47 protein-coding genes, 1 tRNA gene and 2 pseudogenes (1 of these 50 only partly in view) are annotated in these 57,671 nt (G+C 51.2%); 35 read left to right on the top strand and 15 right to left on the bottom strand.

The window, feature by feature from the left end:
• Window positions 1–615 carry the 5' portion of an AEC family transporter gene (locus ACKU4E_RS11245; protein ID WP_320171166.1) on the bottom strand. Its footprint begins 351 nt before the window's first position, so the window shows 615 of its 966 coding nt (coding positions 1–615); it begins with the start codon at window positions 613–615; the stop codon falls past the left edge of the window.
• A gap of 289 nt (window positions 616–904) precedes the next feature.
• Between ACKU4E_RS11245 and ACKU4E_RS11240 the strand changes: the two genes are divergently transcribed.
• Both ACKU4E_RS11240 and ACKU4E_RS11235 read left to right on the top strand, forming a co-directional pair.
• Window positions 905–2,320, top strand: coding sequence for an ATP-binding protein (locus ACKU4E_RS11240; protein ID WP_320171165.1), 1,416 nt, complete (start codon window positions 905–907; stop codon window positions 2,318–2,320).
• Entirely contained in the window at window positions 2,317–3,663 is a 1,347-nt protein-coding gene (locus ACKU4E_RS11235) for a sigma-54 dependent transcriptional regulator (RefSeq protein ID WP_320171164.1), read from the top strand. Before ACKU4E_RS11240 ends, ACKU4E_RS11235 begins: the two co-directional genes overlap by 4 nt.
• 4 nt (window positions 3,664–3,667) lie before the next feature.
• Here the strand turns inward: ACKU4E_RS11235 and ACKU4E_RS11230 are convergent, their stop codons facing one another.
• Window positions 3,668–5,716 (bottom strand): S16 family serine protease, encoded by a 2,049-nt coding sequence (locus tag ACKU4E_RS11230; protein ID WP_320171163.1) that lies wholly within the window; start codon window positions 5,714–5,716, stop codon window positions 3,668–3,670.
• A gap of 633 nt (window positions 5,717–6,349) precedes the next feature.
• Between ACKU4E_RS11230 and ACKU4E_RS11225 the strand changes: the two genes are divergently transcribed.
• From ACKU4E_RS11225 to ACKU4E_RS11215, 3 genes and pseudogenes are all read left to right on the top strand, one after another.
• Entirely contained in the window at window positions 6,350–6,817 is a 468-nt protein-coding gene (locus ACKU4E_RS11225; protein WP_320171162.1) for a hypothetical protein, read from the top strand.
• Between the two features lie 46 nt (window positions 6,818–6,863).
• Complete coding sequence (locus ACKU4E_RS11220) at window positions 6,864–8,663, top strand: SLC13 family permease (protein WP_320171161.1); 1,800 nt, start codon at window positions 6,864–6,866, stop codon at window positions 8,661–8,663.
• 135 nt (window positions 8,664–8,798) lie between these two features.
• Window positions 8,799–9,059 (top strand): annotated as a pseudogene (locus ACKU4E_RS11215) (hypothetical protein); the annotation flags it as partial.
• A gap of 93 nt (window positions 9,060–9,152) precedes the next feature.
• On the opposite strand, the gene ACKU4E_RS11210 reads toward ACKU4E_RS11215, so the two are convergent.
• Complete coding sequence (locus ACKU4E_RS11210) at window positions 9,153–10,958, bottom strand: SLC13 family permease (protein WP_320171160.1); 1,806 nt, start codon at window positions 10,956–10,958, stop codon at window positions 9,153–9,155.
• 1,390 nt (window positions 10,959–12,348) lie between these two features.
• Between ACKU4E_RS11210 and ACKU4E_RS11205 the strand changes: the two genes are divergently transcribed.
• The 10 genes from ACKU4E_RS11205 (at window position 12,349) to ACKU4E_RS11160 (ending at window position 21,947) form a co-directional block, all read left to right on the top strand.
• Window positions 12,349–13,596, top strand: a complete 1,248-nt coding sequence (locus ACKU4E_RS11205) for an MFS transporter (RefSeq protein ID WP_320171159.1) — start codon at window positions 12,349–12,351, stop codon at window positions 13,594–13,596.
• 663 nt (window positions 13,597–14,259) lie between these two features.
• Window positions 14,260–15,603 (top strand): Na(+)-translocating NADH-quinone reductase subunit A, encoded by a 1,344-nt coding sequence (locus ACKU4E_RS11200; RefSeq protein ID WP_320171158.1) that lies wholly within the window; start codon window positions 14,260–14,262, stop codon window positions 15,601–15,603.
• A gap of 5 nt (window positions 15,604–15,608) precedes the next feature.
• Window positions 15,609–16,808 (top strand): NADH:ubiquinone reductase (Na(+)-transporting) subunit B, encoded by a 1,200-nt coding sequence (locus ACKU4E_RS11195; protein ID WP_320171157.1) that lies wholly within the window; start codon window positions 15,609–15,611, stop codon window positions 16,806–16,808.
• Window positions 16,801–17,580 (top strand): Na(+)-translocating NADH-quinone reductase subunit C, encoded by a 780-nt coding sequence (locus tag ACKU4E_RS11190; RefSeq protein ID WP_320171156.1) that lies wholly within the window; start codon window positions 16,801–16,803, stop codon window positions 17,578–17,580. Before ACKU4E_RS11195 ends, ACKU4E_RS11190 begins: the two co-directional genes overlap by 8 nt.
• A complete protein-coding gene (locus ACKU4E_RS11185) occupies window positions 17,573–18,196 on the top strand; it encodes an NADH:ubiquinone reductase (Na(+)-transporting) subunit D (protein WP_320171155.1) in 624 nt (207 codons plus the stop codon). The genes ACKU4E_RS11190 and ACKU4E_RS11185 overlap by 8 nt, the downstream gene beginning before the upstream one ends.
• 11 nt (window positions 18,197–18,207) lie before the next feature.
• Window positions 18,208–18,816: an NADH:ubiquinone reductase (Na(+)-transporting) subunit E gene (gene nqrE, locus ACKU4E_RS11180; RefSeq protein ID WP_320171154.1), complete on the top strand. Its 609-nt coding sequence runs from the start codon at window positions 18,208–18,210 to the stop codon at window positions 18,814–18,816.
• Between the two features lie 60 nt (window positions 18,817–18,876).
• The gene (nqrF, locus tag ACKU4E_RS11175) at window positions 18,877–20,103 is read left to right on the top strand and encodes an NADH:ubiquinone reductase (Na(+)-transporting) subunit F (protein WP_320171153.1); all 1,227 of its coding nucleotides are present in this window, start codon (window positions 18,877–18,879) and stop codon (window positions 20,101–20,103) included.
• A 119-nt stretch (window positions 20,104–20,222) separates the two neighbouring features.
• Window positions 20,223–21,257, top strand: a complete 1,035-nt coding sequence (locus ACKU4E_RS11170; RefSeq protein WP_320171152.1) for an FAD:protein FMN transferase — start codon at window positions 20,223–20,225, stop codon at window positions 21,255–21,257.
• A gap of 11 nt (window positions 21,258–21,268) precedes the next feature.
• Complete coding sequence (locus ACKU4E_RS11165) at window positions 21,269–21,472, top strand: hypothetical protein (protein ID WP_320171151.1); 204 nt, start codon at window positions 21,269–21,271, stop codon at window positions 21,470–21,472.
• 16 nt (window positions 21,473–21,488) lie between these two features.
• The gene (locus ACKU4E_RS11160) at window positions 21,489–21,947 is read left to right on the top strand and encodes a hypothetical protein (protein WP_320171150.1); all 459 of its coding nucleotides are present in this window, start codon (window positions 21,489–21,491) and stop codon (window positions 21,945–21,947) included.
• Between the two features lie 88 nt (window positions 21,948–22,035).
• Here ACKU4E_RS11160 and ACKU4E_RS11155 read toward each other — a convergent pair whose 3' ends face one another.
• The 4 genes from ACKU4E_RS11155 to ACKU4E_RS11140 form a co-directional block, all read right to left on the bottom strand.
• On the bottom strand, window positions 22,036–22,539 hold the full coding sequence (locus ACKU4E_RS11155; RefSeq protein WP_320171149.1) for a DUF2269 family protein: 504 nt from the start codon (window positions 22,537–22,539) through the stop codon (window positions 22,036–22,038).
• The gene (locus tag ACKU4E_RS11150) at window positions 22,532–26,659 is read right to left on the bottom strand and encodes a two-component regulator propeller domain-containing protein (protein WP_320171148.1); all 4,128 of its coding nucleotides are present in this window, start codon (window positions 26,657–26,659) and stop codon (window positions 22,532–22,534) included. Before ACKU4E_RS11150 ends, ACKU4E_RS11155 begins: the two co-directional genes overlap by 8 nt.
• Before the next feature lie 155 nt (window positions 26,660–26,814).
• Window positions 26,815–28,017: an ornithine--oxo-acid transaminase gene (gene rocD / locus ACKU4E_RS11145; RefSeq protein WP_320171147.1), complete on the bottom strand. Its 1,203-nt coding sequence runs from the start codon at window positions 28,015–28,017 to the stop codon at window positions 26,815–26,817.
• 280 nt (window positions 28,018–28,297) lie between these two features.
• On the bottom strand, window positions 28,298–28,897 hold the full coding sequence (locus tag ACKU4E_RS11140; protein WP_320171146.1) for a TIGR00730 family Rossman fold protein: 600 nt from the start codon (window positions 28,895–28,897) through the stop codon (window positions 28,298–28,300).
• A gap of 336 nt (window positions 28,898–29,233) precedes the next feature.
• Between ACKU4E_RS11140 and fdhF the strand changes: the two genes are divergently transcribed.
• The 7 genes from fdhF (at window position 29,234) to ACKU4E_RS11105 (ending at window position 36,725) form a co-directional block, all read left to right on the top strand.
• Window positions 29,234–31,333 (top strand): formate dehydrogenase subunit alpha, encoded by a 2,100-nt coding sequence (gene fdhF, locus ACKU4E_RS11135; protein ID WP_320171145.1) that lies wholly within the window; start codon window positions 29,234–29,236, stop codon window positions 31,331–31,333.
• Window positions 31,318–31,911, top strand: coding sequence for a 4Fe-4S dicluster domain-containing protein (locus ACKU4E_RS11130; protein WP_320171144.1), 594 nt, complete (start codon window positions 31,318–31,320; stop codon window positions 31,909–31,911). The genes fdhF and ACKU4E_RS11130 overlap by 16 nt, the downstream gene beginning before the upstream one ends.
• Complete coding sequence (locus ACKU4E_RS11125; protein ID WP_320171143.1) at window positions 31,908–33,302, top strand: [Fe-Fe] hydrogenase large subunit C-terminal domain-containing protein; 1,395 nt, start codon at window positions 31,908–31,910, stop codon at window positions 33,300–33,302. The genes ACKU4E_RS11130 and ACKU4E_RS11125 overlap by 4 nt, the downstream gene beginning before the upstream one ends.
• Window positions 33,299–33,814 (top strand): 4Fe-4S dicluster domain-containing protein, encoded by a 516-nt coding sequence (locus ACKU4E_RS11120; protein WP_320171142.1) that lies wholly within the window; start codon window positions 33,299–33,301, stop codon window positions 33,812–33,814. The genes ACKU4E_RS11125 and ACKU4E_RS11120 overlap by 4 nt, the downstream gene beginning before the upstream one ends.
• 15 nt (window positions 33,815–33,829) lie before the next feature.
• Entirely contained in the window at window positions 33,830–34,948 is a 1,119-nt protein-coding gene (locus ACKU4E_RS11115) for an ATP-binding protein (protein ID WP_320171141.1), read from the top strand.
• 3 nt (window positions 34,949–34,951) lie between these two features.
• Window positions 34,952–36,415, top strand: coding sequence for a sigma-54 dependent transcriptional regulator (locus tag ACKU4E_RS11110; RefSeq protein ID WP_320171140.1), 1,464 nt, complete (start codon window positions 34,952–34,954; stop codon window positions 36,413–36,415).
• 100 nt (window positions 36,416–36,515) lie between these two features.
• The gene (locus tag ACKU4E_RS11105; RefSeq protein WP_320171139.1) at window positions 36,516–36,725 is read left to right on the top strand and encodes a hypothetical protein; all 210 of its coding nucleotides are present in this window, start codon (window positions 36,516–36,518) and stop codon (window positions 36,723–36,725) included.
• Window positions 36,726–36,737: 12 nt separating this feature from the next.
• Here the strand turns inward: ACKU4E_RS11105 and ACKU4E_RS11100 are convergent, their stop codons facing one another.
• From ACKU4E_RS11100 to ACKU4E_RS11090, 3 genes are all read right to left on the bottom strand, one after another.
• Window positions 36,738–37,592, bottom strand: coding sequence for a hypothetical protein (locus ACKU4E_RS11100; protein ID WP_320171138.1), 855 nt, complete (start codon window positions 37,590–37,592; stop codon window positions 36,738–36,740).
• Window positions 37,589–39,781: a SpoIIE family protein phosphatase gene (locus ACKU4E_RS11095; RefSeq protein WP_320171137.1), complete on the bottom strand. Its 2,193-nt coding sequence runs from the start codon at window positions 39,779–39,781 to the stop codon at window positions 37,589–37,591. Before ACKU4E_RS11095 ends, ACKU4E_RS11100 begins: the two co-directional genes overlap by 4 nt.
• 62 nt (window positions 39,782–39,843) lie before the next feature.
• On the bottom strand, window positions 39,844–40,527 hold the full coding sequence (locus ACKU4E_RS11090; protein WP_320171136.1) for a DUF554 domain-containing protein: 684 nt from the start codon (window positions 40,525–40,527) through the stop codon (window positions 39,844–39,846).
• A gap of 221 nt (window positions 40,528–40,748) precedes the next feature.
• On the opposite strand from ACKU4E_RS11090, the gene ACKU4E_RS11085 reads away from it, so the two are divergent.
• From ACKU4E_RS11085 to ACKU4E_RS11040, 10 genes are all read left to right on the top strand, one after another.
• Window positions 40,749–40,835 (top strand) — tRNA-Leu (locus ACKU4E_RS11085).
• Window positions 40,836–41,082: 247 nt separating this feature from the next.
• Entirely contained in the window at window positions 41,083–42,021 is a 939-nt protein-coding gene (locus ACKU4E_RS11080) for a hypothetical protein (RefSeq protein ID WP_320171135.1), read from the top strand.
• 361 nt (window positions 42,022–42,382) lie between these two features.
• A complete protein-coding gene (locus ACKU4E_RS11075) occupies window positions 42,383–42,592 on the top strand; it encodes a helix-turn-helix domain-containing protein (protein WP_320171134.1) in 210 nt (69 codons plus the stop codon).
• Window positions 42,589–44,223, top strand: coding sequence for a YfjI family protein (locus tag ACKU4E_RS11070; protein ID WP_320171133.1), 1,635 nt, complete (start codon window positions 42,589–42,591; stop codon window positions 44,221–44,223). The genes ACKU4E_RS11075 and ACKU4E_RS11070 overlap by 4 nt, the downstream gene beginning before the upstream one ends.
• Window positions 44,220–44,516, top strand: a complete 297-nt coding sequence (locus ACKU4E_RS11065; protein ID WP_320171132.1) for a plasmid mobilization protein — start codon at window positions 44,220–44,222, stop codon at window positions 44,514–44,516. Before ACKU4E_RS11070 ends, ACKU4E_RS11065 begins: the two co-directional genes overlap by 4 nt.
• Window positions 44,507–45,955, top strand: coding sequence for a relaxase/mobilization nuclease domain-containing protein (locus ACKU4E_RS11060; RefSeq protein WP_320171131.1), 1,449 nt, complete (start codon window positions 44,507–44,509; stop codon window positions 45,953–45,955). The genes ACKU4E_RS11065 and ACKU4E_RS11060 overlap by 10 nt, the downstream gene beginning before the upstream one ends.
• Window positions 45,956–46,028: 73 nt before the next feature.
• On the top strand, window positions 46,029–46,583 hold the full coding sequence (locus ACKU4E_RS11055) for a hypothetical protein (RefSeq protein WP_320171130.1): 555 nt from the start codon (window positions 46,029–46,031) through the stop codon (window positions 46,581–46,583).
• Between the two features lie 3 nt (window positions 46,584–46,586).
• On the top strand, window positions 46,587–48,044 hold the full coding sequence (locus tag ACKU4E_RS11050) for a reverse transcriptase family protein (RefSeq protein WP_320171129.1): 1,458 nt from the start codon (window positions 46,587–46,589) through the stop codon (window positions 48,042–48,044).
• 98 nt (window positions 48,045–48,142) lie between these two features.
• Window positions 48,143–49,057 (top strand): Fic family protein, encoded by a 915-nt coding sequence (locus ACKU4E_RS11045; RefSeq protein ID WP_320171128.1) that lies wholly within the window; start codon window positions 48,143–48,145, stop codon window positions 49,055–49,057.
• 134 nt (window positions 49,058–49,191) lie between these two features.
• Window positions 49,192–49,638 (top strand): hypothetical protein, encoded by a 447-nt coding sequence (locus tag ACKU4E_RS11040; RefSeq protein WP_320171127.1) that lies wholly within the window; start codon window positions 49,192–49,194, stop codon window positions 49,636–49,638.
• A gap of 88 nt (window positions 49,639–49,726) precedes the next feature.
• On the opposite strand, the gene ACKU4E_RS11035 is transcribed toward ACKU4E_RS11040, so the two are convergent.
• Window positions 49,727–50,857: a tyrosine-type recombinase/integrase gene (locus tag ACKU4E_RS11035; protein ID WP_320171126.1), complete on the bottom strand. Its 1,131-nt coding sequence runs from the start codon at window positions 50,855–50,857 to the stop codon at window positions 49,727–49,729.
• A gap of 445 nt (window positions 50,858–51,302) precedes the next feature.
• Here ACKU4E_RS11035 and ACKU4E_RS11030 point away from each other — a divergent pair, with 445 nt between their 5' ends.
• The gene (locus ACKU4E_RS11030) at window positions 51,303–51,455 is read left to right on the top strand and encodes a Fic family protein (protein WP_320171125.1); all 153 of its coding nucleotides are present in this window, start codon (window positions 51,303–51,305) and stop codon (window positions 51,453–51,455) included.
• Here ACKU4E_RS11030 and ACKU4E_RS11025 read toward each other — a convergent pair.
• From ACKU4E_RS11025 to ACKU4E_RS11015, 3 genes and pseudogenes are all read right to left on the bottom strand, one after another.
• Window positions 51,452–52,705: a HipA domain-containing protein gene (locus tag ACKU4E_RS11025; protein ID WP_320171124.1), complete on the bottom strand. Its 1,254-nt coding sequence runs from the start codon at window positions 52,703–52,705 to the stop codon at window positions 51,452–51,454. The two genes, ACKU4E_RS11030 and ACKU4E_RS11025, sit on opposite strands and share 4 nt — an antisense overlap.
• Window positions 52,706–52,860: 155 nt before the next feature.
• Entirely contained in the window at window positions 52,861–53,169 is a 309-nt protein-coding gene (locus tag ACKU4E_RS11020; protein WP_320171123.1) for a helix-turn-helix transcriptional regulator, read from the bottom strand.
• 134 nt (window positions 53,170–53,303) lie between these two features.
• Window positions 53,304–53,819 (bottom strand): annotated as a pseudogene (locus ACKU4E_RS11015) (site-specific integrase).
• 238 nt (window positions 53,820–54,057) lie between these two features.
• On the opposite strand from ACKU4E_RS11015, the gene ACKU4E_RS11010 reads away from it, so the two are divergent.
• Window positions 54,058–55,110, top strand: coding sequence for a DUF3089 domain-containing protein (locus ACKU4E_RS11010; RefSeq protein ID WP_320171122.1), 1,053 nt, complete (start codon window positions 54,058–54,060; stop codon window positions 55,108–55,110).
• 199 nt (window positions 55,111–55,309) lie between these two features.
• On the opposite strand, the gene ACKU4E_RS11005 is transcribed toward ACKU4E_RS11010, so the two are convergent.
• Complete coding sequence (locus tag ACKU4E_RS11005; protein WP_320171121.1) at window positions 55,310–56,812, bottom strand: hypothetical protein; 1,503 nt, start codon at window positions 56,810–56,812, stop codon at window positions 55,310–55,312.
• Between the two features lie 186 nt (window positions 56,813–56,998).
• Here ACKU4E_RS11005 and ACKU4E_RS11000 point away from each other — a divergent pair, with 186 nt between their 5' ends.
• A complete protein-coding gene (locus tag ACKU4E_RS11000; protein WP_320171120.1) occupies window positions 56,999–57,529 on the top strand; it encodes a hypothetical protein in 531 nt (176 codons plus the stop codon).
• The last annotated feature ends 142 nt before the right edge of the window (window positions 57,530–57,671 follow it).

Below are 57,671 nucleotides of genomic sequence, written 5' to 3'. Positions count from 1 at the left end.
CATCCCGAAGCTGTGCAGGCCGTTTGCAAGGAATTCAGGCAGTTGCAGGTGCAGAAAAGAGAAAAGCGCGCCCGCAAAGGATGAACCGATCAGGGGGGTCTTGAGCATTGAAAGGGAAATCTGCCAGACCGTCTGAAGTACGGGTTTGGATTTGTCCGCCCTATGTATTTCGAATGTGACAACCACCGTTATGATGATGACTATCGGCAGGATGATGGCCAGAGTCGTGGCCAGGAGAGCCTGTCTGCTGCTTTGGAACAGATACATCATGATCGGCAGACCCAGGTATGCTGAATTCGGGAAGCAGCCCGAACAGGCCCGGATGCCGTGTTCCGTGAAATGTCCCTTGAACATGATCCCGGATGTAATAAACATCAGCCCGTATGCGATGAACATGGCGACAAGGTAGCCGCCGATGAAGTCTCCCTGGGCAATTTCTTCAAAGGGTGTTTCGGCCAGGGATACGAACAGGAGTGCCGGCAGGGAAAAATAGTAGACGAATCCGTTCAGGACTGTTGCCGAATTTTCGGGAAGTATTTCTCTGCGGTGGCAGAATGCCCCTGCAAGGACCATAAGAAACAGCGGAATCAGCGCGGAAAGAACTATTGTGAGCATGGGTTGAATCTGTGTTGGGGTGGGTGAAAAGCAGGAGAGTATAGAAAAGGCGAACGGTTTGCAAAGAGTATAAAGGGCAGTGCCTGCAATAACTTTTCCGGACCATTTCCACTGCCGTGAGAATGAATGAGATAACCTGTGTTGATAATTGCAGGTGCTGCGTGCATCAAACCCGGATGCCTTCGACTGTCCCGGCGGATTGCCTTTTGCCTGTACTCATCGTAGGCTGGGTAACTCCGTAACAGTAAATATTTTTTGGGATTTCCAACTCTTCCCCGGACATGGTGTTATGCTGAAATTAAATATCCGTCAGAAAATCATATTAGGTATAGTCATTTTTTCCATCTGCTTCGGCTGCATAGGAATGATTTCTTATATGAACACACTGCAGTTGGAGCGGGAAGTTCTGATCATAGAACGGGTGGACGACCTGAGTAACCTTATTCTGGAGGTCCGGCGCATTGAGAAGAACTACTTCCTGTACCGGGACCCCAGCCTGTTTTCGCAGGGGTTCAGTTATCTGGACCGGGCCGAGAAGCTCCTGAACGTACTGATGGGGGAATTCGGCAATTCGGAGGTGAAGAAAAGCGGACAGGGTCTAAAGACCGATATGTCGCGCTACAGGGATCTGCTGCAGCAGTTGGCGCCTGCTGCCGATAACAAGGTCAGAACCGGGCCGGACCGGAGCAGCAAACTGAGGGAGGTCGGGCAGGCCCTTGTGGAGTATTCAAAATCCATTTCCAGGTTCGAGCGCGCGAATATCCTCAGCATAAATCAGGAACTGCGCTCAAACCTGACGCTTTCCATGGTCGGCATCGCTGCGGTTGTTCTGGCTCTGGTCGGATTTGTGTCATCAAATATACTGAAGCCGCTTACTCAGGTGCAGGAAGCGACAAGGAAAATATCACAGGGCACTTTCAAGGCTTTGCCGATCAAGAACTCTCATGATGAGATTCAGCAGGTTTTTGCCGCGCTCAATTCAATGGTTGAGCAGCTTCTGAAAAGGCGCAAACAACTGGTGCAGGCCCAGAAGCTTTCCTCCATAGGGACCCTTGCTTCCGGCATTGCCCACCAGTTGAACAACCCCCTGAACAATATTTCCACTTCCTGCCAGATATTGATGGAAGGTAAAAAGGGGGAGGACGCACTTGCTGATAAAATGATGGACAACATCATGCAGGAGACGCTGCGTTCCCGTGATATCGTTAAGGGACTGCTGGAATTTTCCAGAGAGCGCGAATATTCTCCCGGACCGATAGAAATCGACAAGATAGTCCAGTCGGCCGTCAGTCTGGTTTCCAGTCAGGTGCCGTCCAACATATCCCTTTCCACGAATATACCTGATCACATCGCCGTGCATGTGGACCGCAGGAAAATGCAGGAAGCCTTCATCAACCTGCTCATAAACGCCATTCAGGCCATCGGAGAGAAGTCCGGGGAGATTCGTGTCAGCGCTTCCGTGGATAAGGGAAATATCGTTGTTACCGTAAGCGATACCGGACAGGGGATGTCTCCGGACATACTGGAAAGGATTTTCGATCCGTTTTTTTCCACCAAGGAAGTCGGGCAGGGAACCGGACTTGGATTGTACATAGTGTACGGAATCATTGAAAAGCATCAGGGAAAAATACGCGCGGAAAGCCGTCCCGGTGAGGGTACCACCTTCGTCATTACAATCCCCCTGGATACGGAGCATAATGCATGATCAGCCATGCGAATATACTTATTGTTGATGATGAATCCATCGCCAGAGACAACCTTACCCACGTGCTCACCAATGATGGGTATTCGGCCACAGCTGTCGGTTCCGGTTCCGAGGCCCTGCAGCAGTTCAGCAAGCAGGAATTCGAACTTGTGCTGACCGACCTGATGCTGCCGGGCATGAACGGGATTGAACTTCTTGAGCACATCAAGGAACTCAACCCCTCGACGCAGGTGATAGTCATCACCGGCCATGCAACGGTAGCCACAGCCGTAACCGCCATGCAGAAGGGAGCCCATTCCTACATTGCCAAGCCCCTCAATCTGGATGAACTGAGGGCGCAGGTCCGTAAGGCTCTGGAACGCAGGGCCTTATCCGTAGAGGTTCTGCGTTTGAGGCAGGTTCTTGCTCAGGGCAAGCAGGATTTTCCGCTGGTCGGGCAGAGCGATGAAATAAACAAGCTTAAAAAAACCATCAAGCAGTTGGCGCATATGGACTGCAACGTCCTCATTCAGGGCGAAACCGGAACCGGAAAGGAGCTTATCGCCCGTGGAATCCACATGCTCAGCCCCCGGTCCGATGAAAGATTTATGGCCATCAACTGCGGGACCTTTACCGCTGAATTGATGGACAAGGAACTGTTCGGCCACGAGAGGGAAGCGTTTACCGGAGCCCAGAGAGGGCAGAAAGGTATTCTGGAGGTGGCAAACGGCGGAACGGTCTTCTTTGACGAGATGAGCGAACTCCCCCTGAATATGCAGGTCAAGCTGCTGCGCGTGCTGCAGGAGCGCACTTTTCTGCGGGTGGGCGGAACACAGGAGATCCCGGTCGATATCCGGGTTATCGCCGCCACCAACTGCGATCTGAAGGAAAACGTGGAAAAGGGAACTTTCAGGCAGGATCTTTTCTACCGGCTTAATGTTGTGACCCTGTCTGCTCCGCCTTTGCGTGAGCACCGGGAGGATATCCCCGTGCTCATAGGGCATTTCCTTGAGAAGCATCGAACCGAAACCCAGACCATAGACACTATTTCGCAGGAAACCCTTGATATCCTGATGAACTATTCCTTTCCCGGTAACGTGCGAGAGCTGGAAAACATCTCCCAGCGGGCGCTGGCTCTGACACGGGGAACGGTGTTCACCCCGGATCTTCTGCCCCGGGAGATCCGCAATATTGCCCGCGAAAAACCCCTGCGGACTCTCGAAGAGGTTGAGCGGCACCATATAGAAAAGGTTCTGATGGCAACCAACCGCAACAAGACGCAGGCCGCGAAGATTCTCGGAATAGACCGGGTTTCGTTATGGAGAAAGATGAAACGTCTTGGTCTTGAACGGGAAAGTTCCTGAAAACTCAACTCATTGCCAGTTTCAGGGCTTCGTCAAGCCTGCTTACCAGACGTATCTCCATGCCTTCGAGAACTTCCTCTTCGATACTCTCGACCGCGTTCGCACATTTGTCCGGAAGTACTATTGTGCGGATGCCGGCTCGTGATGCGGCCATGACCTTTTCGCGCACTCCGCCTACCGGCAGTACGTCCCCGTGCAGTGAAATCTCCCCGCTGAAGGCCATGTCTTCCGGAACAGGTCTTTCCGTAAGCTGCGAAAGAATGGCTACCGCAATGGTTACCCCGGCCGACGGACCTTCCTTGGTTACCGCTCCTGCGGGGATGTGGACATGGATGTCCGAAGACTCGAAAAAGTCCTGAGCAAGGTCAAATTTTCCGGCGTTGGCACGCAGGTAGCTCAGAGCAGTCTGCGCCGACTCCTGCAGGACTTCCCCCAGTGATCCGGTGAGAATGAGTTTTTTGTTGCCGAACATCTTGGCCGCTTCAACAAAAATGATCTCTCCGCCGTTTTCCGACCAGACCAGTCCCGTAGCCACACCAACTTTCGGGGCACTCCCTACCGAGGCGCTGAAATGCGGCGGAGGGCCGAGCAGGGCCGCGAGGCTTCCGGTATCGACTTCAAGGGGGCCGGAACCGTTTTCATCGGCCAGCTTTCTGCGGGCCAGCTTTCTGCAAAGCGCGGCGATCTGCTTATCAAGACTCCTCAGGCCGGGCTCTCTTGTATAATCGCTTATCAGCGTTTTTATCGCTTCGTTGCTTACCTCCACTTCGGAGACAACCAGCCCGTGCTGCCGCAACTGGGACGGGAGCAGAAATTCGCTTGCGATTTTCTGTTTTTCACGAAGGGTGTAGCTTGAAAATTCTATCATTTCCAATCTATCAAGCAGCGGTCCGGGGATGCGCTCAATGATGTTGGCCGTGGCAATGAACAGGACCCCGGACAGGTCGAAGGGCAGCCCCAGATAGTGGTCAACGAATGCCGAGTTCTGCTGCGGATCGAGAATTTCCAGAAGTACGGAGGTTGCGTCCCCCTGAAAGCTCTGGATTATCTTGTCCAGCTCATCAAGCATGATAACCGGGTTGCGTACTCCGCATTTGCGTATACTTTGCAGGAGTCTGCCAGACATGGAGCCCACATAGGTCCTGCGGTGTCCGCGCAGTTCCGATTCATCCCGCAGTCCGGCCAGAGACAGGCAGATAAATTTTCTGCCCATAGCCTCGGCAATGGCCTTGCCTATGGAAGTCTTGCCGGTTCCCGGAGGGCCGCTGAAGCACAGTACCGGACCCCGGAGGCCCTGTATGCGCTGGTTCTTGCCCAGCAGTTCGTAAACATAGTCCCTGAGTCTGGTCAGGTTTACCGGCTTTCCAAGGTATTGGTCGGCTCCCCGTTTCATGGCGGTAACTGCGGTTTTTACCGTGGCATAGCCGGTAAGCATTATGACGCCCGTATCCGGCCAGCGGCTGCGCAGCACCTGAAGCAGTTCAAGGCCGTCCATTCCGTCCATTTTAAGATCGGTTATGACTATATCCGCCTGCTCTTCTTCCATGGCGGCAACGGCTTCCAGCCCGTTTCCGACAGTACGGACCGTAAAGCCTTCATGCTCGAAAATTATGGAAAGGTTCTCCCGCGCGATGATTTCGTCATCCGCTATAATGAGATTCGGATTGATGCGGCTGTGCAGGTTCTTGACCGCAAGAAATTCAAGAATCCTTTCCTTGACGTTGTCCAGTCCGTAGTGGCGGACATCAAGGATATCCTTGGCTCTTTCAAGGTCCAGGTCATCTTTTGTTGTATTGTTCCACGGAAGAGAAAGGATGAAGTCCACATAATTATATGCAAGGGCGAATTCAGGTGCGGAACTGTCTATCTTGAGAAGACGTTCACATTCTTCGCGGGCAGTTGCAAGTATCTGCTCAGGCAGGTCCGATTCCTCGACTCTTTTGAGCAGTTCTTCCGCAGCACTCTCCGGTTTGAGGTTTATTTCCTCCGGCTCCTGGACCTCTTTTTCCACCGGCTTTTGACTCTCTGAATTCTTCCTGTTGAACCACTTCATCCGCCATCCCTCCAGGCTGCTCTCATATGTCGGTTAAAGTGAACCCGTGCGGGCCTCACTTACTGATCGTGGCAACATATCACTTATAAAGTCGGCTGTTAATGTTGCACTTTGAAACATACCTTCCAATGAGTTTTTCTGGTCCGCTCAAAAAAAGTGTTCAGAGCAAATTATACTGATTTTATTATATTTTTTTCTTAATGAGTGTGCGTTTACATTTGCGAACAGCTCTGGCTGCCGGATTAAAGCCGGTCTAAAAACAGTCCTTGTTGCAAATAGCAACGCCTTCAAAACCTTTTGTAATCGGGAAATTTGGCTTTTGTGATTGTTAAGCCTTTCACAATCGTTGCGTATAGTAACGGTTAAATTTGGCGAAAAAAAGATTATTTTCTGTAACATTCTGAATTTACGAATGTTATCGCTGTTACTCTTCTTGGCACGCTTATTGATGAAAAGAGGGGCAGAAAGGAAATTTAACCAGGAGGCACCATGGCTACCGTACAGAATTTTATCGGTCTCTTAGAACGGTTTTACGCAACAAAGGCGGAGAATCATTCCAACACCTGTAACGTGGGCAAATGGGCCATTAATCGGGACCAGTCATTAACTGACCCAAAAGAAAGGGGGGTTTTCTTGAAGTCATTACTTAACCGTTTTCGAGTCAACAGCGGAAAGACTGCCGTACCTCAAGTAGAAAACGATAAACTGGTAGACAATCTTTCCGAAACAACCTCGGTTGGCGGAAAGATCCTGGTCGTGAGCAAGGGCGCTGCATTTTCCGGCAAGGTCGTCAGCTATGCTGTAGAAATGGCCGCCAGAACAAAAAGCAGCCTTGTGGCTTTGAACCTTGACGAACAGGGTTCGGATTTCGGTAACTTCTGTTCCCAGTCCGAGGAGAATATCTCCGATTTTTCGTCAAAGGCCAAGGAAGCCGGACTTCTCTTTGCTCACGTAGTGAAGCATGGAAAGGAAGACTCGGTCGTTGCTGATCTTCACGAGCAGGACGGCAACCTTCGTTTCGTTATGGAAGATGTTGCTACCAGCAAGTCGGCCGGCAGGGCCATCCCCGTGTACACACGAGCGATGCTCCGGGTAAAATAGACCCGACAGCCGACATTGCTCTCCAGATATCAAAGGATTACTTTTCATGACTCCAGAGATTCTTCTAGTAATGGCAGTACTGGCCTTTGCTGTACTGCTTTTCATATTCGAATGGGTAAGAGTGGACGTGGTAGGCATCATCATGATGGTACTGCTCCCTCTGCTCGGGCTCGTCACTCCTAAGCAGGCGATCAGCGGTTTAAGCAGCAATGCGGTTGTTTCGATCATAGCTGTAATCATCATTGGCGCCGGGCTTGATAAGACCGGTGTGATGAATTCAATGGCAAGAGTCATCCTGAAGTTTGCAGGTAAAAGCGAGACAAGGATCATGTCCCTGATCGCCGGAACCGTAGCAATCATTTCAGGATTCATGCAGAATATCGGGGCCGCAGCTCTTTTTCTGCCTGCGGCCAAGCGAATCGGCAACCAGACCGGGGTTCCTATCGGAAGACTGCTGATGCCGATGGGCTTCTGTGCCATTATCGGCGGCTGTCTGACTCTGGTCGGTTCCAGCCCTCTGATTCTCCTTAACGATCTCATGATTGTCGGCGGCAAGCATTATGAACCTTTCGGTCTTTTCGGGGTTACTCCCATAGGATTGATCCTGATAGCCGCCGCAATTGTATACTTCATCCTCTTCGGAAGATTCATTCTGCCGAGCAAGAGCGTTGATGAGGTTTCCGGGCCCATGTCCGAACTGCTGACCGACACCTACGGCGGCATCGGTTCCCTTTTTGAGCTTCATGTGCCCGAAACATGGAGTTCCGACCGGGACCTCAGAGGACTTGAGCTCCGTCCCATCTACTTCTCCACAATCGTAGCCATCGCGCGTGATAAGGGTAAAACGCACAAGATAGCCCCGGAGGCTCTGGAAAAGATACTTCCCGGAGACCATCTGGCTGTCGTCGGTCCCCTTGATTTCGTCCGCAACATGGCCGCTGATTTAGGGTGGGAACTCAAAGAAGAACTTGCCACGTTTGCTGAAGAACTTTCACCCAACAATGCCGGTATCATGGAGGGTATCATTACCCCCCGTTCCGAGCTTGTGGGCATGACTCTCAGACAATTGCGCATCAGGGACCGCTTTCAGGTTTCCCCTCTTGCGATTTTCAGGGGAGAGAAACTTTTCATCAGCGGACTTACCGATATCAAGCTGGAATCCGGTGACGCGCTTCTCCTGCACGGACGCTGGGAAATGTTCCACATGCTCAAGGACAGACCCGACTTCGTCTTCACTGAAGATGTAAAGGGCGAAATTCTGCGCACTGAAAAGGCCAAGGTGGCCCTCATGTGGCTCGGCGTTTCGCTGGTCATGATTCTGGGACTTCATATCCAGCTTTCCATAGCACTTCTCACAGGTGCTCTGGGTATGGTCCTGACCAAGGTCCTGTCCATTGACGAAGCCTACCAGTCTGTGGACTGGATGACCGTATTTCTCCTCGGAGGACTTATTCCCCTGGGAATGGCCTTTGAAAATACGGGCGCGGCTAAATATATAGCCGATACCATCATGGCGGCGCTGGGACAGCCTTCGGCTCTTGTTCTGCTTACTGTAATCGGTGCACTGACCTCGTTCTTCACTCTGGTCGCATCGAACGTGGGCGCAACGGTTCTGCTGGTTCCGTTGTCCATGAACATGGCGCTTAACGCCGGTGTTGATCCCCGCATTGCGGCTCTCACCGTTGCTGTTGCAGCGTCCAACACCTTTGTTCTGCCTACCCATCAGGTCAATGCCTTGATCATGCGTCCGGGCGGATACAAAACTATCGACTACGTCAGGGCCGGAGCAGGGATGACCGTATTGTATATGGTTGTCATGATCTTCGCTCTGATGACACTTTATTAATAAGTTACGGAAAAAGACCGGATCTGCTCCGGTCTTTTTCCGTGGATATTTTATAATCTTTCGGGCCCACTCTCCTGACTAGGATGAGTTGTCAGGCCCTGATCGATAAACTGACAGGCCCGCATCATTGCGGGCTTGTGTTGTCGTAAGCGGGTATCTGTTCTCCTCCGCCAAGGTAGTCTAAGAGCTCGTATAAATTCGACATACCGGCCAGCAGCAATAAACATCGGATTCAATAATCCCGGTGTGGCACCCCCTGACGGCCGGGTTGATTATCCATCTCTCCTGACACAGGCCCGCACTCCGGTCATGCGGATTTTTCTGCGGCCGGATGGTAGTCTCGTATTACCATACACCATCACCATGTCCCTTACGGGACTTGCGGCAGTCCGGTTCAACCGGGCAGCCGTCCCGCAGCCAAGCGGCGCGTCCCGTTCCGGCGGATCTCCTCCTCCGGAACGGGACAAGGCGTGTTCAGGCGAACAGACCTCAAAAGAAAATACGCATCCCCGCCACAAGCACGATCAGGAAAATGATTGTCATGCCCGCACCTGCCTTCAGGTAGTCTATCGGTCTCAGGCCTGCAGGCCGCATTATAAGCGCGTTGACCTGATGGGTCGGAAGGACGAAAGTATTCGATGCTGCCAGCGCCACAGTCATGGCCGCCGCCCTGGGGTCGCATCCGCAGGATAAAGCCAGGTTCATGGACAGAGGAACAAGCAGAACCGTGGCCCCTACATTGGACGTGAACAGAGTAAAGAAGGAAGTCAGAAGGGCTATGCTGGCCAGCAGGACTATGGGGGAAGGAACCCCGAGCATGTGCATGAGTGAATCGGCAATGAGTTTTGCCGCGCCGGTGTTCTCAAAGGCCAGTCCCAGAGGGATCAGTCCGGCCAGCAGGAATACGGTCATCCAGTCCACGGAAAGGTATGCTTCATCAATGGACAGGACCCCGCTGAGGACCATGCACAGAGCGCCGAAGAAGAGTGCTATGGACAGCTGTATGTTCAGCACAAGGATCATGAACAGTGATATGGCGAGACAGGTCAGTGCTGCGGTAGCTTTATCCTCCCTTATCTCTTCTCCCCTTATCGGTTCAGTAAAGACAAGGTCGTTCTGATCCTTCAGCCGGTGAAAGGCACTCCATTTTCCGTGCAGCAGCAGGGCATTGCCTTCGCTTACCGTCTGGACCGACAGGTCACTTACAGTGATTTCATGTCCCATGAAAATGGCGAGCGGTGAAACTCCGTATTTCCGCCTGAATTGAAAGTCGCCGACCCTCTTGCCTATGAGTGCTGAGCGCGGGGTGACTATCCCTTCCATGATCCCTGCATTGGCGGGGGCCAGATCATCGGCAAACACCTTGAGCTCATCTTTGTAGATCCAGCCGAAATCCCGGGCCAGTTTTTCCACGAACATGGGCGGCCCGACAACTGCCAGACAATCCCCCGGTGAAAGTTCGTCTTCGGAAAGGGGGGCTACAATACGCTTGTGGGTAACGTGGTTGTATGCGGCAAGGACTGTGCAGGCATAATTGGCGCGAATCCTTAATTGCCCCAGCGACTTTTTGGTGAAACCGTTTTCCGGAATGACCATTTCGTATATCTTACCGACTTCGTGGTAGGTTTTATCCAGCAGAGGGGATAGAGGGCCGCGTTCGCGAATCTGCTTGCAGCCGGGAAGAATTTTTTTGCCCAGCAGGTAGAAATAGATAAGAGCGGCTATAATGAGCATGATTCCGATCGGGGTCATGCTGAACATGCCGAAATGTTCGTATGATTTGCCTTGGACAACCAGCAGGTCGTTAAGCAGTATCAGCGGGCTGGAGCCAACAAGGGTCAGGGTCCCGCCGATAATGGCACAATAAGCCATCGGCAGAAGGATATGGGCCACCGGTATTCCTGTCTGCGAGGCTATACGTCTTGCTGCAGGCATAAACAGTGCCGCTGCACCTATGTTCTGCATGAATCCGGAAATGACTGCTACAGTTCCCGATACCATGGCGGTGATTCTGCTTTCCCTTTTGCCGGCAAAGCGGAGAATCAGTCTTGCCAGCCTGTTCATAACACCTGTTCTGTCCAGCCCAGCACCGATGATGATGACGGCAATTATCGATACAACCGCGTTACTGCTCAGTCCGCTCACAGCCTGCTGCGGCGTGACAAGACCAAGCAGCGGCAGGCCTACCATGACGATTATACCCACGACATCAACGCGGACACGATCAATAATGAACAGGATGATAACAACAAGTAGAACGCAAAGGACCAGCACGATATCTGGAGTAACTGTCATAAGGATAAAATTGCTCCTTGTATGAATGTTGATCCTGCCGTGATAGCTGCCCGGACAGGACATCTTCTGGACTGCGGAGTCTCTTATCAACTATAATTGGTTATGGCGGTTCTGCGCAACTCCCAAGTTGGTTTTCTTCATAATTTCCGGGAAGGCAAATCCAGTGCAGCATAAATAGCGGACTACGCCTGCCGCATAAGAACGTATATTCGTGTACTGTTGAATGCTAATGAATTTATATTCAGCACTTTGAGCAGATTTATTGAGTAAAATTTGTATATAAAAATTAAAGGGCTGATATCCTGGAAGATATCAACCCTTTAATTTTACTGATTAAGCCAACATATACCGCTGTACACATTTCATTGAAATGCGACAAAATTTTCAGGAAAATCGTTAGCAGGTAATTATTCACCTGCAGAACTATATAAATAAAATCCCAATCAGAAAATAAATCGGATAAAATAAATATTTTACTCGATACACGTTCCAGATATTTTTATGAATAGTTGATATAATTATTCACAATCATCAAAAACGAAAATTGGGATTACAATTCTATGGTTTTAAATAAAATATTTTTTCAGCATACACTCCTGTCTGTTAAAGTTGTACATAAAACATCCCCACTTGATGTTTTCATCATACAGTCCACCCAACGCAGGTTGAAATAGTATAGCAAAATATGAACCAAATTGTTTTATTATTTAATAACGGGCTGTTGACTGTTATTCAGGTGGTTCGGAGTGGGCCGAAAAATTAGCAGCATATAAATCTGCAAACATGTTCCTCATTTGCCTGCAAGATGTTGCTCAAGAAAATATTTTATATTTCAGTGCGTTATCTTTGATGCGGTATTTTTAACCCATTTGTCTTATCGTAATGGGTCAGAATGACACGAACAGAGAGGCTTTCATTCTCAGGCTTTTGGGTACAGTACCGATTGTGCTCTTTTGGATAGCTGTAACTTGCTAGACTTGTTGGAAATAAAAATATCTGGAAGCTGTTCCTGTGGAATTGCCGGGCACTCATAAGACGGTAACGAGGCTTGTAATTTGCAGAATCTGCTGTGCAGTGCAGTTGTGTGTCCGGTTTTGTACCGGTATTTCTGCTCCTTCACCATGTCGAGGCCGTGAGGCATTTATTTCCACTGGAAAGGTTTATTTCCGGAATATCCTCTCGGACTGCGGATAAATATCCTCCACATGCTGAGTTTTGTGTGGGTAATAGCCTTCATCTGGAATTCTTGAAAGAATAGTATTTTCGACTCGGTCTTCAGGATATCCTTGCTTTTCAGTGGCGCTGGAAAATGTCGCCGCCCGTAATGAATTTCTTGCTTTCTCTGTCGCTGCAACAAAAAATAGACTGGCCCGTCATCAGGAAAAGACGTATGCAGAAATCCCGTATAAGCGGAAAGTTATGGAGGTTCTGCAGGATGAGGCTTGATCTGTTCTGGCGGGGCATGCTTGATGAATGTTCCGAATCCCGGAGGCGTACCGCTCAGGGAGTGCTTGCCGCCGCTTTTTTTTCCACTCTCGGTGTGGGGGCCTTTACTTTTGCCATGTCCCTGAGTGCCGGATCATCAGGACTTTCCTCATATTGGCTGGGACTCGCTTTTTCCGGCTATTTCCTTGCCCGGCTGGTGCTTGCCCCATTGGCCGGCTACTGTGCCGATTTCATCGGTCCCATGCCTATGCTGCTCACCGCAACGGGGCTGGGGGCGGCAGTTCCATTGCTGCAGTTTTTTTTTCCTGCAACGGAAACTCTGGGAGTCATCCAGATCAGCCTCGGATTCTGTTCCGGTATCGTCAAGCCGGTCAGCATGTCTCTGCTTGGCGATTGTGTTCCCGATGAAAGGCGGGGGCGGCTGTTCGGGGCATACAATACCTTTCTTTACGCCGCTCTGGTTACCGGGCCGCTTGTCGGTGGACTGGCCGTCAACCTGCAGGGGGGAATACAGTCCCTGATTCTGTTCTGCCCCGGCGTGGGTATGGGGCTTGCCTTTCTGGCCTTTCTGCGTGCCAGCACATCTTCTCCTGTCAGCTCCATGCGGAAAGATAAAGCAAAGGGCGGTCCTCCATGGCGGGACATGTCTTTTCTTTCCCTGCTTCTGGCTGTTCTGGGACGCACAACAGGGGCATCCGTTGTCATCACCTTTCTGCCGCGTCTGATCAATGAGCGTTTCGGCCTTGACGGCATGCTTGCCGGGCTTTTGTTTGCCCTGCCCAATATCATGATTATTGTAGGCATGCCGGTGACCAGCCGCTGGGCGGATGTTCGTGATAAATCCGGGCTTACCTTTCTGGGTATGGGCATATGTGCGGCCTGCCTTTTCGCATTCGGGCAGCCTGTTTCGGTGTGGAGCTTTGCCGGGCTTGCAGCCTTGATGGGATTCGGGTCTGCGCTGTCTCTCCCGGCTTCCATGTCGCTTGCCTCCGAGATGGGACCGGCCAAAGGAAGCGTGATGGGCGTCTTTCTTGGTGCTTCCAATCTAGGTTTCGTCCTTGGGCCGGCATTGTCCGGTCTTGCTGTGCGAAACGGGGGAATGGCGGATGCCTTCGAGCTGGTCGCGCTTTTCAGCGGGTTGTGTCTTTTACCCACTTTTCTGGTTATGAGCAGGAGACTTTACGCCGAATAAAAGCTTTTGTTCCGTTTTTTTTGAATATGATGTCTTTACCCAGAAAAAAACATTTAACACACTGGATTTGATGCGCTTCGCGCTTTTGATAAACGGATTTCGCCGCTGGCAGCCAAAGGGGATAATCCATCTCTGCTCTCCACATCCCTAAGACTCGAAGCAAAGCTTCTCGCCTAAGGGCTGATGGGCCTTTGGAATCCCTAGTTGTTGAAAAAGGCGGCATTTAAAGTATCCACTTAAATCGAATACCTTGCGAGGTTAAGGCAATAGCCTCGTTTTTTTAAAAGAGATTTTCGGAAACAGGGTGTTTTTTTCTGCATGCCTGGTCTTTTTTTCACCTCTCCTTCTTGGCGTAACACGAGCTTAATGCGCATGATTCCGGTTTATTCCGGCATGTTGTCTCTTTTTTTGCAAATGTTCAGGAGAAAATTTTCACAAAATCTTGACGTAACATTTTGTTGAAGATAGGCTTCAATTCCAACGCAAAAATCTCCGTGTGATTTATCCCACTCAAACGGATTTCTTTATTCGTACACACGGAACAAGATGAAATCTCACAGTCCACCTGTCCAGGATGCGCCAGGGCGTCATAGCCTATGCGTATTGATCTGTTGCACCCGAATTAAAGTCCGTTGTAACCTTTAGGGACAAGGTGTGTTTTCCATGATAAAACTCAAGAAAGGACTCGATATTCCTATCTCGGGCGAGCCTGCGCCGGATTTCTTCGAGGGAAATCCTCCGCGTACCGTAGCGGTCCTTGGCAGTGACTATGTCGGCATGAAGCCCAGCATGGTTGTTTCCGAGGGGGATACGGTTAAGCTCGGCCAGCCGGTCTTTATGGACAAGAAGACCGAAGGCGTCGTTTTTACGGCACCGGGAGCGGGCAGGGTCGTTGCCATCAATCGAGGTGATTGCAGGGCGTTGCAGTCCGTGGTCATCGAATTGGACGAATCTGCCGGAGCGGTTGAATTTCCGGTATATGAATCGGAAAAACTGTCCGGGCTGGACCGCCAGACCGTTGCAGACAACCTGGTAGCCTCGGGCATGTGGACGGCATTCCGCACGCGCCCGATGAGCAAGACCCCGGTTCCCGGATCAGTTCCGCATTCCATTTTTGTAACGGCCATGGATACCAATCCGCTGGCCGCAAACCCCGTCCCCATAATCTGGAAGGATTCCGATGCATGGCTGGACGGCCTGAAAATTCTTACCCGGCTCACCGACGGCGACGTGAACGTCTGCGCAGCAGACGGAGTCACCCTGCCGCTCATTCAGGACGTGAAGCTCCGGATTTTTTCCGGGCCGCATCCTGCAGGTCTGGCCGGTACCCACATCCACTTCATAGATCCCGTAGGGCCGAACAAGACGGTCTGGCATCTGAACTGCCAGGACGTTATCGCCATCGGCAAGCTTTTCACCACGGGCAGACTGGCTACGGAAAGATATATCTCCCTGGCCGGTCCGATGGTCGCCAATCCGCGCATAATCAAGACCCGTCTGGGCGCGAATATCGGCGACATTCTTTTCGGAGAACTGCTTAACGGTGATGTCCGGGTAATTTCCGGATCAATACTTTCCGGTTTCAAGGCCGACGATTGTCTGGCCTTTCTCGGCCGGTTCCATTCCCAGATCACAGCCATTGCCGAAGGCGGCAAAAGCGAGTTCATGGGCTGGATGGCTCCGGGCGGAAACAAGTTCTCGTCAAAGTCCGTGTTCCTGTCTGCGTTCCGCAACAAGGGCCGCCGTTTTGCGCTGAACACTCTTCTGGGCGGCAGCCATCGTGCCATCTTCCCGACCGGAGCGTTTGACGAGGTCATGCCGCTGGACATCCTGCCGACGTATCTCGTGCGTGCGCTGGCCGTAATGGACACGGATGAAGCCCAGGCGCTCGGCTGCCTGGAACTCGATGAGGAAGACGTCGCCCTGCTGTCCTTTGTGGACTGCGGCAAGAACGATTTCGGGCTCATGCTGCGCGAAGTCCTCACTCTTATCGAGAAGGAAGGATAGGATCTATGGGAACTCTGCTTAAAAAACTACACAGTGCCGTCACCGGAGATGGAAAGTATAAAAAATACTATCCGGTCTACGAGATGGTGGACACCTTTCTGTTCTCCCCCACGGAGACCAGTTCGGGAGCGCCCCATGCCCGAGATGCCATTGACCTCAAGAGGGTCATGATCACGGTTGTCTTCGCCCTTATCCCCTGTTTCTACATGGCTATGTGGAACACCGGATACCAGGCCAACTCGGCTTTGGCCGCCATGGGCCTGCAGGCCGGAACAGGCTGGCGCTGGAGTGTGATGGGCATGTTCGGACTCGCAGCCAATCCGGAAAGTTTCGGTGCGAATGTGATTCTCGGCGCTCTTTACTTCTTTCCCATCTACATCGTCTGCAACATCGCGGGCGGATTCTGGGAAACTTTGTTCGCCGTTGTGCGCAAACATGAAATCAACGAAGGCTTTCTGGTAACCGGATCGCTGATCCCGCTTATCGTCCCGCCGCATATCCCCCTGTGGCAGGTGGCTCTGGCCACCAGTTTCGGTGTGGTCATCGGCAAGGAGATCTTCGGCGGAACAGGTAAAAACATTCTCAACCCGGCACTGCTTGCCCGCGCTTTCCTCTTCTTCGCCTATCCCGGACAGATTTCCGGTAACGGCGTGTGGGTGGCTGTGGACGGATATTCCGGTGCAACCCCGCTGGCCCTGGCTTCCGGTGGCGGCATCAACGCTGTCATGGCCAAGTATTCGTGGTGGGACTGCTTCATCGGCACCATTCCCGGTTCACTCGGTGAAACTTCAACCCTGGCCTGCCTTATCGGCGGGGTGGTCCTGATCATTACCGGAATCGCCTCGTGGCGTATCATGGTATCCATTCTCGCCGGTGCGTTCACCATGGCTGTTGTATTCAACGCCGTAGGAAGCGCCACCAACCCTATGATGACCGTGAGCCCCCTGTGGCATCTGGTCATGGGCGGACTGGCCTTCGGTATGGTCTACATGGCCACGGACCCTGTTTCCTCGTCAATGACACCTAAAGGACAGTTCTATTACGGGGCGCTCATCGGGATCATGATCATCCTGATACGAACGGTCAACCCGGCCTATCCAGAGGGCGTCATGCTGGCGATTCTCTTCGGTAACGTGTTTGCCCCGATCATCGACTACTTTGTCATGAGGGCCAATATCAAGCGAAGGATGGTGCGCAGTGTCTAACGATTCCACGAAAAAAGTTTTTGTTGTGGCGTTTTCCCTGTGCCTGGTCTGTTCGCTGCTGGTTTCCACGGCGGCGGTCGGGCTCAAATCCATCCAGGAAAAGAACAAGGTCCTGGAACGCAAGGAAAACATTCTCAAGGCCGCAGGCATATATAAAGACGATGTGCCTGTAGACGAACTCTACAAACAGATTGAACCCAAGGTTGTGGACCTTTCCACCGGTGAATATGTGGACATGGATCCAGTTGCCTATGACCAGCGCAAGGCGGCGAAGGATTCCGAATCCAGTATCGCCATACCTTCCGGTAAAGACCTTGCAGGCATCGGACGCCGTGCGAAATTCGCCAACGTGTACCTGCTGAAGGACGGCGACGAGTTGAAGCGCATTGTTCTGCCTATCCACGGAAAAGGGCTTTGGTCCACCATGTACGGATTCATCGCGCTCGCTCCGGACTTCAATACGGTCAAGAACTTCGGTTTTTATGAACATGCCGAAACTCCGGGCCTGGGCGGCGAAGTGGACAACCCCAACTGGAAGATCCTCTGGGTGGGCAAGAAAGTCTACGATGACAATGGCGAACCGGTCATAGACGTCATCAAGGGCAATGTCGGCTCCGATGATCCCAAGGCCGAATACAAGGTGGACGGACTGGCCGGCGCAACGCTGACATCTCGCGGTGTTGCCAAGCTGGTTCAGTACTGGCTCGGACAGGGCGGCTTTGAGCCCTATCTCAAGCGCCTCGCCGCTGAGGGAGGAGGTCAGAATGGCTAAATTCAGGGAAGTTCTTCTCAAACCGCTTCTGGAAGACAACCCCATTGCCGTCCAGATTCTCGGAATCTGCTCGGCTCTGGCTGTCACCACCAAGCTGGAAACGGCTTTTGTTATGGGACTGGCGGTTACTTTCGTCACCGCGGCATCCAACGTATCGGTCAGTGCAATCCGCAAGCATATTCCTTCAAGCATCCGAATCATCGTCATGATGACCATCATCGCGACGCTGGTCATTATCGTCGACCAGTTCCTGAAGGCGTTTGCTTATGGAATCAGCAAGCAGCTGTCCGTTTTCGTCGGACTCATCATCACCAACTGCATCGTCATGGGGCGTGCTGAAGCTTTTGCCATGCAGAATGAGCCCCGGCTCAGCCTTGCCGACGGTATCGGGAACGGTTTGGGCTACGGCCTGGTTCTGATCACGGTCGCCTTCCTGCGTGAGCTTTTCGGCTCCGGCAAGATCTTCGGACTGACCGTTTTCAAACTGTCTTCCGCCGGCGGCTGGTACGAGCCCAACGGGCTTATGCTTCTGCCTCCCAGCGCTTTCTTCATCATCGGCCTGCTTATCTGGTCGGTGAACGAGTATGAAAAGCGCAAGAACAGCAGCAAGCGCTAAAGGAGTGAGCCGTGGAACACCTTATTAATATATTCGTCAAATCGATCTTTATCGAGAACATGGCCCTGGCTTTCTTCCTGGGTATGTGCACCTACCTTGCAGTATCCAAGAAAGTTGCCACCGCTCTGGGTCTTGGTGTGGCCGTTGTCGTGGTCATGACCATCACGGTTCCGGTCAACAACCTGCTCTACAACTACTTCCTGCGGGAGGGAGCTCTGTCCTGGGCCGGATTTGACAACACCGACCTGACATTTGTCGGCCTCATCTCCTATATCGGAGTTATTGCGGCAATTGTTCAGATTCTGGAAATGGCTCTCGATAAATATGTACCTTCGCTCTACAACGCCCTGGGCATCTTTCTGCCCCTGATCACGGTTAACTGCGCCATTCTCGGAGCATCCCTCTTCATGGTGGAACGTGATTACAACTTTGCGGAATCGCTTACCTTCGGGTTCGGTTCGGGCGTGGGCTGGGCACTGGCCATCGTTGTACTGGCCGGTATCCGCGAAAAGATGAAGTACTCTGACGTACCGGAAGGACTCAAGGGACTCGGCATCACGTTCATCGTGGTCGGCCTTATGTCATTCGGCTTCCTGTCGTTTTCCGGTATTCAGATGTAGGTGCTTCGGGCGCTTCGGGCGTCCCTGTTTACAAGAACCGTCAAACTGTGGGGAAAAACCATGGTTGAAATAATACTCGGTGTCGTGATGTTTACCGGCGTAGTTCTTGCGCTGTGCGTGTTCATCCTGCTGGCCCGGGCAAAACTTGTCCCGAGCGGAGAGGTGAACATTGAAATCAACGGCGACCCGGAAAAGACCATTGAAGTCAGACCGGGAGCCAAACTGCTGGGTGCTCTGGCCGAAAAGGAAATATACGTGCCTTCCGCCTGTGGCGGGGGTGGGTCCTGCGGCCAGTGCAAGTGCAAGGTTTTTGAAGGAGGCGGTGACATCCTGCCTACCGAGACCTCGCATGTCAGCAAACGTGAAGCCCGCGAGGGAGTCCGTCTTGCCTGCCAGGTAAGCGTAAAACAGGATATGAAGATCGAGGTTCCGCCGGAAATCTTCGATATCAAGAAGTGGGAGTGTACGGTCAAATCCAATATTCCCCGTGCGACCTTTATCAAGGAACTCACTCTGCAGCTTCCTGAAGGCGAAAACGTCGACTTCCGCGCCGGCGGTTACATCCAGATTGAAGCCCCGGCCCATACCGTCCACTACAAGGATTTTGAAGTGGGCGACAAGTTCAAGGGAGACTGGGACAAGTTCGACCTGTGGAGATACACTTCAGTGGTCAAGGAACCCATTGTACGTGCTTACTCCATGGCCAACTATCCCGGTGAAAAAGGCATCATAATGCTCAACGTCCGCGTGTGTCCGCCGCCTCCGTTTGCGCCGGATGCGCCTCCGGGGCAGATGTCTTCATTCATCTACAGTCTGAAACCGGGTGACAAGGTCACCATTTCCGGACCTTACGGTGAATTCTTCGCCCGTGATACGGATGCCGAGATGATCTTCATAGGCGGCGGTGCGGGTATGGCTCCCATGCGTTCGCACATCTTCGATCAGCTCAAGCGGCTCGCCAGCACGCGTAAGATCAGCTACTGGTACGGTGCCCGCAGCCTGCGCGAGATGTTCTACGTGGATGAATTCGACAAGCTGGCCGAAGAATGCCCGAACTTCACCTGGCATGTAGCCCTGTCCGATCCGCAGCCTGAGGACAACTGGACCGGATACACCGGCTTCATCCATCAGGTTCTTTATGACAACTACATCAAGCAGCACCCAGCCCCCGAAGATTGCGAATTCTACATGTGCGGGCCGCCGATGATGGCTTCCGCTGTTGAGAATATGCTTATCTCGCAGGGCGTGGAGAAAGAAAACATAATGTACGATAACTTCGGAGGCTAGCCTCCGGGGTGCATGAATTAAATATCCCGACCGGCCGGAATCTGCCCGGTCGGTCGGGATAAAGGGAAGAAAATCGGCCCGGACCGTGTCCGGCGGTTTAAAAAATAAGGAATTTACCCATGAAGTTGTTTCCGGGTTTGTCAGTAAAAGTAGCCGTGCTGCTGGTCCTGTCCGTCTTTTTAGGCGGATGCGGCAGCGAGCAGGGACCGGTACGTCTTCAGGGAAGGGCCATCGGGACAACCTACTCCATTCTTGTATACGGGCTTCCGGAGAACCTCACCTCCGAAAGTCTGGATCGGGGTGTAAAGCAGGTGGTGGCCGGTGTTAATTCGGCCATGTCCCTTTTTAAACCCGATTCCGAACTGTCCCGGTTCAATGCCTGCAATGAGACGGACTGGTTCCCGGTTTCCAGGGAACTGGCTGAGGTGGTGTCGACCGCCAAGGAAGTCAACCGTATGACCGGCGGGGCTTTCGACATTACAGTGGCTCCTCTTGTCAATCTGTGGGGATTCGGACCGGACAAGCGTCCCGAGATTGTGCCGAGCGAGGCTGAAATCAAGCAAGCCTCGGCCGATGTCGGTTCCAACTTGGTTGAAGTGCGGCTTGATCCTCCGGCCATTAAGAAATTGAAGCCGGGGTTGACCCTTGACCTTGCCGCCATAGCCAAGGGGTATTGTGTGGATGCCGTCAGTAACTGGCTGGAAAGCCGGGGGGTATCCGGGTTTATGGTCGAGATCGGCGGTGAAATACGAACCCGCGGAACAAAGCCGGGGAATGTGCCGTGGCGTATTGCCGTGGAAAAACCGGTGAGCATGGAACGTTCCGTTCAGGCCGTAATAAGTCTGACGGACAAGGCGATGGCCACGTCCGGAGATTATCGGAACTATTTTGAGGTGGGTGGCAAACGCTATTCACACATAATAGATCCGACCACTGGACGGCCCATAACCCACAAGCTCGTGTCGGTCAGCGTTATTGACGCCACCTGTTCCCGTGCCGATGCACTGGCTACCGGACTTACGGTCCTAGGACCGGAAAAGGGCGCTGCTGTGGCCCGCAAATACAATCTGTCCGTGTTTTTCATAGCAAAAACAGCAGACGGTTTTGCGGAGACCGCGACAGGCAATTTCCCTAAACATGAAACTTTGAATTGAGGATATATCCCATGGAAACACTTTTGCTGACAGCAGGTATTTTTGTTGCCGCTTTCGCGGCTCTGGCAATAGGAGTTATGTTCAAGCGCGGTTGCATCCGTGGCTCCTGCCACGGCACTATCCAGTCGGCAGACGGTTCGGGATGCAAATGCGGCAGGTACGATATTGAAAAGAAATGTGCCGAAAATTCAAACACTCTGAAGCCGTTGATGTAAAAGCAGGAGAACCCATATGACAACAGTTCAGACCGCCAAGGATGTTATTGAACAGACCAAGGCCTTTCACAAGAGGCTGGGCTCTTTTTATAAGGAACTGTCCGACAAGGTCGAAAAGGAGAGGGTAAAGCTTCTTCTGGATTACATGAGCCGGCACCATGAAAATCTGGCCGGTATCATGGACGAATATGAATCCGGACTGTCGGAAAAAGTACTGACAACCTGGTTCATGTACGTGAACAAGGAGTGTGACCTGAGTCCATTTTTCAGTGCCGACCTCGGTCCGGACATGACCGCCCAGCAGGTCGTACAGGTGGCCGTTGATCTGGATAAATGTCTGCTGGAAACCTACGAAGCCATGCTGCAGAATGATATCCCTGATGATGTCAGCGAAGTCTTTCAGGGGCTGCTTGATATGGAAAAGCGCGAAAAGATTAAATTGGCCAAAAACGCTTTGAAGATTGAAACCTTGTAGTCAATTAAACCTTATTACAGTCTGACAAGGCTCCTTGCCCGTCTTTCACGGCAGGCATGGAGCCTTGTCTTTTCAATCAAATACATATTTATTTTCCGGGGGATGTCCTGCCCCATGGTTTGAAAACCGAGAGCCAGACCAGCATGACCAGACAGCCGAAAACCGCAAAGGAGGTTATTTCGTTCAAAGTCTGGCTGCGCAGGTATTCCGGGGTTTGGAGAACCATTTCCTTTGCATTTCCGGAAAGTCTGCTCATATGGTCCAGCCAGGGCATGTAGAAAATGAATCCGAAAACGATGAATCCGATGTTGACCGCCCATTTTATAATCAGCCACTTGAACTTGAAAAAGCCCCAATTGCTCATCAACGCATAGATTAGACCGCTGATGAGGCAGCCGAATGCACCGGCGGTTACCACATACTGATCAATAATTTTTAAGCAGATATCCCTGCCGTATAGTGCTTCGCCCGAAACCGGGGAAAACATGCTGTGCAGAAGCACCATGGCGAACGCACCGCCTCCCCAAAGGCAGGCGCTGAGCATGTGAAATGTTTTATTCCATTTGGCCTCTACGGGAGTGAGTTTACGCATTGCTCAGCCTGTTATGCAGGTCCAGTATGGCCTGCAGTAAGATTTTTTGTTTAATCGGTTTGGAAAGAAATTCATCGGCCCCGGCATCAATGCATTTCTGCCTGAAGTCTGCGGAGGCATGTGCCGTAAGCGCGATTATTCCAGCCTGCGGGCCATGTCCGGGGCTACGGAATCTGCGCATGAATTCATAACCATCCATGAGCGGCATTTCCATATCCAGAAGTATTATATCGAATTTTTCATTTTGCGCCAGTTTGAGTGCTTCCTCACCATTTGAGGCCATGATCAGGGTGGTGGGGCAGTGTTTGAGGAAGTGCCTTATGAGTTCCCTGTTGGAGAGATTGTCTTCCGCCAGCAGGATTTTCAGTTCCGGAAGCTTCGGGAGTTCAGTCCCTGCGCGACCACTTTCTTTTCCGCTGTCGATTTCAAGCAGTTTTGCCGCCGTACTCAGCAGCAGTCTGCGTGGCGGAGGCAGGGTGAGTCCCATTCCGTAGATTCCTTTTTCCAGATTGGAACGGTCAAAGCTGGCCCCTTTTTGAAGCATGAGAACCGGAGGAAGTGTTACTCCTGTACTGCTCAGCATTTTCAAGGTGTCCAGAACCGATCTTCCGTCGAAGGCGAGGTCGCAGATAAGCAGGTCGCATTTTCTGTCTCCGGTCTGAGCGAGCAGAGCCCGGAGAGATTCGGTATTGGTGCATGGGGTGGCATTGCCGTTGAAGCTGTTTACTGTTTCGCACAGTGAGGCCGTGATGTCTTTATTGACGGCTGCTACTACAACTTCGGCACCATTCAGATCCCGAACAACCTGCGGGGAGGTCATACCGGCGCGGGGCAGCGGCAGGGTCACTGAAAAAGTGCTTCCTTCCCCGGGAGTGCTGGATGCCGTAATGCTTCCGCCCATGAGTTCAGCCAGTTTTTTGCTTATGGAGAGCCCCAGCCCGGAACCGCCGAATTTACGTGTTGTCGAACTGTCTCCCTGTGAGAACGGGGCGAATATGGCTTCCATTTTATCCTGCACTATACCTACGCCTGTATCGGAGATAACAAACGTGATGTCATCGGGACCGTGTGCAAAATTGCGCTCGACCGTAATGCTTACCTGACCGCAGGAGGTGAACTTCACCGCGTTTGAGAAAATATTCAGCAGTATCTGGCGCAGTCTCGTGGGATCTCCGATAACGAATTCCGGTACATCCGGCTTGAACCGGCAGACAAGGTCTATTCCCCGGGTCGTGGCCGCCGTATTCTGCAGGCCGACTATCGATTCAACTTCCTGCAGCAGGTCCATGGAGATGTGTTCCAGGGTCACATGGTTTGCTTCAATTTTAGAGAAGTCCAGAATATCGTTGATGATCGCAAGCAGTATTTCGCCGGATGATTCGAAAATGCTGACGTACTCGGCCTGTTCTTCGGACATGTCCGTATGTTTGAGCAGGTCGGCTATGCCGATTATCGAGTTAAGGGGAGTGCGTATCTCGTGGCTCATGCTGGCCAGAAATGAACTTTTGGCCTCATTTGCCTCTTTGGCCTGGATGATGGCCTGCTCCAACTGCTCCTCTGTCTTCATGTGATTGCTGATTTCTTCATTGAGGTCGGCGGTTTTTTCCTCAACAAGTCGACTGAGTTCCTCTCCTTTTTTGCGGATGGACCGTATGCGTATATGCACAGCCAGCATCAGGAGCAGGATGAGGCCGAGAAGCGCGAGTGTTGCAAACCACCAGGTCTTCCAGAAAGGCGGGATAATATGAATTTTCAGGCTGGTTCCTGTTTCGTTCCAGACCCCGTCGCTGTTGGACGCTATTACATGGAAAACGTAATCTCCATGGTCGAAGTTGGTGAAGGTTGCCGTTCCGGCGGAAGATGCGTCAATCCAGCTGTTATGAAAGCCTTCAAGCTTGTATCTGTACTTGTTGAGTCTGGGGTTCTGGTAGTCCAGAGCGGCAAAGAAAAATGTGAACATAGGGTCTTTCCAGGACAGGGTTATTTCCTTTGTCTCGGAAATGTTTGTTCCCAGATAGGCCGGCGTGTTCATAATATTCAGGCCGGTTATCACAACCGGCGGGGGGGTGGGGTTTGTGCGGATGTCTCTCGGGTTGAACATGTTCATTCCTTTGAGACCTCCGAAATAGATCCTGCCGCTTTGCCCCCTGTTGTAGGAATTTATCCAGAATTCAATTCCCTGCAGCCCGTCTGAAAGGCTGAAGTTGCAAATTTTACCTGTGGCCGGATCAAGTGCGGAAATACCCTTGAATGTGGAAACCCAGATTTTGCCCTCGCTGTCTATACACAGCCCCTGAATACCGTCATTGGCCAACCCGTTTTTTTCAGTGATGCGGGTAAAAATTCCCGAAACCGGATCGAATCGGTTCAGTCCCTTGTCTGTGCCGACCCAGAGAGAACCGTCCGCGGCTTCCGCAATAGGCGTGACCCTGTTGTTGGAAATGGACTCAGGGTTATTCTGGTCATGGGAATAGTGCTTGAAAGTGCCGCTCTTCCTGTCCATCAGGTCCAGTCCGGCGTTCGTGCATATCCAGAGGTTATGCCTGCTGTCTTCAAAAATGTTGCGGACTCTCTTGTGTCCGAGGCTTCTGGGATTTCCGGGTATCGGCTTGTAACGGCGGAACAGTCCGGTCTTTCTGTCAAGCCTGTTCAATCCCTGTTTGCTCGTCCCTACCCAGATATAGCCCATGCTGCCTTCGTATATCCACCATACATTGTCCTGGCTCAGGGAATTCTTATCTTTCAGGCTTCTGCGGTAACGGGCGACAACACCTTTTTGCTTGTCTATGACAAAAACACCCTTTTTGCGGGTCCCCACCCATATCAGCCCGGACGAGTCCTGAAAGATGCAGTTTATCCGGTCTCCGCTCAGATCCCAGGGCGCGGGAGATCTGCTGCTGTAATTCGTGAAAGTTCCATCGGAAGGATTGTAGACACTTATCCCTTTTTTATATGTCCCTATCCAGACGAGTCCCTGTCTGTCTTCCAGCACGGCGCTGACCTGCCGTCCCGGAATGGTGTTTTCCTTCCATGGCTGGCGGTTTATAAGTCCGAATGACTGCATTTTGGGAGTGAGTATGCTCAATCCGTCTGCGTAGGTGCCGACCCACAGGACTCCGGACTGGTCTTCAAGAATTGAGGTAACCTTGTTGTCACCGAGGCTCTGCGGATCAAGCTGGTTGTTCTTGAAAAAGGCGAAGCGCATCTCTTCCGGTTTGAGTTCAGCCGTTTCCGGATAGCGTTTGCCCAGTCCCTCCAGTGTTCCTAGCCAGAGGTTGCCGGCGTTGTCTTCATATATGTCGTTGATTTCAAGAGAGCGGAAAAAATTTGTGAATTTACCGGTGTGCGTATTGAAAATGGAAATGCCGTTTTTGGTCCCGATCCACAAACTTCCTGGGTTTTTCTGGTAAAAACACAGGACCGCGTTGTCGCAGATTGAATTTTTGCCTGTACGGTCGGGCTGATATCTATCGAATGTGCCTTCCAGTTCGTGGAGCATGTTGAGTCCGCTTGCAGTTCCCACCCAGATGGTACCCTGCAGGTCCTCGAAAACGCATTTGACTTCGTTGCCGCTTATGCTTCCGGGGTTGTCTGTGTGCTGGAAGCGCTTGAATTTACCGCTCGCCCGGTCATAGCGGTTGAGCCCGTTGTATGTCCCTACCCAGAGTCTGCCTTTGGAGTCCTCGTATATGCAGCTTACGTTTTTGCCGGAAATGGATTCCGGGTTGTCCGGTTCCGGAAGAAAATGCTCGAAGGTGTCGTTTTTGCGGTTGTAGTAGTTAAGACCTCCGCTTTTGGTGCCGACCCAGAGCATGCCGGCGCTGTCTTCATACAGTGCGCAGATGTTGGAGTCTGTCAGCGATCCGGGAGACTTGGTATTGGAGTAAATTTTGATATTCAGGCCGTCATACCGGTTCAAACCGTCATAGGTCCCGAACCACATGAACCCTTTCGAGTCCTGAAGCATGCATAAGACAGATGATTGCGACAGCCCGTCGTTCAGGGAAAAACGTCGGAATCTGAGATCCTGCTGAAATGCCTGTGCATTTTGTGCTGCTGTCACAATAAAGGCAAGAACGAGCGCGCTGATGAATCTTGTAAGACGTATTCTGCCCTGCATGGTTGTATCAGTCTCCGGATGCGGTTAAATGAAACACACGGAAGTGTCGGGCTGGAGATTGTCTGCCGTATCCACACCAGTGGTATTGCAGCCCAATGGAAAGTTAACTGTGCTTCATGTAAATTAAATTTTCCTTTTAGTCCTTTATTATTACGTTATTTGCTGGATAATGTATAAGATATTCTGTCCAGTGCCCAGTCCACTTCATCCTCCGTTATTACAAGAGGAGGTGCAAACCGTATGATGTTGTTATGGGTTTCCTTGCAGAGCAGTCCGTTCGCCTTGAGTTTTTCGCAAAAAGGTCTTGCCCCGCCGGGAATATCAGTGAATTCAACTGCCATGAGCAGCCCTTTACCACGGACTTCCTTAATTGACGGATTTCTAATTTTCCTGAGTCCGGCCATGAACCTTTTCCCCATGGCGGCGGCGTTGCCGATCATATCTTCCTCTACAAGTACTTTCAGCGCTTCCCGTGCCACAGCACAGGCCAGCGGGTTTCCGCCGAAGGTGGAGCCGTGTTCTCCGGGACGGAGCACTTCAAGCACTTCGTTGTTGGAGAGCACTGCGGAAACCGGATAGAACCCTCCGGAAAGAGCTTTACCGACAAGAGTCAGGTCTGATTCTATTCCTTCATGTTCTTCTGCAAGGAGTTTTCCGGTTCGTCCGAGACCTGTCTGTATTTCGTCCAGAATAAGTGTCACGTTGGCTGAGGAACATATTTCCCTGACCTGTTTCAGGTAGCCGGAAGGGGGAATTATGACGCCTGCCTCACCCTGAATGGGCTCGACAAGAAAGGCTACAGTGCGGGGAGTGATTGCTTTTCTGAGGGCTTCAGCGTCCCCGAAAGGTATGACCCTGAATCCGGGGGTGAACGGTCCGAATCCCCTGCGGGCTACCGGATCGGTGGAAAACCCCACTATGGTGATTGTGCGTCCGTGGAAATTGTCGGAACAGACAATTATTTCAGCCTGATCTTCAGGAACTCCCTTGACCATGTAGCCCCATTTGCGCACGGCTTTTATTGCGGTCTCCACCGCTTCTGCGCCGCTGTTCATGGGCAGCACCCTGTGGGAGTTGGTGAGATCGCAGAGTTCCCTGTAGAAGAGACCTAGCTGGTCGTTGCGGAAAGCCCGTGATGTAAGAGTCAGCCTGGAAGCCTGCTCCACAAGGGCCTTTCGTATGCGCGGATGACAGTGTCCCTGATTTACAGCTGAATATGCGGACAGACAGTCCATATATCTGTTGCCGTCAACATCCCGGACCCAGACGCCTTTACCTTGCGTGATTACGACATCCAGCGGGTTGTAGTTGTTCGCTCCGTATCTGTCTTCAAGCTCTACATAATCGCTCTGCAGCATTGTCAACAGCCTCCTCGGCATACTTATTTAATCTCTTATTTACTAAGATAGAGATGTTTAGGCCAGCACAACATTGTATTTTTCGAAAAATATATTTTTTAGTCCTTGATTTGGCAAATTTTATGATTTTATTTTTCCCTGATATGTGTTGCAAAAGTTTTTTGCGCATAAAAAAATCCCTCTCCTGCAGAGTGGAAAGGGATTAAGATACAGACCGTTTCGGCTCCTGTTCTCGTCAGGTCCGACAGTTCATTTGTTCTTTTCTGTCTTTTGCGGTTCTCTATTGACGTTTCAACGGCTGAGCCATGTCCTTTTCGGTCCACTTGCTCAGTACCGGAGCTTCGTAATTGCCGAAGGCATCAAGTATCTGGGCCGGAGAAGTTCCGGTGATGAGCATTTCCTTGTGTGCAGTACGCAGGAATCCTTCGTTCACAACTCCGCCGAGAAAGTCGATCAGCTTGTCGTAGTAGCCGTCAAGATTAAGCAGTCCGCACGGTTTGGTGTGAAATCCCAACTGGGCCCAGGTAAAGATTTCGAAAATCTCATCCATGGTGCCAATTCCGCCGGGCAGGGCGATGAACCCGTCTGAAAGTTCGGCCATGAGGGCTTTTCTTTCGTGCATGGAGTCGGTGACGTGGAGGTCGGTCAATCCGTTATGGGCGACCACTTTTTTGGCCAGGCTTTCCGGGATTACGCCTACTACTTCCCCACCGGCTTCAAGTGCGCTTTGAGCCAGAATGCCCATAAGTCCCATATTTGAACCGCCGTATACGGTTCTTATCTTGCGGCTGGCCAGTTCCCGGCCCATGTTGCGGGCGGCCTGCGCGTATTTAGGGTCGTTTCCGGGGTTGGCGCCCAGAAAAATACATATGCTTTTCATAAGTTTATCTCCTGTCTGGAGTATAGAGTTGTCATTGTTTTCCTTGTTCGCGGTCAGAATTATAGGCCAGAGTGACTTGCTCTGCAAATACTGTATTCTTCCTCCGGTGCTCGCCTAATGACATAGATTGAAGAGGACAACAGGAAATCATGTGTCGGTCCACCAGATTTTGTCTATTGCACGCAATGCAGTTTTATTGCATGCAATAAAACCGTGCAATTGCACTGCGCTGCTTTTCCGTTACAAAGACTTTTTTATAAAACACCATGTTTACAGGATGTTGGGTTTTTTGTGCCTCTGCTTGGTTTGTGGCATGCCTTATGCTAATTGAGCCGCATGTTAAGAACGACTACAACATGTCCATATTGCGGTGCCGGGTGTTCCCTATCATTGGAAGTCGAAAACGGGCGCATCGTGAGTGTTCAGCCCGGACCGGAACCGTCCGTCAATCAGGGGGCATTGTGCTCCAAGGGACGTTTCGGTTTTGATTTTGTCCACCACCGGGACCGCCTTACCTCTCCTCTTATCCGCAAAAACGGAGAACTGGTCCCTGCTTCGTGGGACGAGGCCCTTGATCTGGTCGCTAGGAAGCTTGGCCGGATCGTGGCCGAATACGGACCGCAGGCAGTGGGCGGATTCAGCAGTGCCCGGTGCTCCAATGAAGAGAACTATCTTTTCCAGAAACTTTTCCGTGCCGGGCTCGGAAGCAATAATATAGACCACTGCGCCCGTCTCTGACACGCTCCAACCGTGGCCGGACTGGCCACATCGCTTGGCAGCGGCTCCATGACCAATTCCATTCGTGAGCTGTGGGATATGGGAAGGGGCGACTGCGTCTGCGCAATCGGTACCAACACCACTGAATGCCATCCGATTATCGGGCTGGGCATGCTGGAGGCAAGGCGCAGGGGGGCCGCTCTGATTGTCGTGGACCCCAGAGAGATAGACCTCGCGCGCAAGGCTGATGTCTGGCTTCGGCTGCGTCCGGGAACCGACACGCCGCTCCTGTCTTCCATTGCCCGCGTGATTCTGGATGAAGGGCTTGCGGATGTGGAAAAGATTGCTGCATCCACCGAAGATTTCGAAGCCTTCAGGCAGGGACTGCAATCGTTCGATCCCGAAAGCGTCTCTGCCATCGCCGAGGTGCCTGCTGATGATATCCGCAAGGCCGCCCGGCTTATTGCCGGATCGGCAAACGCCTCCTTCTATTATACCATGGGCGTAACCCAGCATACGACAGGGACCAACAATGTTCTTGCCGTATCCAATCTCGCTTTGCTCACAGGAAATCTCGGCCGTCCCAAAACCGGGGTGAACCCGCTGCGCGGCCAGAACAATGTGCAGGGCGCCTGCGATATGGGCGCTCTACCCAACGTGCTGACCGGCTATCGTCCGGTAGGGGACGATTCAGTCCGGTCAGCATTCGAGTCCGTCTGGGGCGTAAAGCTGCCGTCCGATCCGGGGCTGACTATTCCCAAAATGCTGAACGCGATTGAAGATGATCGGCTTAAGGGCCTGTTTGTTTTCGGTGAAAATCCCATGCGCAGCGATCCGGACATCACTCACGTGGAGCATTGTCTGCACCATGTTGATTTTCTGGTTGTGCAGGATATTTTCCTGACCGAAACAGCCGCATTGGCGGACGTTGTCCTGCCCGGTGCCAGTTTCGCCGAAAAGGACGGGACCTTCACCAGCACGGAACGCCGTGTTCAACGTATCCGCCGGGCAGTTCAGCCTGTCGGGGAAAGCCGTCCGGACTGGGAAATATTGGCCGGACTGCTTAAGCTCCTCGGCCGACCTGAACGTTATGCAACAGCCTGTGATGTGTTTGACGAAATGCGCCGGGTAACTCCCACACACGCCGGAATCAGCTATGAACGTCTTGAGTCCGGGGGCATCCAGTGGCCCTGCCCGGATGAATCGCATCCGGGAACACCCATTCTCCATGTCGGGAGCTGCATGCGCGGTCCCGGACGTTTTGTCCCCCTGACCCACCGGGAACCGGCGGAACTGCCGGACGCCGAATATCCGTTGACCCTGACCACCGGCAGAGTGGTGGCTCATTATCACACTGCGACCATGACCCGGCGCTGTTTCGGATTGTCCGGAACCTGGCCGGAGGAACTGGTTGAAATCCATCCGGATGACGCTGCCACGTATGGCGTTGCCGATGGTGATCTCATTGAAATAAGTTCCCGCAGGGGAACCGTGCGGGCGCGTGCATGGGTTACACGGCGTGTGCGCAAGGGGCTGGTCTTTATGACCTTTCACTTTTCCGAAAGTCCCGGGAACATGCTCACCACCTCGGAGGCCGATCCGGTTACCGGCACGCCGCAGCTCAAAGTCTGCGCCGTTTCCATCCGTAAATTCAGGGAACCTGCCGAAACAGCAGCGACCGTATCCACAAAGGAAGAACTTTCATGTCTAAGCGTCTGACCCCTTTTATTATGGCGACCGCATCCAGATGCATCGGCTGCCGGGCCTGTGAACTGGCCTGTGCTGCTGCCCATCTGCAGGGCGGAGTTTCCGTGGGCAGCCTTAACGGCGCCCTGTCTCCGCGTCTTTATCTTGTACGGACCGCTGAAGTCTGTGTGCCGGTCGGCTGCCGTCATTGCGAGGATGCTCCCTGCGCGGCCGTGTGTCCCAATTCGGCCATTTATCGCACCGATTCAGGTGTGCAGGTCCGCGAAGACCTCTGCGTAGGATGTAAGACCTGCCTTGCCGCATGTCCCTTCGGAGCCATGGAAATGGCCCAGATCTGGAAAAACGGCAGTCCTGTTCTGCGCCGCGTGCCGGACCCTCTTGAACCCGATGCCTATCACGTTGAACCGGCTCTGCTGGCCAGCAAGTGCGACCTGTGCCATGACCGTGACCGCGGTCCTGCCTGTGTGGAAGCCTGCCCCAGGGATGCGCTGACTCTGGTGGATCCGCTGAAAATAAAAAAACGCCGCAACCTTGAAGCTGCATTAGCCCTTGCCGGTGCCGGGGCAAGAGCGGCTGAGGAGCTTTCATGACAACATTTTCTCAAGTCGTATCCATAGACCCGGTGATTTGTACCGGCTGTCGGCGTTGCTCCGAGGTCTGCCCCGTGGACGCCATCGGCGGTGCCGAAGGTGAACCGCAGACCATTGATGCGTCACGCTGTGTAATGTGCGGACAGTGTGTGCTGACCTGTTCGGCATTTGTTACCCCTTTTGATGATGCTGCGGACGATCTTCCGGCCATGCGCCGTGAGCGCGGTCTTCCTGAGAATGATCAGTCCCCGCTTTTCGCCGCCCACTTTCGCAGTGACACAAAGCGGGTAGCATCCATGCTGGCCGACCGGTCCATGAAGTCCATGGTCCAGTGCGCACCGGCGGTTCGCACCTCCATAGCCGAGGAATACGGACTCGCTCCCGGAACCCTGACACCGGGACAGCTTGCCGCATCCCTGCGTCGTCTGGGCTTCGATTTTGTCTACGACACCGTTTTCGCGGCGGACGTGACCATCATGGAAGAATCTTCGGAACTGCTTGCGCGTCTGGAATCGGACGGCCCGCTGCCCATGTTCACATCCTGCTGTCCGGGTTGGGTCCGCTATATGGAAACCGCTTGGCCTGACCTGACTGATCACCTTTCCAGCTGCAAATCGCCGCAGCAGATGGCCGGAGCGCTCTTCAAGACCTACGGCGCTGAAATCGCCGGAGTCGGTCCGGAAGCAATCGCCAGCGTTTCGGTTATGCCCTGCACCGCCAAGAAGCATGAGGCTGCCCGGCCGGAGATGCAGGCCAGCGGCAGGCCCGATGTGGATGCCGTGCTCACCGTTACCGAGCTTGCAGCCATGCTGAAGGATAACGGCATAAATCTGGCTGAAATGCCGGATGAACCTTTTGATATACCCATGGGGCTGTATTCCGGTGCCGGAGTGATTTTCGGGGCATCCGGCGGTGTTATGGAAGCTGCGCTGCGCACGGCCATCGCCGTTACAACCGGCACTGACGTCTGTGAAAGCGGGGTGGTGTTTTCTCCGGCAGGTCCGGGCGTCCGCAAGGCGTCAATCGAAGTGGCCGGCAAAAGAGTTACGGCGGTAATTGTTTCAGGGCTGGCCAACGCGGCGCCGCTGCTTGAGGCTGTGCGTGCCGGAAAGGCCGACTTCGATTTCATGGAAGTCATGTGCTGTCCCGGCGGTTGTGTGGCCGGAGGAGGGCAGCCCAAACTTCTGCCCGGAGTGAACGTGGCGGATGCGATTGCCATGCGCCGCAGCGGTCTGCACCAACATGACCGGGAACTTCCGGTGCGCGCTTCACACAAAAACGAATGTGTTGCGGCCCTGTATGAAAAATATCTTGGAAAACCCCTTGGGCATCGTTCGCATGAACTTCTGCATACTCATTACGGGGTGGATGCCGAGGGGCACGGATCATGAACGATTTTGTCCTTGCCGATCCCTCCCGCTGCATCGGATGCCGGGCCTGTGAAATAGCCTGCGTGGACGCCCATACAGCTTTGGACATGGCCGGTGCCATGGAAGAGGGGCTGCCGTTCAGTCCGCGGATATCCGTTGTGCGTGAATCCGGGGTGACCGCACCGATCCAGTGCCGCCAGTGTGAAGATGCGCCATGCGCGTCCGCCTGTCTTGCGGGGGCAATTACGTTTGACGGGAGGTCCGTTGTCGTTCTTACCGAAAGGTGCATCGGCTGCAAGGCTTGTCTGGCCGCCTGTCCTTTCGGAGCCATGCAGGTCGGTATGATTGACGGATTCCTTGAAGTCCCTGTGGCCCACAAATGTGACCTTTGTGCCGGACATCGCGACACTCCGGCTTGTGTGTCCGTTTGCCCTGCAGATGCGTTGCGTGTGTTTTCAGACAGTAAGCTGCAGCGGTTTTCCAGCTTAAAACGGCAGGCAAGTGCGGTCCGGGTGGCCTTTGACGGCAACTAGGGGTATATTCAGTCAATGACACCGCAGGACGCCATATACCGCGCAGTTGTAGAGGAGCAGACCGAACTCATCCGGCGTTTTCGTCCCGATGGACGGCTGACCTTCGTTAACCGGGCTTTCTGTCGTTTTTACGGCAGAAGTGCCGAGGAACTTCTTGCGACCAGGTTTCAGGATCTTCTGGAACCCAATGAGCGGGAGGAGATTGTCAGCCAACTCTATTCACTTACCCCCGATAATCCGGAAATAGCCACCGAACCCAGTTTCAAGGGAAAGGACGGGACGGTTCATTACGTTCAATATGTTACCCGAGCGATCTTTGATGAAAACGGCGGGGTTGTTGAGTACCAGTCCGTTGGGCGTGATGTGACGGCCCGGCGGCAGGCCGAGGCCACCCTGGCCGAAGCCCGCGCAGCCATGGAACGGGCCAGCCGGGTGACCACCTTTGCTGTTATCGGCGGAGGTATCGCCCACGAGATCAATCAGCCTCTTAACGCTATTCGCATACTGTCCGCTTCGGCCCTGCTGCTGGAGGGCCGTTCGGATATGCCCAACAGTGAAGTGGTCCGCATCCTGAAGGATATCGCCGGACAGGTGGATCGCATAGATTCCATAGTCAACCATCTGCGTGAACACCTGCGTTACAACCGGTCCAATACCGGGGAACTGTGCAACCTCGGCGATGCTGTGCAGTCAGCGCTTTCCCTGCTCAACGCACAGTTAATTGCAAGGGGCATTCTGTTGGAAACAGCAGTCGATAAGGATGCAAATCCTGTTGTGGGAACCTGTATCCGCTTTGAAGAACTGATCATGAACCTTGTGGCCAATGCCATGCAGGCTCTGGAAGGATATGAGGTTTCGCCGAAAACCATTTCCATCCGGGTGGCTGCGCAGGGCAATGATGCGGTGGAGTTGAGCGTTGCCGACAACGGTCCCGGATTTGATCCGAAGCTGGCGGACGAACTGTTCGAACCTTTTTTTTCCACCAAATCTCCGGGAACTTCCATGGGGCTGGGGCTGTCTATTGTGCGCACCATAGTGCAGGCGGCAGGAGGTTCGATCATAGCTGAAAATCTTCCCGGCGGAGGGGCCTTACTTCGGGCTGTATTTCCTGCGGCTGATATGGAGAGAAATTAGATCATGCGTATTCTGCTTGTCGAAGACGATGCGGCGACCCGCAATTCCCTGGCCGAATACCTGACCCTGCTGGGGCATGCGGTCACAGCCTGTGCCGGAGCTGTTCCCGCGCTGGAAATCTGCCGCAACCACTGTTTTGAAATGGTCCTTTCGGACATCCAGATGCCCGGCAGGACCGGCATTGAACTGGTGCGCGATATCAGTTCTCTTGCTCTGCCCGGCAGGCCGGATGTAGTCCTTTACACGGGACACGCGGATCTTGAGCTGGCAATCGGAGCCCTGCGGGCCGGAGCCTACGACTATCTTACCAAGCCCATCAACCTTGAAGAACTCGGTGCAGTCCTTGACCGCGTGGCCGAACATCAGGCGTTGCTGCAGGAAAACGATCGCCTGACCGGTCATTTCGAGGAGGAAGTGGCCGAGGCGACAAGCGAGGTGCGGGCCGAGTTGTCGCACCTGCGCGAACTGCTGGCCCGTCAGGCCGGGCTGGATAATATCGGAATTTTCTCTGCGGCCATGTGGGATGTGGTGACTCAGGCAAGGCGTTATCACGAGGATCGTGATCTTCCTGTGCTTATTCAGGGCGAAACCGGAGTGGGCAAGGATATCGTGGCAAAACTTATCCATTACGGACAGGACCACCCCCGGTCGCCGTTGCCCTTTGTGGACATCAACTGTGCTGCGCTTCCAGCCAATCTTTTTGAAAGTGAACTGTTCGGCTACGAGGCCGGGGCGTTTACCGGCAGCGGTTCCCGCGGAGCACGCGGCAAGATGGACCTTGCAAGGGGCGGAACCCTTTTTCTGGACGAAATCGGCGAAATTCCTGTTGAATTGCAGGCCAAACTGCTGCGCGTGATTGAGGATAAAAGCTTTTATCGGGTCGGGGGGCTGACCAAGGTCAGGACCGACATACGCATCATCGCGGCCACAAATCTTGATTTGACGGAACGGATTGAAAAGGGGCTTTTCCGCAGGGATCTTTATTATCGGCTCAGAGTGGGCAGCATTGCGGTGCCGCCTCTGCGGGAACGGATCGACGATATTGTCCCGCTGTCTCTGCTGCTCCTGAAAGCTTTTTCGAAAAAACGCGGCAAGGCTTTTGAAGAGATAAGCCCGGAAGCTGCCGAAATGCTGCTGAACCACCAATGGTCGGGGAATGTTCGCGAACTGAAGAACGCTATGGAATGGGTCTCTGTCATGCATGATGCACGTGTTCTCGTCCCCGGACATCTGGCCGGGTTCCTCGCAGATGCGGAAAAGACGGCTTCAGGTGCTGAACAAGGTCCGGCCACGGGCAGGACCGGTAAAAAGATGAGGTCTCGTCCTACAGAATATGATATTGATGCTGCACTTGAAGCAACCGGCGGCAATAAGACCAGGGCTGCTGAAAAACTGGGTATTTCCATTCGCATGCTGCATTACAGGCTTGCGGCCAGACGGAAAGAGGGCGGTAAGGGTTCCCGGTGAGTTTCCCGGATATTTTCCGGGATTCGTTCCGGCTGAAAACAAGTCCGGCACAGTTGTGTGCGGCTTGGGACACAATTAATCTGCTAACTCAAAGAAACGTATGAAACTTAATCGTATCCAGATACTTATCTTTAATAAGTTGAGTAATGAAAAGGGTCTTGAAGTAGACTCGTATGTAAAGAAATATTCTGTGGAATATGTCGGCGTACAGCGTGACTCGCTGCAGGACCTCACTGAAGAAGAAGGAGATGCGTGGATCAACAAGTCGTATATCATCTCCCTGTCCGGGGAAGACTGCGACGAATCATAAGGAATACGCGCTCTAGGTCTGTTTGCCTGTCCCGTGAAAGGAATTGTATGCAAGGGTGAGCAGCACTGCGAAGGCTGCAGAGACTACTCCCAGAGCGGCGTTGTAGAAAGGCGGTGAAGCCAGAGCAAGACGGATCAGCAGAGTGACCAAAGCGAAGCCGGAATTCCTGAAAACCGCGTGAAACGTGGGCAGGAAGCGCTGGGAGATCAGCACCAGCAGAATGTCACTGAATATCAGCACGGTATAAAAGGTGCTGAAGAAGTCGAACGTATGTTTTCCATGTGAAAGCAGGAAGAGATCGTATATTCCCAGTCCTGCGAAAATGAAAAGAAGCAGCAGCGCTACAAGTTTTTTGGAAGCCACGTACCGAAACTTGAATGAAGGGATCAGGGGTGTGCCCTGTTTCTGGATGCGGTAATATACGCCGAGGAGCACAAAAACAATAAACGCACCCATCCCGTCGGACAGAATCTGGTAGATGGGAGTCATGTTGCCCGTGAAGGAAATGGGCTCAGGAAAGTTCACCAGCTCCTTGAACGAGTTGCGCATCAGTATGAGGCACAGTATTTCGAACTGTTTTCCGACTGACTTGGCAAACGAGCAGGGCAGTACGAAAATGAAGCTGACGACCTCAAGTGCCAGCACCAGAGTGAAAGCAATTCCGACCGCGGCATAATGACTGCCGGGTGTTTTGGCCGCAATGGCCGCCGGCAGCAATCCCTGTCTGCCCAGCTCCACGCCTATCAGAGCGGCGATGAAGCAGGCTATCAGCGCTCCGGCGACTGCCCGCTGGGTTCGTTCGTTTTCCCAGAAGGCATGCAGGGGGTCGAATGCGTAGGTGGCAAGTTCGTATACGGAATAACTCATAGGAATTTTATTATGATGGCGGTGCAGTCATCTTCCAGGGGCAGTCCCCTGCGGTGGTTCTGTACTTCCGCCAGAAGCATGTCCACCATATCCTGGGCCGGTTTATGGCTGTTTTCACAGATTATACGGCGCAGATTATCCTTACCGAATGTAGCTCCCGCAGGACTGTGGGCCTCCCATATCCCGTCAGTATAGAGTATGAGAATTTGTCCCGGTTCAACTCTGGTCAGATTCTCCTCGTAACGGTATTCCCCGTCAACCCCGAGAGCCAGTCCCGTGCCGACAAGTTCCTCAAAGGAGTCGGATTCCGGGGTATAGATCAGAGCCGGATCATGTCCTGCCCTGATCCAGTTTACAGTTTTCTCTTTTGTATCACAGATCACCGTAAAAGCGGTCATGAAGTGGCCGGTTTTTGCACAGTCCGTGGTTACAAGTCTGTTGACTCTTTCAAAAACCTCCACCAGAGACAGGTGTTGACCGGTAAGAGCCCGGATGTAAGCCCTGGCGCTGGTCATGAGCAAAGCTGCGCTTACGCCGTGCCCGGAAACATCGCCTATGGCTGCGCCGAAACGGTCAGTCCCGTCGCACTGGGCGCAACTGAGAAAATCGTAATAATCTCCGCCGGTTTTTTCCGAAAATGTGCAGCGCGCTCCGATGTCCGCTCCGTTCACAGTGGGTGGCCCCTGCGGGAAAAGGGACTGTTGTGCTTCATCCGCAAGTGAGAGGGCCTGCTGGGTGATGGAGTGTTCCTTAAGCTGCGGCACCATGTTATTGAATTTTTCGGCCAGTTCCCCCAGTTCGTCTTTTGAGTGGAAATCCGCGCGCACGTCCCAGTCGCCTTCCCCAACTTTTATCACCGCCTTTGAAAGTTTGCTGATGGGCCGGGAAAAGCTCATGGAAGCGAAATAAGCTACTACTGCAATGGCGCAGATGACGAAAAAGGCTATTACCGAAGTTCCTTCATATTGATTGGCGATACTTTCCCGCACATACTGTTCCGCTTCATCTGCTTCAGCCGTGAAATCACGCACCGGAGTTATTATCAGCAGGGAAAGATGTGAATTGATGGGGCTGTAAGTCCAAAGACTGGGAACTCCCTTGTATTTAATCTGGATAACACCGGACTCGGCTTTGCCGATATCCTTGATCATGGTTCTGAATTCGGGGTTGTCCTCATGCAGCCATTGAGGTTCCTGCGGGGCAAGCCAAAACCTTCCACCCATTGTGTGAGGAGCTTCGTACAGCGGATCATCCCCGACCTTTCCGACCACCATAAGGGCTCCGTTTCGCGATTGCACGTCTGCTGAGGAGACCATCATTATTTCGGTCTTTCCATTGTTCCCTGCAATCAGCGTATTGTTCAAGGTGGCTCCCACCGGAACAACCAGTGACGCAACACCTAGAAATCTGCCGGAGTTGGAAAGAATCGGCGCGCTGAGCCTGTAGCAGAGCGTTCGACTTGCCGCATCCGGTGTGGGCATGGCCCAGGTGGTCTCTCTGTTTTTTTTGATATCATTATACCATGAGTGCGTGCGGGGATCATATTTGTGTGGAAATGAATTGTGTCCCGGATACGTCGCCACCAGACCGTTTTCAAGGATTACTTCCTGCCAAAGGGCCAGATTTTTCAATGTGGAACTGCATGCCTTGAATGCGGAGAGCAGTGGAGCGAGTCTGGTGATGTCGGGCATAGCCTGCTCGGGCGTGAGCCCCTGGGCCAGCCAGAATGAAACATGTTCAAGCGAAATCGGCAGATCAATGAGGTCGCCGCGCTGAATTGCCGCCATTCTATGCTCGGATCTGTTCATTCCCCGGCCCATGAGTGCTCTTTTCTTGTAGGATGGGTCGTTAATCAATTCAGGAGTGTTCAGGGCTCCTTCCGGGGTGGTTATAAACGGTTTGGTTTCAAGAGGAGGATAATCGTCATCGTTCAATCTTATGTCGGCTTCCCCCTGCACGCTTTTGAGAGTTGTCCGATACAGGCGGTCCTCAAGATTGATCATTGCCGCAGTTCCCTTGGCCTGTTTGGACAGGCTGTCGGTGGCTCTTTCCAGCAGCGTTATTCTTATCTGCGCCTGCAGGTCCGAACCAAGCTCCTTGAGCGAGTTCAGCCCGTGCGTTTTCAGCACGAACAGGGGCGCGAGCGAAAAGGTGAGCAGTATGAGAAGAATTTTCCAGCGGATTTTCATAAGCTTATTTAACCTTATCCGACAGGAATGTTCAATCAGTAAAATTGTCTGTCTTGGTTATGTTATCCAAAAAGAACGGTCAGCAGTATGACAACTCCCAGCGATGGAAGCAGGTTCGAGAGGTTGATGCGCTTGATTTCCAGCAGGGTAAGGCTGATGCCGATGATAAGCAGTCCGCCGGTGGCGGTGAGTTGATCAATGATAAGCGGTGAGAACCATTCCTGAAAGGAACTGGCGAAAAGTGTAAGAGCCCCCTGATAAATTACCACCGGAATGAATGAAAAAAGTACCCCCAGTCCGTAGGTGGAAGCCAGCGCGATTGAAGCGAATCCGTCCAGGATGGATTTTGTGTACAGAATGGTGGTATCGCCCTTGATGCCTTCTTCAAATGATCCGATTATAGCCATGGCCCCGATGCAGAATATCAGCGATGCAGTAATTATTCCGTCAACGAAGCCCGTATCACTTGATCCCACTGCTTTTTTCAATTTGCCAGCGAGCCGCTCAAACAGAGTATCCAGCCGCAACAGTTCTCCGAGCACTCCCCCGATGAGCAGGCTGAACATCAGAATTAGGATGTTCTGTACCTTCAGGGACATCTGGATGCCGATGATGATAACCCCCAGTCCCAGCGCCTGAAATATTATCTGTCTGATCCGTTCCGGAAAATGGCTGTGCAGCAGGACACCGATGATGGAACCGCCGATAATGGCTGCCCCGTTAACAAACGAACCGATGGGAAGCATGGAGAACTCTTTGGTTGGAATTGATTGTGAACAGGCAAATACGTCTATCACCGAGTCTGAGCCTTTACAATAGGTCAAGGTCGGTTATGCTTCGAAAAGTGTGCGTCCCGGCAGTTCATTCTTAGATAAAAGCCCCTCCGATTTTTCCACCCCGGACCTGAGAGCCAATTAATTACCTTGACACTATTGACCTCATTTAATATTAACAATCCCTCACATATGCCGGGATGGCGGAATTGGTAGACGCAGCGGACTCAAAATCCGCCGGGTTCACGCCCTTGCGAGTTCGAGTCTCGCTCCCGGTACCACTTGAAATCAAAGGGGTTTTCGCTAAAAGTGAAAGGCCCTTTTTTCATGTCCAAAATAGCTCTCCCCATACTCTTCCCCATAAAATGAAAAAAAGTGAAAAAAGTTTGATAAAGTTCAAACTTTTTTTCACTTGGCATTCCCATGTCTATTTAACCACTCAGTTAACTTAATTATTTTTAGATTTGTAAATATAATTTAGCTCGGTTAAGTGTGGCTAAGCCTGATAAGATTATGGAGAGATCGAGCATGAGTAAAGCACATAATGATGAATCGATAGGAAGAGTAGATACGGACAAAGACAGTGTTCCAGAGATAAAGGGCATATCTCAACATCCTTTTGTTACTTCCGGCTTGGAGTTGGAAAGAAATCTTCAAGAGAAGACAGTCAGGTGGATACTGTTTTCAGTCGCAATATTTCTTGGGTGTTTGATATATTCTTTAGTTCCACCCAGTCCTGAAATGGATATTTATTTTAAGGCTTTTGTAATCACTTTATTGTCGGTCTTGTCTATTTCGATCCTTAAGGCTGCGGTTGTTCTATGGATCAAGGAAGATACAGTTATTTTTAAAAAAGGTGTGGATAGTAAAATTTCTGCGGCTGAATTGCGTAAACGTTGGGGTAGAGAGGTTAGTCATGATTTTCTAAACGTCGTTTTTGAGACAAAGCTCAATGTTTACCTTAGGTCCGAAGTAGAAGTTGAGCGAATCTTGATTGTTAAGAGCTTTTACTCTCAGTTTTTCCCAAACAAAGATCGAGTGGCTAAGTTATTCAATGAAAGATGCTTTTTTGATTTTGATGAAGTTATGCGGGCTGAAGAAGCTTTTCCTAGATTAAAACTGGGTGATTATGCTGCTATTGATAAACTCAAATTAAAGATTGAAAAGCTGGAGAAGGAACTAAAAGATTCCCGAACTTTGAAAGCTCGTTTAACTGTTGCTCAAAATAAGCTTGCTGGCTCACGCAAAGAAGGGTTCTTCTTTGCTAATATGATGTTGGAAATGGTCAAAGACCCTGTGTCGCAAAAACAATTTACGGCCGACGAATATAAAGTCATCGCTGATAAAGTTCGAGATAAAGACTACATCAAGAAATTGGAAATGGTCAGACCTGCCGATTCGGTCATCAAAGAATTCAGGGATAACCTTCCTACTGATTTTAGAAACGAAAGCAATACAGCAAAATAAAAACAACGGGACAAAATGGACAATATGGACAAAATTCGATTTCTGTCCATTTTGTCCATATTGTCCCGGCCTATCTACTTTCTCTTTTATTCTTCTATCCGGTTTATTCTTGAGCTGAACCCTGCCCCTCGACAAGTCTTGTTTATAAATTTTGGACTTTTTCAATATTTATATTCTTCCAATTTATATTTTCTTAATATCTTGAAAAAGTTGATATTATGCCTCTAAGTTCTGTCGTGTGCTTACAGAGATTGAAGCTTCTAGCACAGAAATTTTACCCTTTCTGATGGTTTTACAGTTTGATTAAACGTGGTTGCCTTGCATCGAAGAAAACACACCTCCAACCAACAAGGAGAAATCGATGCAAGGACTATTAAGCACAAAAGAAGCTGCTGAAAAATTAGGACTCAGCCCCGGAACTCTCGAAGTTTGGCGTTGTCTTGGAAAAGGGCCGCGCTATATCAAAATCGGCAGGCGGGTCGGGTACGACCTTAAAGATCTGGACGCTTATGTGGAATCCTGCAAGGTCATTCCTCTTGAAGAACTGGCTGACTTGTCGAGGCACAGATGAACGAGTCCGGTCACGACATTCTCTCTCTGTTCGGGAACAAGGCCCCTGTTCCATTGGGGCCCAAGGACCCTCCCTCGCTTGCCTCAATCTCACTTCCTTCAATTCTGGCCGACTACAGCCATGAACTCAGCGAGTCTTTGCAGGTTCCGTATGAGATGGTTCTCTGCAATCTCTTTGGAGTCCTATCAACCGCAGCGCAGCGTAGGTTCCAGATACAGGTAAAGGACGGCTATCACGAGTCCTTGAATCTATACCTGCTTTCTCCGCTTCCACCCGGAGAGCGAAAAAGTGCGGTGACGCATGCCGCACGCAAACCTCTGAGCAACTGGGAAAATGAGCAGGAAAAGCTCGTTGGACCTCTGGCTCAGGAAGCGCGTTCAAAACGGTTGACCCTTGAACGGGCCATCGAGCACCGGCGCAACTTGGCGGCAAAAGCAAAGAACTCTCAGAGTCGGGATTCCATAATTAGAGAAATCCGGGAACTCGAAGACGAAATGCCGGAGCTGATCACTGTCCCGCGTCTGCTTGCCGACGACATTACCCCCGAATGTCTGGCCATGCTCATGGAGCAGCAGAATGAATGCATGTCCATCATAGAAGCAGAGGGTGGCCTCTTTGATACCTTTGCAGGGCGTTACAGTCGTATGCCCAACCTCGATCTGATACTGAAGGCGTTCAGTGGTGAGCCGTGCCGAGTGGATCGTAAACACGGGCAGTATATCGGCCTGAAACATCCGCTGCTGACTATCTGCGTTACCACCCAGCCGGATGTACTGCGTGCAATGGCTGGTAATCCTGAGTTCCGTGGGCGCGGTTTTCTGGCGCGCTTCCTCTACTTTTTTGGACAAAGCAGGCTTGGTTTCCGGGTCGCGGAGCCTCCGCAAGTTTCATTGCGGGTGGAACGTGCTTTCCTTGAGCGGGTTGAACACCTGCTTTCCCTTAAAAGCAATTCCAAAATGAATGCAAAGAGTCAGTCCCTGCTGCTTAGTGCCGGGGCATATGAGTCGTGGAAAAACTTTTTCCTGCTCATTGAGGGTGAGTTGCGACCGGGGAGCAGCTTGGAAAATATGACTGATTGGGCGGGCAAGGTTCCAGGGCAGGTTGCTCGTTTGGCTGGTCTGCTGCATCTGGCTTCAGCGCAACAGATTGAGTCGAAGGTTGATTCCGCTGTCATGCTTGCGGCTACTGAATTGGGAAAGAAGCTTGTTCATCATGCCCGCTACGCATTTCATGATATGGGGTGTGATGACCTTACTTCCTGCGCACAGGCTATCTTGAAATGGATAACGAACCGGAAAATTGAGCTGTTCACTGGTCGTGAATGTCAGCGTGCGATCCGTGGACGGTTTCCGAAAAAAAAGCAGATTGAGCAGGGACTAACCATGCTCGTGGAGTTTGGATATGTGGTTGCGGTCCCGGTTCAATCGTCCGGTCCGGGGCGTCCGCCGAGTCCGAGTTACCAAGTTCATCCAGCTGTGCATGCTGCCGAAGCTATCCCAATATCGAATCCTAGCCAGCCTACCCACTGTGACACTGTTAGCTGCGCAACAGGTGTCCCCGTGGGGGCTGGCGAGGGAGGCAAGCCTCCCTTCGAACCCTCCGTTTACTCCAGAAAAATGGAGGCCGTATGAGCACGTCTCGCACTAGATGGTTGAATGTCCGGGTTACGCCCGATGAGAAAAATAGCGTTGTGGAAGAAGCAGAAGCCAAGGGCATGACCCTCGGTGATTTTATGCGTCAGCTTCTGGGTAAAAGACGGGTACGCAAGACCAGACGTGAACGGGAGAAGCTTCTTCACCTTGCCCGTATCGGCAACAACATCAATCAGCTCGCTCGCTGGGCAAATACCTATAAGAGCAATGCCGATTCTGTTCTCATCCTTGCTGAACTGGCAGCCATTGAGAGGGAGCTGAAATGTATATGAAGGTTTTCGCCCATGGCCGGGGAAACGGAGCCAAGGCTATTGATTATGTAATTGATCCTCGGCGTAAAGGGCGAGAAAAATCGCCCCCGGAAGTTTTGCGCGGAGATCCTGAAGCCGTGCAGCGGGTGATTGGTTCAACTGATCGGGTATGGAAGTTTACATCCGGGGTGCTCTCATGGGCACCGCAGGACAAGGTTTCACCACAGCTTGAAAAAGAAGTGATGGACGACTTTGAGAAGGTCGCTTTCGCAGGGCTTGAGCCGGATCAATATTCAATTCTTTGGGTCAGGCACAGCCATGCCGGTCATCATGAAATGCATTTCATTATCCCGCGTACAGAGCTGCGCAGTGACAAGGCCATGAATCCCTGCCCGCCTAACTGGCATAAGCAATATGACGTCTGGCGTGACCTTTGGAATGAGCGTATGGAGTGGGCAAAGCCTGATGAGCTGAAACGGTCCCGGTTGCTGCAACCGGGGAAAGACATTCATTCACCCAAAGGAAAACAACTGCACAATTTCAGGAAAACCGTAACAGACTTCCTAGCTCAAGGCATAGCTGACGGTCTGCACAAGGACCGTGCGGATCTGGTTAACGCTTTGGAGGGAGAAAGGCTTTCCGTGGTCCGGCAGGGCAAGAAGTATATCACCTTGGAGTTACCCGAAGACAATACACGAGTTAGATTGAAGGGAGGAATATATGAATCATCTTGGAGAGCTGAGCGACAAGCTGAAAGAGCGAATGAACTCGCAGTCGCAGGAAGTGGAGCAGGTCGTAAGCAGCGCATTGAAAGACTTGAGCGGGAACTTGTTGAAATATGCCGAAAGCGAGCTGAATTCCATCACAGCCGATATGGACGGCCACATCCAGAAGCTCAGGAAAAAGCAGTCCGCGATTTCAGCAAGCTACTGGAAACAAAACATCTTGGCGAACATCGTATCCGCGCTACTGTTGCTCATAATATCGGTCTGCATAACCGGATTTTACGGCTGGAGAATCAAGGTCAGTCACGAAGAGCTGAAAATAATCAACGCGCAGATAGAGAGCCAGAAGAAGAACGTAAGCGCGTTCACCAAATGGGGAATCGAAGCACATCAGAGCAGGAACCAGCGGTATCTGGCCTTTCCGAAAGGCACCCAGTTGCAAATAAGAGAAACCAAGAGCGGCCAGCCAGCCGTTTTATTGCAGAGGTAGATCATGAACGAATTATCAAGGAGCTTGTCGGAGGCCCTAGCCGGAATGGAGAAGGAGCAGTCCCGCCGCTTGAAAGAGCAGGATCAGAAAATAGCCGCGCAGGGGCGCAGGATTTCGGAGCTGGAAAAGGAAGTTCAGGGTTGTCGGGACTTGCAGAGCGAATTGGAAGGTGTTTTGCGGGAATTGGGGAAGTTGTGCGGGCGGTGAGGAAGATAGGTAATAAGAAGTCTATTGTGAGAGATTAGTGACATTTAAATCAAAAATAGGTAGCATATGCTGAGAAAAACAGAGTAAATTTTCAAAAAAGTGTGAGTGTGGATGTCTAGTGTTTCTTTTCCAATTGAAAATTATGAAAAAGAAGTTCAGAGTGCTATAATAGAAAAGCAGTTTACTGTTTTTCTGTGTGGTCCCACGTTGCAAGATTTGTCAGAAAAGCCTAGCTCTGTTTTAAGACAGCTTTTGCTTGATGATCTTAGGAGTGATGGTTTTTCTGTTGTTCTTGGAGAAGATGATGGACTGATGGAGCTACAGGATTGTTTTGGAGGAGATGCACAGACAAATGAACTTGGTTTTATAAAAAAACATGCAAATGCCGTTGTACTTGTCGCAGACAGTTCTGGATCATTTTCTGAGCTAGGTTTATTTGCTCATTTTCATAGTTCTCCAAAGTGTAATTTTTCTTTTATTATAGTTGTTGATGAATTTTATAGAGATAATGAAATGTATCTATCTTTAGGGCCAGTTAAGTTGGTAGAATCACGAGGTAAAGTTTTTTATGCAAATTTTAAAAGCAATGATGAAGATTTTACTGAAATAGTTTCTGCGGTAAGAAATGATTTGCGTGTACAAAGATTTAGTTTGTGTTTGGACTAAGTTATGAGACGTAGTCAATTTCAAATATATTTATGGGCTGTGGGGGTTCTGCAACCTGTGACGCCAACCGCTATTCGTAGGTTTCTAGAGAAAGCTTTCCCAAATGCATCAGAGGGCTTGCGAACAAAAGACGTAAAAGAAAAATTAGAAGAGATGTTTGAAGTTCATCTTGTGGTAAGGGCTTTAAATGATATAGATTATTTGTATTCCTTGACTCAGTTGGGTAGTCAAGTTATTCCTTATAAGTTAAGGAAACATAGAGATAAAGCTCGTATTTTTTTTCTTAAAGATGTAGCGCAAGCTGCACGTAAGTCATGTAAATTAAAGGAGCAGGGATTGGAATTGACTGGTGTTTCGCCAGTCTCGGAGAGTAGCAGTAACATACAACATCGGCGTCCAATAGCTACGCTCGCCGATACCGTCGACCGAATCTATTGGTCGCCGATTTTCAAGCAGCATAATAAATTTGCTGGTCCAAATCCCTGCTCCGATTCTCTTTGTTTTGATTTGTATTCATTTTCCAGCACAGATGAACTAGCGAACGCATGCATGGTTCTTGAGCTTGATAGATTAAATTTAGATATAGGTCAGCTCGCTACGGCAATTGGTGTCAGTCCAAATTTGCTTACATCACTTGGAAATAAATCCGAAAGTTTCTATCGTCGATTTGAGATCGGTAAAAGAAGTGGGGGGAGAAGAGTCATTCACTCTCCTCGTGTTTTTCTGAAAACCGTTCAATATTGGATTTTGGATTACATCCTGTATTCCCTCCCTTTAAATGATTCCTGTCATTCTTTTCGTCGTGGGCATTCTATTTTGACGAATGCTAATAACCATGTAGGTAGTAAGTTTGTCGCTAACATAGATATAGTCGATTACTTTGGGTCGATATCAGAAGGTTTGATCAGAAGAAGACTCTTGTCTCATTTCGGGTCAGCGCTCTCTATGTGGATAGCAAAATTATGCACAGCAAATGACTCATTGCCTCAAGGAGCTCCAACAAGCCCTATTCTTTCTAATTTCTGTTTGAAGAATTTTGATGATAGGATGAATCAATTTTGTGATGAGACTTCACTTCAGTATTCAAGATATGCAGACGATATAACTATTAGTGGTGATTGCATAGATAGTGTCAGGAGATCTTTAGATTTTGCAACACAAGAGTTGGCAATATATCGTTTAAAGATTAACCAAAAGAAGACAAGAATTGCTTCGTTATCGGGGCAACAGAATGTTACCGGGGTTGTTGTAAATCAAGTTGCTCAACCTCCCAGAAAACTTAGAAAGCGTATTCGGGCTATGTTTCATCAGGCTTCGTTGCATCCAGAAAAGTATTATGCAAGAGTTAATGAGCTTCAAGGATATATTAGTTACATTAAAGGATATCCGCACTTGGCAGATAAGAAATGCATAAGTGATTATGAAGGAATTCTTGCATCTCTTAAATCGCACATATTATAATGCAGATTTGAATTAAAATGCCAACCTACCACCCACCCCACACAATAACCCCACTCATCGTAAATCTGCTAGCCCAGATAAGCGAGGAAGTAGGGCGTTTGACTGTTTTAACCGATAGCTCAAAGGAGCTAAGGCTAAGACGCATCAACCGTGTGCGCACTATTCGCGGATCACTGGCTATTGAAGGTAACAACCTTAGCGAAGAGCAGATAACAGCGATTCTGGACGGCAAAAGAGTAATAGCTCCGCCCCGTGAGATTCAGGAGGTACGTAACGCCATTGCTGCTTATGACCGGTTCGATGATTGGTCGGTGGAGAGCGAAGCGGATTTGAAGGAAGCGCACAGCGTGCTCATGGCCGGATTGATTGACGAGGTTGGCATGTATCGCCGTTCCGGTGTGGGTGTGGTTGCCGGGGATAGGGTGATTCATATGGCCCCGCCTGCCGATAGAGTCCCGGCATTGATGCAGGATCTGTTTTCATGGCTGGGTGCTACTGAAGACCATCCTTTGATTGCCAGTTCGGTTTTTCATTACGAGTTTGAATTTATCCACCCATTCGCTGACGGCAATGGTCGTATGGGCCGTTTGTGGCAGACTTTGATCCTGAAAGGATGGAATCCACTTTTCGCGGATATCCCAGTGGAAAGTCTGGTTTTCGAACACCAAGAAGAATATTATGACGCCCTCCAGCAGAGCACGAATAAGGCGGACTCGGCACCGTTCATAGAGTTCATGCTCAGAATGATTCTGAATGCCGTTTCATCTGCCACCCCCCAAGTTGGCCCTCAAGTCACCCCCCAAGTAAAAGCATTGATTGAAGTCATTTCTGGCGAAATGAGCCGTGATGAGCTGCAAACTGCTTTGGGCCTCAAAGACCGCAAGTCATTCAGGGAGCTTTACCTTAAGCCAGCACTGGAAGAAGGGCTTGTGGAAATGACCATTCCCGACAAGCCCAATAGTAGGAACCAGAAGTATCGGTTGACTGAGAAGGGGCGATCTCTTTCTCTGTAGAATGAGCTCGTGAATTGCTTACAAATTGGAGTAATTCACTATTCACAGTATGGTGTAATCCATATTTTTTATTGCTTTCTGGATCTGCTTACGTAACTATGTTATTTTTTAATCTTTTAAAAATATGAGGAAATATGAGTAGGTTTGTTCAGGAAGCTAAAAATTTTATCATGGATTCATTTGCAGAGGAACGCCCCACCGTTGGACAGAAAATTTTCATTAGGCGGTTGATGGTGCCTATTTCGAAACTTCATCCTCCCGTAAAGGATGCGCTTCCCCAAGCAATGAAGGAACTACAGCAAGAAGGTCTTTTTGATAATGACGAAGGGCTAACTGAAAAAGGGGTTGATTATATATACGGCGACTTGGATAGTCGCACTCAGGAGGCAAGAACTGATATTTTGAATCAGCTACGCGATATGCAGGCTCGTGTTGGTTATTCGCCTAACTGGAGAGCTTTTATTACTGCTTCAGAACCGTATAAAAATGCATTGGTTGCTGCCGTAAAGGAGCTTCAGAGCGAGGGGGTACTTGATGAAAGTGAAGCGTTAACAGAAAAAGGATACGAAAGTTTGTATTAATATACCCCTACTCAACGCAAATTCAAAGTCCCAAGACATACATGTAAAGACAGCACCCGCTCAGCGATGTTTGCTGAGCGGGTGCATGCTAGCCATTCCTTTTCTGCATCTGCTGATAAATATTCCCGGCAACTTCACTCGCCCGCTGCATGGCGTCATCCCGCAAGTGGGCATATCTTTGAACCATTGATGGGGTCTTGTGGGTGAGCAATTTTTGCAGAGTATACATATCTACCTGCCCGGAGCTGGCAAGAGTGGAAGCGAATACATGACGTAGTCCGTGCATGGGTCGGAAGTCTTTGGGCAGACCTGCATTATCGCAGATACGGCGAAAGGGGATGCGCATTTCTTTTGTTGGACCGTTCTTTCTGCCGGGAAAAATGTATTCATTTTTTTTGGGCTGTCTTTCTAAAATAGATCTTGCTGAGTTATTTAAAGGTATACGTTGGTCTGTGCCATTTTTAGGATCTCCCAGCGTGATGAAGCCACGGTTAAAATCAATGTCATTCCATCTTAGCTTAAAGATTTCTCCTTTTCTCATGCCTGTGTAGAGTGCCATAAGCATCATGTTCGCAGCGGGTTTATTGGGTGAAGTTTCAATGGCTTCCATGAGAGCTGAAAGCTGTTCGGGCGTAAGGTCTTCCGTTTTGATGTTGTTTATTTTTGGCATTTCGAAGTAAAGCTTTGCCTGATTGATTGGCTGACACATCCCCCGTTTGGCTCCGAAATTTAAAATGCGTTTGAGCAGGACAAGTCCCTGCTTGACTGTTCCGGGAGCAAGTCCTTTATTCTGTAATTTTCGGCGCAGCCGGTCGATGTCGGTGGTGACTACTTCTTCAGGAATCTTTTTCCCGAAATCCTTGAACAGGTAGCTCCGCCAGCGGTTACGGTCGTCCTTGATACTTTTGTTTTCTTGCTTGGCGTCATAAAAAGCTTCCCAGATCCGACCAACGGTCATTTTGTTGCGTTCAGCCCGAACTTTCTTCCTGCGTTCGTTGTTGGAGTCAATCTTCCCCTCAATGCGTAGAACCCGCAAACGGTTCGCCTTGGCAGGTGTCATCTGATCCTGATGCTGGCGTCCGGCTTTTTCTTCTATGGACTTTCCACCTCTATAGTAGCGGATGTAATAAATCTTTTCCTTCACCCCGGTGACTTGGTTTTTACTATCGATGTAGAACACGCCCTTATATGTTGTCTTGTGTCTTTTTACTGCGGCCATCTGCTTTCCTTCTTGAGCTGATTTGTGGGGAATTATGGGGAAGAATATATGCTCACCACGTACTTAGATACGCAGGGTGGGGGAAGTCGTATTCCCCATGCTATTCCCCATAAAGGAGGTCAGAATACAATAAATTATGGGGAAATCAAACAAGCCCAGTTAAAGAATCAAGTCCTTTTAAATAAAGGCTTTATGGCTGGGTTAAATCCGGTTAAACAGTTAAATTCAGTACTCAAAATCCGCCGGGTTCACGCCCTTGCGAGTTCGAGTCTCGCTCCCGGTACCAGATAATACAAGGACTTACAGCTGAATGGCTGTGAGTCCTTTTTTTTGTGTCTGCTGTTTTGTACAACTCCTGTACAACTTTTTTTGAGCCTAGGATTGTATTTTTTAGTATTAAGACTTAGTGAACCGTGGTTAGTTTTTAAATGTGAGGTGAAATGCTTTGGGCCTCAAAGACCGCAAGTCATTCAGGGAACTTTATCTCAAGCCCGCATTGGAAGAGGGGCTCGTGGAGATGACCATTCCCGACAAGCCCAATAGTAGGAATCAGAAGTATCGGTTGACTGAGAAGGGGCAACTGGCTGTGTACAATTAGCCCTTCAATCCACTTCGCAAATCTTCATGCTCAAAAGCTGACTGCATCATCTCAATTTCATTATTGCTGGCACCAAGCCGTGCGGCATCGGTGGCCCAGCTTTGGGTGGCTTGGGCTACTTTTTTAGAAATGGCTTTTGATTCTTTGAGCGAGAGGCCGAATTCTTCGATAACTGAATAGGCGAGATCAAGTGACGCCGTGCCGTCATCAAGGTCGATGTAGGTGTGCAGGATGCGCGGCTTTTCGTGCTCCGGGGTCGGTTCCAGATCGTAGAGGGGGGAGAGCCGCCAGCCTGCTGATCCGGCATAGAGGAAGCCGTGGTTGCGCAGGTGGTCGTCCACGTTTGAAATCATGATGTTGAAGACGATCCGCCGCCAGAGGTCTTTGAGATCTTCGGTTGTGCTGGCTCCGTATTCGCTCAGTGCTTCGCCGATTTCCAGATAACTTCCCTGTTCGCCGTCAGAATATCCGAGCAGGCTCATTGCCGACAGAAACGGTATGCGCTTGCCTGCGTTGCGGTCAAAGCGGTGGAGCAGAAGCACATTCTGTCCGCCGATTTTTTTTAGCATCACTTCCGGCGTTGGTATCCCGGCCTTTTTTGCCATCTGGAAGGCGAGGTATTCCCATAATTCCACATCCCATTCATCGGTGGGGCTGGGGAACTTGGCGATCAGCAGCTTGCCGTCCGTATCTATAATGGATGCCTTGGGCCGTGCTCCACCGAGTGACGCACCGGGGGCAACCAGATCCTGAATATCCTGATCCAGTTCCTTATTTTCCAAAATACGGTTTGATGCAGCCATAAGCCGACCCAACTCAACCATGGGCGGGATTGCGGCTTCCTCGTCTGTTGCCAGAAAAGGGCCGCCTTCCTGTTCGGCAAAGCGCAATGCCCCCTGCCTGGCCAGATCATTAACCATGAGCAGGAAGTCGGAATCATGCAACATGCGACGGGTACGCTTTTCAGCCTTGGCGTTTCTGGCCTCCAGACGTTTCATGAGCACTCGGCCCCAGCGGTCCGGGGCAGAATCGCCGATGGAGCCGAAAAGCGATTTGCCTGCTGGCGTATGGAAAGAGCCCTTGCCGAGTTGCAATGTCGGTTCAAGGGAAAAACTTATGGAGGATTGACGCCATTGGCGAGAATATTCAAAAGATGCGCTCTCGCCGCGCTGCCCGGAATGAATCCACAGTCGTCCCAAGAAATGTGTTTCGCCCTGCAAATCAATATGTACAAATATTTCTTTTGGCATTTTCTACCAGCCTAATCATATAAAATTTATGTCTTTTGAAAGAAGGATCAATCTATCAAGCAGAGCGGCGAAGCCATATCAAAAAGGTTTGGGATTCTTAAACCCTTTTCAAAGGGTTTAAGGCCCCCGGCAGGGATCGCCGATAGGCTTCTTCTCTAGCTCGATATCTCGTGTACCCGGCTGGGCAACCGTTCCTCTTCAAGAGCCTGTCCGACTTTGTCCTCGGTTATGTCAGCCAGATTCATCCAGTCCGTGCCGAGGCCGAGGGCGAAGATTACGGCGGCATAGTTGCCCATGCTGACACCGGGATCACCGCGCTGGATTTTGGCAAGAGTCTCCCTGCTGACCCCGGCGCGGTCGGCAACTGTAACCATCTTCAGGCGGCGGCGAATCCTTGCGTTTTTCAAGGATTCACCAAGCCCTTTAAGGCTGCTGCGCAGTTTTATAGGTAACTTTTTCTTCATTTTAATGCCTAATAAAATAGTCTTTAATTTGATCTATGACTAAAATATTAGGCATTAATGGTTGGTAGGTCAAGGGGGGCATTTTATGGGCTGCCGTTTAATTTGATCTCCTTGGAGCACACATCTTCATATCCTCATATCCTCATATCCTCATAATAAATATTGGCAACCTCACTGGCCCGTATCATGGCGTCGTCGCGCAAGTGGGCATAACGCTGGACCATTGATGGTGTCTTATGAGTTAGCAGTTTTTGCAGGGTGTACATATCCACCTGTCCGGAGCTGGCGAGGGTGGAGGCGAAAACGTGCCGCAGCCCGTGCATGGGTCAGAAGTCCTTGGGCAACCCGGCGTTATCGCAGATTCTGCGGAATGGAACACGCAGGTCTTTTGTGGGACCATCGTACCTGCCGGGGAAGACATACTCACAATCTGTGCGAGGCTGTTTTTCCAGAATGGAACGCGCGGAATTATTGATCGGTATGCGCTGATCCTGCCCGCTCCTTGGGTCTTTAAGCAGGATGAAACCACGCTCGAAATCAACATGATTCCATTTCAGATTGAAAATTTCAGATTTTCTCATCCTCGTATAAAGGGCCATCAGCATTATGGAAGCTGTTTTCTGGTTTTGGTCATTCTCAATGGAGTCCAAAAGAGTGCTAGCTGCGCGGGAGTGAGGTCTTCGGTCTTTATGTTGTTCAAGCGCGGCATTTCAAAGTAGAGCTTGCCGGGATTAACGGGCTGACACATCCCGCGCCTTGCTCCGAACGTAATTCAATCCAGCGATTTCAAAGACGCAAGCACTTTGAAAAGCAACTGTCCTTGTCGGGTATTGCATTGACTTTTTTTTACCACAATGCTTTGTTGCCTTAAATCGGAGGACTTCTTTCATGCCCAAACAGCGCATCGCCGCACATTATCACCTTTTATTTCTGACGGGCCTCGCCGTTATACTGCTTCTGACGGCAGCCAGCCCCTCACCGGCCGATGGATTGCCTCCCTTCGATTCCAATTCCATTTCCATTCCCCCGCGACCGGACTACAGCCAAGCGGATAGTTGGCTGGCGTTGCCCGAATCCTCCAACAGATTTGCCGTGGACATCTTCTGGGTTTACCCCACTGTACTGCACAACGACAGGGACTGGCTCATGGATATCGCTTCACAAGAGCAACAGGCGGCTGCGGCTGCCACATTATACAAGCAGGCCGCCGTCTTTTCCTGCCAGGCAAATCTTTATGCGCCATATTATCGCCAGATGAACATGGCAGCCCTTACCCTTGGTGCGAAACAGAAGAGGGAACTCATTTCCTATGGCTTGGCCGATGTCTGGGATGCTTTCAGATACTACTTGAAGCATTTTAACCATGGCCGTCCTTTTATCCTTGCTGGACACAGCCAAGGGTCTAACATCATCGTGGATCTAGCCGTTCGTCACTGGGGCTCCACAGGTGCGGAAAGCCGTCTTGTGGCCGCTTACGCTATAGGCTGGTCCATCACCAAAGATAACATTGCCGCCAATCCAAACATCCGCATTTGCAAATCTTCCAGGCAGACCCAATGCTTTATCGACTATAACACCATGGCCGCAGGCAGACAGGACGCTGCCCCCACACGCATCCCCGGGGCCATAGTGGTCAATCCGCTCTCCTGGACGACGGATGATTCATTCGTACCAGCCAGCAAAAATATGGGGGCCACTTTTGCCGAAAAAGACCGTTCGGAAACACGAGCCCATTTCACTTCGGCCCAGATCGTGAATTCTGGTCTTGTGGTGGACCCGATAGACCTTTCTATTATGAATGATTCGCACAGCTTTCCGAAAGGCGTATATCATGTGGATGACTACGCCCTTTTCTTTGAAAACCTGCGAACCAACGCTGCTCAGAGGATTCAGGAGATGCTTGTTAAGAGAAGCTGCCCCGATGTTTCCGGGAAAAAGTAAGCTTTAACCGGACGAACTAATATCCTTTTTCATTCCCCTCGCCCCCAACCCACAAATCCTCATGCTCAAAAACTGACTGCATCATTTCTATTACATTCTCGCTGGTCCCGAACTCTGCGGCTGTGTTGGCCCCTTTTTGTGGCTTGGGCTACAGCTCCGCCTGCGGTTGCGTTTTATAACCTGTCGGTGGCATCCTCCATTATGCTCCCTTTTTGACGATCCCTTTGGGAAAGTAGTCGGGATCGCCGTAGGGATGCAGACTTATTTCCGGGTTGACTCTTTCTCCCATATCCAGCAGCAGGGCCCGGTATTCGCTGCTGATCTTCGGCAGTTCCCGGACAAAGACGGTTTTGACCAGTTCCCGGTTGTGTTCAGATGAATCTGCCCCCTCGACCAGTTCGACCCGGAGCCGGAGGCGCTGCTGCATGTCGTCCGTGTCCTCGGTGGCGATGATGAATTTTCCGGTCAATACGTGGGCCAGTTCAGGTGCATCAAGAATCCACTTGGTGTACTCTGGAAAAATAGTGATCCCGTAAATGCTAGCCGCGAACTTGCCGCGCCCGAAGAGATAGACCAGCGGAGTCTTCCAGATGCGGTGTGCAATGCCCAGTGCTTTGGCTTCCTCATCAAGCTCAATGCCCCGCGCTGCCAGCCTGTTCTGTAGATCGCCGTAGGTGAGCGTGCCGCCTAGGTCCATGGTGTTGTATCGCACCAAAGGGATGCTGCTCGGGGCCGTCACCACCAGACGACCGTCTATGGTCTCGAAGTAACGGGTTTCGGGGTTGTACTGATTAACTGCAGGCACCCGGTTATCCCCGAACAGGGCGGATGTCAGGTTGCCGTCTTCAGCCGCCTTTCTCCGCAGGTAGACCGTCAGCGGCGTCTCATGGGCTACAAGGCCCACGTCCGCAGAGCCGTACATGTTGAGCGCATCGGTCAGAATATTACCAAGGCCGGTCTGCCTGGCGAAGTTGTTTCTCCAGCGCTCGGTGAAGGCCTCGCCCGTGAACAGAAATTTAAGCCTGAGCTTTTTCCAATCGAGATTTTCTCTGATCCCTGCGTCAATGATGTTTTTGACATGCGGGGGATAGCCCGCGATCACTATCTGGTCGAAATGCTTATGCATTGATCGGATAATGGAAAGCACATCGGGAATATGGGTGCCCGGTGTAGCCATGGTGATCGGGTATCCTTTGCGTGAAATCCACTCGTTGGACATCATCGTGCTGGTTCCGGCCGCCCACAACCCCATGGCAAAGGCAACGATAAACAGGGTGGGACGCTCTTTCGCGTCCAGGAAATCCTTGTATATCAGTTCCCAGACCTCGGCTGCCTGGCGGGTCTGCTCGTCGAATACCGGCCAGAAGTTCGGTGAGCCAGTGGAACCTGAGCTCGACGCAAGCAGACGGGATTTATCCAGTTTCCCGTCCCAGCAAAGCTGGTCCACGGGATAGTGGTTTATGTAGTTCTCCTTGTTAGTAGCCGGTATGCCGGTGAAGTCGTCCATGTTCCGTACGGCGGCCGGATCGACCCCCCGTTGGCGCAGGAAGTCCCTGTAGGCCGGAACCCTCGCTGCGCATTTCCGGAACAGGTCAAGCGCCATTTCCCCGCTCAGTCTCTGCCAATCTTCATCCCGGTCAGACTTGATCCGGGCTAAACTGTCGTCGGCTGAATATTCCAAAAACATCGAATACGAATCCATGTATAACCTCTGAAAAAACGAGTGTAGATAAAGATCTGTTAAGTACTGTGGCCGGATTGGCTGTAGTCGGGCTTTAGCTATCTGTAGGTTACGCTTCCATGGGAATAATTCTGTGACGTATTGCGGAAGCATAAGCAACGATGTATCTGTAATGCATCATCTTGCATTAGCAAAGGAGGATTTTTCATGAAGTTGTTCATACCGTTGTTGTTGCTGATATGCCTGTTTCCCGGGTCTGGATTTGCAGGGCAATTCGACTGCGAGAATCCACCGTTCGGGGAGGCTATAGCCCAGTATGACGGATTCGAGAAATACAGGGAGGCTGGTCCTGTCTCCTATTATCGATACGTCGACCCCGGCTGTTCCACTGCCGCAGGTAAGTACGGAACTCCGAAAATCACTTATGCCGTAGTCGATGGTAAACTCTATGCCCAGATAGTGTCTGTTGTGAGTGAGGAGCTTGTGCGCGGCATCAAGGAAAGAACTGCCCTGTACAAGGCAGGCAAGATCAAGGCCGCCGACCTTTCTCCGGGCTTCCGGGATCAGGTAAAATCAGATGTCCAGCCCAAGATGAAAGAGGGCGCCAACAGCTCTGAGTTGATCTGGGATTTTCCGGAGCGCAACCTCAGGGCCAAATTCAAGACAGACTTCACTACCAACACCGTGAAACTCAACTATTACTATCTTCCGATCTGGAAAGAGTTGCAGAAAAAATAGTCGGCCATGCGAGGGTACGAGGGGAATGTGGGCCTGCCCCATGTCCCCCCGCTTAATATTTTGGAGGGGAACAGTTCCCCTCCAAAACCTGTGCTATCCGTAAGTAATGTTTTTCTGGAGTCAGGCTGGCTCAATTTTTTAA

It is taken from the genome of Maridesulfovibrio sp. (assembly GCF_963677005.1).
In the GTDB taxonomy this organism is placed as follows: domain Bacteria; phylum Desulfobacterota; class Desulfovibrionia; order Desulfovibrionales; family Desulfovibrionaceae; genus Maridesulfovibrio.
This window is presented reverse-complemented; position numbering and strand designations above follow the sequence as displayed.

Bases quoted from the DNA above. Each gene is read 5' to 3' on its own strand.
- ACKU4E_RS11240 (WP_320171165.1), top strand. From the start codon at position 905: ATGCTGAAATTAAATATCCGTCAGAAAATCATATTAGGTATAGTCATT.
- ACKU4E_RS11235 (WP_320171164.1), top strand. From the start codon at position 2,317: ATGATCAGCCATGCGAATATACTTATTGTTGATGATGAATCCATCGCC.
- ACKU4E_RS11230 (WP_320171163.1), bottom strand. From the start codon at position 5,716: ATGAAGTGGTTCAACAGGAAGAATTCAGAGAGTCAAAAGCCGGTGGAA.
- ACKU4E_RS11220 (WP_320171161.1), top strand. From the start codon at position 6,864: ATGACTCCAGAGATTCTTCTAGTAATGGCAGTACTGGCCTTTGCTGTA.
- ACKU4E_RS11210 (WP_320171160.1), bottom strand. From the start codon at position 10,958: ATGACAGTTACTCCAGATATCGTGCTGGTCCTTTGCGTTCTACTTGTT.
- ACKU4E_RS11205 (WP_320171159.1), top strand. From the start codon at position 12,349: ATGCAGAAATCCCGTATAAGCGGAAAGTTATGGAGGTTCTGCAGGATG.
- ACKU4E_RS11200 (WP_320171158.1), top strand. From the start codon at position 14,260: ATGATAAAACTCAAGAAAGGACTCGATATTCCTATCTCGGGCGAGCCT.
- ACKU4E_RS11195 (WP_320171157.1), top strand. From the start codon at position 15,609: ATGGGAACTCTGCTTAAAAAACTACACAGTGCCGTCACCGGAGATGGA.
- ACKU4E_RS11185 (WP_320171155.1), top strand. From the start codon at position 17,573: ATGGCTAAATTCAGGGAAGTTCTTCTCAAACCGCTTCTGGAAGACAAC.
- nqrF (WP_320171153.1), top strand. From the start codon at position 18,877: ATGGTTGAAATAATACTCGGTGTCGTGATGTTTACCGGCGTAGTTCTT.
- ACKU4E_RS11170 (WP_320171152.1), top strand. From the start codon at position 20,223: ATGAAGTTGTTTCCGGGTTTGTCAGTAAAAGTAGCCGTGCTGCTGGTC.
- ACKU4E_RS11165 (WP_320171151.1), top strand. From the start codon at position 21,269: ATGGAAACACTTTTGCTGACAGCAGGTATTTTTGTTGCCGCTTTCGCG.
- ACKU4E_RS11160 (WP_320171150.1), top strand. From the start codon at position 21,489: ATGACAACAGTTCAGACCGCCAAGGATGTTATTGAACAGACCAAGGCC.
- ACKU4E_RS11155 (WP_320171149.1), bottom strand. From the start codon at position 22,539: ATGCGTAAACTCACTCCCGTAGAGGCCAAATGGAATAAAACATTTCAC.
- ACKU4E_RS11150 (WP_320171148.1), bottom strand. From the start codon at position 26,659: ATGCAGGGCAGAATACGTCTTACAAGATTCATCAGCGCGCTCGTTCTT.
- rocD (WP_320171147.1), bottom strand. From the start codon at position 28,017: ATGCTGCAGAGCGATTATGTAGAGCTTGAAGACAGATACGGAGCGAAC.
- ACKU4E_RS11140 (WP_320171146.1), bottom strand. From the start codon at position 28,897: ATGAAAAGCATATGTATTTTTCTGGGCGCCAACCCCGGAAACGACCCT.
- ACKU4E_RS11130 (WP_320171144.1), top strand. From the start codon at position 31,318: ATGTCTAAGCGTCTGACCCCTTTTATTATGGCGACCGCATCCAGATGC.
- ACKU4E_RS11125 (WP_320171143.1), top strand. From the start codon at position 31,908: ATGACAACATTTTCTCAAGTCGTATCCATAGACCCGGTGATTTGTACC.
- ACKU4E_RS11120 (WP_320171142.1), top strand. From the start codon at position 33,299: ATGAACGATTTTGTCCTTGCCGATCCCTCCCGCTGCATCGGATGCCGG.
- ACKU4E_RS11115 (WP_320171141.1), top strand. From the start codon at position 33,830: ATGACACCGCAGGACGCCATATACCGCGCAGTTGTAGAGGAGCAGACC.
- ACKU4E_RS11110 (WP_320171140.1), top strand. From the start codon at position 34,952: ATGCGTATTCTGCTTGTCGAAGACGATGCGGCGACCCGCAATTCCCTG.
- ACKU4E_RS11105 (WP_320171139.1), top strand. From the start codon at position 36,516: ATGAAACTTAATCGTATCCAGATACTTATCTTTAATAAGTTGAGTAAT.
- ACKU4E_RS11100 (WP_320171138.1), bottom strand. From the start codon at position 37,592: ATGAGTTATTCCGTATACGAACTTGCCACCTACGCATTCGACCCCCTG.
- ACKU4E_RS11095 (WP_320171137.1), bottom strand. From the start codon at position 39,781: ATGAAAATCCGCTGGAAAATTCTTCTCATACTGCTCACCTTTTCGCTC.
- ACKU4E_RS11090 (WP_320171136.1), bottom strand. From the start codon at position 40,527: ATGCTTCCCATCGGTTCGTTTGTTAACGGGGCAGCCATTATCGGCGGT.
- ACKU4E_RS11080 (WP_320171135.1), top strand. From the start codon at position 41,083: ATGAGTAAAGCACATAATGATGAATCGATAGGAAGAGTAGATACGGAC.
- ACKU4E_RS11075 (WP_320171134.1), top strand. From the start codon at position 42,383: ATGCAAGGACTATTAAGCACAAAAGAAGCTGCTGAAAAATTAGGACTC.
- ACKU4E_RS11070 (WP_320171133.1), top strand. From the start codon at position 42,589: ATGAACGAGTCCGGTCACGACATTCTCTCTCTGTTCGGGAACAAGGCC.
- ACKU4E_RS11065 (WP_320171132.1), top strand. From the start codon at position 44,220: ATGAGCACGTCTCGCACTAGATGGTTGAATGTCCGGGTTACGCCCGAT.
- ACKU4E_RS11060 (WP_320171131.1), top strand. From the start codon at position 44,507: ATGTATATGAAGGTTTTCGCCCATGGCCGGGGAAACGGAGCCAAGGCT.
- ACKU4E_RS11055 (WP_320171130.1), top strand. From the start codon at position 46,029: ATGTCTAGTGTTTCTTTTCCAATTGAAAATTATGAAAAAGAAGTTCAG.
- ACKU4E_RS11050 (WP_320171129.1), top strand. From the start codon at position 46,587: ATGAGACGTAGTCAATTTCAAATATATTTATGGGCTGTGGGGGTTCTG.
- ACKU4E_RS11040 (WP_320171127.1), top strand. From the start codon at position 49,192: ATGAGTAGGTTTGTTCAGGAAGCTAAAAATTTTATCATGGATTCATTT.
- ACKU4E_RS11035 (WP_320171126.1), bottom strand. From the start codon at position 50,857: ATGGCCGCAGTAAAAAGACACAAGACAACATATAAGGGCGTGTTCTAC.
- ACKU4E_RS11025 (WP_320171124.1), bottom strand. From the start codon at position 52,705: ATGCCAAAAGAAATATTTGTACATATTGATTTGCAGGGCGAAACACAT.
- ACKU4E_RS11020 (WP_320171123.1), bottom strand. From the start codon at position 53,169: ATGAAGAAAAAGTTACCTATAAAACTGCGCAGCAGCCTTAAAGGGCTT.
- ACKU4E_RS11010 (WP_320171122.1), top strand. From the start codon at position 54,058: ATGCCCAAACAGCGCATCGCCGCACATTATCACCTTTTATTTCTGACG.
- ACKU4E_RS11005 (WP_320171121.1), bottom strand. From the start codon at position 56,812: ATGGATTCGTATTCGATGTTTTTGGAATATTCAGCCGACGACAGTTTA.
- ACKU4E_RS11000 (WP_320171120.1), top strand. From the start codon at position 56,999: ATGAAGTTGTTCATACCGTTGTTGTTGCTGATATGCCTGTTTCCCGGG.